This window comes from Streptomyces sp. MUM 2J, from assembly GCF_022414535.1.
In the GTDB taxonomy this organism is placed as follows: domain Bacteria; phylum Actinomycetota; class Actinomycetes; order Streptomycetales; family Streptomycetaceae; genus Streptomyces.
Window position 1 is genome coordinate 1 of sequence record NZ_JADWYM010000044.1, and the last position, 55,050, is coordinate 55,050.

A 55,050-nucleotide genomic window follows, 5' to 3' on the forward strand; every position below is an offset into this window, starting at 1 on the left:
CCTCGATGATCTGGCTCAGAGAGCTCACCCGGACCACCTGATGATCACAACCACATACGCTCCCTAGTGCCGCAACGGGCGACGTTCGCCGGCGCCGGGGCGCTCAGCGCCACGGCACCCCGATGTGTCCTGTCAGCCCTTGAGCTCCCGGGCCACCAGCTCGGCGATCTGCACGGCGTTCAGCGCGGCGCCCTTGCGGAGGTTGTCGCCCGAGACGAAGAGAGCGAGGCCGTTGTCCACCGTCTCGTCCCGGCGGATACGGCCCACGTACGACGCGTCCCGGCCGGCCGCCTGCAGCGGGGTCGGGATCTCGGACAGCTCGACCCCCGGGGCGTCCTTGAGCAGCTCGGTGGCGCGCTCCGGGCTGACCGGGCGGGCGAAGCGGGCGTTGATCTGGAGGGAGTGGCCGGAGAAGACCGGGACCCGCACGCAGGTGCCCGAGACCTTCAGCTCCGGGATCTCCAGGATCTTGCGGGACTCGTTGCGCAGCTTCTGCTCCTCGTCGGTCTCGTCGAGACCGTCGTCCACGAGGTTGCCGGCGAACGGCAGCACGTTGAAGGCGATGGGCCGCTTGTAGACGCCCGGCTCGGGGAAGTCGACCGCTGCCCCGTCGTGCGTCAGCTTGTCGGCGTCGGCGATCACCTTCTGCGCCTGGCCGTGCAGCTCCGCCACGCCCGCCAGACCCGAGCCGGACACCGCCTGGTAGGTGGCGACGACCAGGGCCTCCAGGCCGGCCTCCCGGTGCAGCGGCTTCAGGACCGGCATGGCGGCCATCGTGGTGCAGTTCGGGTTGGCGATGATGCCCTTGGGGCGGTGTGCCACCGCGTGCGGGTTCACCTCGGAGACGACCAGCGGGACGTCGGGGTCCCTGCGCCACGCCGAGGAGTTGTCGATCACGACCGCGCCCTGCGAGGCGACCTTCTCGGCCAGTGCCTTGGAGGTGGCGCCGCCCGCGGAGAACAGCACGATGTCCAGGCCGGTGTAGTCGGCGGTTGCCGCGTCCTCCACCGTGACGCCGTCCAGGACGGTGCCCGCCGAGCGGGCCGAGGCGAACAGGCGCAGCTCATCGACGGGGAAGTTCCGCTCCTTGAGGATCCTGCGCATGACCGTGCCCACCTGACCGGTGGCTCCGACGATTCCGACCCTCACGGCGACTCCCTCTTCTCTCCACACTTGACCGACGCTTTTCCATCATGCGGCCGACCCGGGCCCACCTGTCCAATTCTTTGGGTGCGGTGCCCGAGGACTGGGACGCCCCGGCCACGGCCCGGGTTCCGGACCTCCGGCTTCCACCCCTACTGAGGTGCAGGAATTCATCCGGTGGGCGCCCTGCTCCGCAAGCTCGCCTGCCCGGCGCGCTGTGTGCCACACCTGCTGTGACGTACGCCTCCATGGCGTGGCGCGGACCGGCTCGAACGTTCCGCCGCCCTGCGGCGTCATAGGGGAAACACGGTGAGGGGGTGGCGTGTGCTGCGCAGAAAGGCCCGGCGCGGCCCGGAGGCGCACACCGGCGCCGCCGTTCCGGGTGATCCGCTGGACGCGGAGCAGGAGCGCCGGGTGCGGGCGGTGCTCGCACTCGGCGGAGTGCCGCAGGCGGACCTGCCGGACGGCGTGCAGCAGGTCCGCCTGCGGCTGCTGGAGCGGGCCGCGCGTGGCCAGGAGGCACCGCGGGACGTCTCGGCGTGGGCGGCGGTCGTCGCCTCCCGCCTCGCCGTCGACTGGCACCGCGCCAAACGCCGCCAGGAGCGGCTGGGGGAGCGCCTGGCCGCCCTGCGCCGCCCCGAGCTCCCGTCCGGCGAGGACGCCAGCCTGCTGTCCCTCGCCGTCGCCCAGGGCCTGGACGAACTGCCCGACGCCCAGCGCCAGGTGCTCGTCCTGCGCTTCTACGCCGACCTGCCGGTGCGCTCCATCGCCGATGAGCTGGGCGTGCCGGAGGGCACGGTCAAGAGCAGGCTTCACACGGCGGTACGGGCCCTGCGCGCCCGCCTGCACGAGAACGAGGTGGTGTGACGTGACCTCCCGACCCGGCGGCCACGCTGAACCCGGCGGCCACGGCGGCCACGGCGGCCACGGCGGCCACGGCGGCCACGGCGGCCACGGCGGCCACGGTGAGCGCGGCGACGGGCGCGCCGGTCACCCCGCTCCGGGCGCTCCGGGAGCTCCGGGCGGTCCCGGCGCCCCGGACCCCCTGATGACCGCGCTCACGGGCGCACGTCCCCCGGTGGGGGCCGATGCCGACTTCCTCGCCGAACACCGCGCGGCGGAGGCGGACATCGCCCTGCTGCGGCGGCAGCTGACCGCCCTGGGCGACGCCCTGGCCGATCCCGCGCCGTCCGCGCCCTCTGCGCCGTCCGGGGGACCGCTGCCCGTCGGGCCGCTGCCCGGGGAGCCGTCGTCCGCCGACCCCGCGCTCCTGACCGCGCCGCCGCCCGGGTCCTCGCCCGCCGCGCCGCGTGTGTCCGTGCGGCGGTCCCGGCGCCGGCTCCTGGCCGCCGCCCTGGGGCTGGCCGCTGCGGCGGCCGGGGTGGCGGTGGCGGGGAGCCTGGTCGCGCCGGCGGTGAACGGCGCGGCCGGGGACCACGGGTCCGCCGCCGAGAAGGAGGCCGTCGCTCCCGCCGGCCTCGCCGACCCGGGGTACGTCGCCTGCGCCGCGCTCGTCGTCGAGGGCGACGTCACCCGCGTGACCCCGGTCGCCGGCACCGCCGAGAACCGGGTCACCCTGCGCGTCACCCGGGCCTACGCACCCCGGTCCCGGAGCGTCGGGCCGGAACAGAGCACCGGGCCGGGGCAGAGCACCGGGCCGGTGCAGGACGCCCCGACGGTCGACGTCACGGTCGGGCAGGAGCTCGCCCCGGCGCCCCGCACGGGCCAGCACGTCCTCGTCGGCGTCCGGCGGTACGCCGCCACGGCCGACGTGTGGATCACCGGCGAGGACGCCATCGCCCCCCGGCGGGCGCCGCTGGGCGAGGCGGTGAACCGGGCGCGGGACGTCGTCTGCGACTGACCTCCGGTACGCCGAAGGGGCGGGCGCCCGTACCGGGCGCCCGCCCCCTGTCACACCGGCGGTGCTACGGCGTGACCTTGTCGATCTTCACGTTGCCCACGCCCGCGACCGTGCCGCGCGCGTTGACCAGCTGGACCTGGCCGAAGAACTCGCGGCCCTCCGGTGCGGCGGCCGCGGCGGTGACGGTGGCGGACACCGGCGCCGAGGCGCCCGTGGCCAGCTTCACCGGAGCCGACCCGTCGACCGTGACCATCCCGAGCGAGGGCGAGTAGAACACGTCCAGGTAGTCGTAGTCGGTGGAGCCGGACGGCACCGAGTAGCCGTCGACCTTGATGGTGTAGGTACCGGCGGCGGGAGAGGTCAGGGAGACCGACTCCTCCGAGTCGCCGTCGGCCGACTGGCCGACCTTGTTGCCGTCGGCGTCGTACACGTACAGGTCGAGGTCGGCGGAGGTGTCGGAGACCTTGCCGATGGAGACGTCCAGCGAGGTGGCGCCCTCGGGCACCTCGACCGTGGTCGTCCGGGTCTCGCCCTCCTTGATGGCCGGGCGGTCCGTCTTGGAGGAACCGAGCGCCCCGCCGACCAGCTTGCCGTCGATCGCGGCGAAGTTGTTCGTCACCGTCCAGGACACGGCGGCCGGGGTGTCGATCTTCGCCTCGGGCACGGTCGCGGTCGCCGGGTCGAACGCCGCGCCGAGCACGGTCACGTCCAGCTTGTACGGGTTGCGGAGCAGCGGCGACGTACGGCGCGCCTCGACCTCGATCTCCCACACGCCGGCCTGAGGGTCGCTGTAGGAGCGCAGGTCGGGGCGGCAGGTGTTGTCCGGGTTGTAGTGCGGGTAGCAGTAGATCGTCGAGGTGTTGTCGACGGGCACGCCGTACGGGTGGATGGCGATGAACCGGGTCTGGCTGTCGCCCTTCAGCCCGCTCATCGCGACCTCCAGCGAGCTGGCGCCCTCCGGCACGGTCACGAAGTAGGAACGGCTGCTGTTGCGCTCGATCTTGCCGGACGTGGAGAAGGCGTACTCCACCGGCGTCGAGACGACCACGGTGTTCAGGACCAGATGGTCGGTGCCGACGGTCTTCGGGTCGTCGACCTCGAGGATGGCGCTCTTGACGCCCACGCTGCGCGGGTGGGCCTGGATCCTGACCGTCACCGGCTTGTTCAGCGGCAGGTTCACCTCGTCGGAGCCGACGATGCGGAAGGTGCGCGCCGCGTTGTTCTCCAGGTGCAGCTCGTGGCGGATCGCCTTGTCCGGGCCGGAGGTACGGGTGATGGTCACCTCGTACGTCTTCTTCTGGCCGACCTTCAGCCCGCCCTCGCGGTCGTAGATGCCGGTGCCGTAGCCGGGCGTCTTCAGGAACTGGTCGATCGCGGTGTCGACCGGCGCCTTGATCGTGTAGGTGTGGGCGCTGGTGCCCTTCCTGTCGGCCTTGGTGATGGCCTTCCAGGCGTCCACGATGTTGATCAGGCCCGCGCCCTCCTCATAGGCCTGCACGCCCCTGATGTGGTCGGCGGTGGAGGTCAGCGCCGTGCGCAGGGCGGCCGGCGTGAGGTTCAGGCCCTTCTGCTTCGCAGCGGACAGCAGCAGCGCGGTGGCACCGGCGGCCTGCGGGGAGGCCATCGAGGTGCCCTGCAGCATGGAGTAGCCGGCCGGGAGGGAGTAGCCCGCCTCGGCGACCGGGGAACCCGGCAGCCAGGTCTGGGTGGTGTTGATCGCGGCGCCGGGGGCGACCAGCGTCGGGGTGAAGCCGCCGTCCTCACGCGGGCCGCGCGAGGAGAAGGGCAGCAGCTGGTACTTCTTCTTCACGATCGAGCCGTAGTTGGCCGCCCAGGTCGCCCTGGAGACGGACGCGCCGACCGAGATGACCTTGTCGGCCAGGCCGGGGTCGCCGATGGTGTTCACACCGGGGCCCGAGTTGCCCGCGGAGATCACCAGCTGGACGCCGTAGGTGTCGATCAGGCGGGTGTACAGCTCGGCGCGGGCGTTGTTGCCGTCGTTCAGCGCGGGAAGGCCGCCGATCGACATGTTGACGACGTCGACGCCGCGGTTGACGACGAGGTCGATCATGCCCTCGGTGAGCGCGACGTTGGTGCAGCCGCCGCTCCAGGTGCAGGCGCGGGACGACACGATCTTCGCGCCCGGGGCCGCACCGTTCATCCGGCCACCGAACAGGCCGTTGGCGGCGGTGATGCCGGCGACGTGGGTGCCGTGCTCGGACTCGATGAGGCCGATGTTGACGAAGTCGGCCTTCTTGCCGACCCAGGACCCGCCGTAGGGGTCCATCGGCACGTCCTTGCGGATCTGCACCACGAACGGCTGGCGCTCGGCGACGTCCGTCGCCGGGTCGTCGGTGCCGAAGTAGCCGACCTGGTAGCCGTCCTTGTACGGCTTCATCGGCGTGTCGTCGCTGAAGTCGTAGTTGTTGTTGAGGTCCACGGTGACCGTGCCGGCGGCGGCGTCGTAGAGCACGCCCCAGCTGTCGGTGGTGTCGCCGTCCCGGTTGGCGTCGCCCTTGGCGTCACCGCCCGCGGTGACGGACTCCTTGAAGGTGCTGATCTGGTACGAGCCCGCCGGCGCCGTCCAGGTCTTGCCGCCGTAGGTGAAGGACGACCCGGAGACCGAGGTCACCATGGGGCGCCAGGTGCCGTCGCCGTCCACGATCGGGTCGGTCGCCGTCACCCAGTCGACGATCTTGCGCTCGCCGGTGCTGGTCTTCTGCAGCGCCGGGTGGCTCAGGTCCACGCCGGAGTCGAGGATGCCGATGGTGATGCCCCGGCCGTCCGCCTTCGGGTGCTTCTTCACGAAGTCGACGGCACCCGTCTCGAAGGACGGGTTGTACGGGTTCTCGGCGGGAGTGTTCCTGCCCGGCCCGCCGTAGGTCTTCCTGCCCCTCGCCGACTTCGAGGACGCCGCCCCCTGCGCGGTGTCCGCGGCCGGCGTCGGGTCGTCGAGCTGGATCTCCTGACGCAGGTCGATCGCGTGCACGGAGGACAGCTTCGCGGCGGCGGCGATGGCCGCGTCCGCCTTGGCGGTCGGGACGGTGGCACGGACGTAGCCGAGCTTGTCGTAGGTCAGGCCCACCGAGCCGCCCTTGACGTCGTCCAGTTCGTCGGCGACCTGCTCGGTCCGGCCCGGTGCGGTCGCGACCATCATGGTGACGTTCTTGTCGCCGGCGGCCTTGGCCTTGGCGAGGAGGTCGGCGTCGTCCGCACCGAGCTTGTCGTCGGCGGACTTCGCGGCCGGGTCGGCGGTGGCCGGGGCCGGGGTCTGGTCTGCGGCGAAGGCCAGAGGTATCGGTCCGGCCGCGGACAGCGCGGCCACCAGACCCGCGGCCACGGCTATGCGGACCACGTGTCTGGCGCCCCGTATGGAATCGCGCTCGGGGGTGTGGGTCATCGGCATCCCTTGCAGGTGAAGGTGCGTGCGTAGGGCGACCGGGCTGGTCATGCCCGGTCTCGACCGTCCGGTGCACGGACCCGGACGAGCGCACAGCTTTGCCCAAGGGACCGTTCTTTGGGGAGGGTTGACCGAATCGAAATGGACTGATGGGGAAAACCCCCTATGAACGTACGGGAGATGGGGGGCCAAGTCAGACAAGTCTCCCTGCGCCCCGGTGCGGGGGATGCCTGCCGGTCGTCGAGGCGACGGCGGTGCCGGAACGCCCCGGCCACCCGGTCGCCGCAGACCGCCGTCGAGCGCCGTCGCGTGCGGTGCCGCGTGCGGTGCCGCGAAGGGGGGACGCGCGCTTCGTGCGCGAGGGCGCGACTTCGGTGAAGTAGCCCGCAGCATCGGGCGGTTGCGGGGGCGAGCCGGCCGGAGACCGAACGAGGAGGGGCCACCGGATGACGATGGCCCCTCCTCTCCCCTCCTGATGCCTGCCCCGGCCCGTCCCTACCGGGGCAGCACCACGACATACGCGGCGGGATCGTGGTCCCCGGCCGCCGCCAGCGCCGTACGGACCACGGTCGCCTGCTGCTCCATCGCGTCCCGCAGCTTCTTCGGCGTGATGTGGACGACCGTGATGCCCAGCCGCTCCAGTACCTCCCGCTTGCGGGCGTACTCCGACCACGTCGCGTCCTCGTCCTGGCGCGGCGCGCGGGTGTCCAGTTCGACCGCGACCGCCTGCTCGGGCCAGTAGGCGTCCAGCCCGCCCAGGTGCGGGCCGCCCGGCAGGCGCAGGTCGACGTTCCAGACCGGGTCGGGCAGGCCGTGCTCACGCACCATCCGGTACAGGCGGTCCTCGGCGATCGCGCGGCCCTCGGCGAGCAGTGAGTCCACGGCGTCCACCACATGGGAGCGGCTCAGCAGCTTCGCCTGGTTCAGCTCCCGGACGATCGAGGCCGGTTCGCAGTGTCCGCCGCGCACCGCCTCGGTCAGCAGTCGGCGTACGGCGTCCGCGTCCGGCAGCTCGGCGACGGTGTCGGCCAGGGCGCGGGGGACGGGGGCCACCGGAAGTCCCGTCACCTGCCGCGCGGTCGGCAGGGCGGAGGTGCGGATCACGTGCGCGCAACCCGTCGAGCGCAACCGGCGCAGCCGCGGGACCAGGACGTCGATCGTCTCCAGGGAGAGCAGCGGGGGCGTGGCGGAGAAGCCGTGCAGGGTCAGGGCCGCCCTGCCCGTGATCATGGCCTCGCGGTAGGTCGGCGAGCCGTGCGGCCCCTCCGCGTCCGGCTGGACGGGCACACCCGGCGCCCCCGACTCCCGTGCCGCGTACAGCAGTACCGCGTGCAGTCGCTCCTCGCTGGTCGGCGGGCCCGGGTGCAGCAGCACCACGCCGGGCAGCACCTGCTGCCAGGCGCCGCCGGAGCGGCACTGCTCGTTCAGCTCGGCGGTGGTCACACCGTACGTCCGCAGCTGTGCGATCGTCAGGACGCGCCGCCGATCCGCGGCGAGGTGGTGGAGGGAGCGGGGGGCGGTCGGGGGGACCGGGGTGTTGTGGTTCATGCCGCGGAGATTCCCGCGCCCGATCCGCCCCTTAACCGCTGTTACATGCTCGTCGACGAACGGGGACGAGCCTGCCCTAAAGGACGGGTGTTCGGATGCCGATCAGGCCCGGAAAACCCCTGGTCCGTTCGGGTGCAGCCAGGGGTTACGGTTCCGGTTGCCCGCATTCGGTAACGGCTACCCCGTGCCGAAGCTCAGGCCACGACTTCGGTGGTCCCGGCGTCCGCCGCTCCGGGTTCCGCCGCGAACGGACCCCGCCGCGGCGGTCGGCCGCCCGGCACCCCGGGCCCGGCGCGCCCGGGCCCGGGGTTCAGGCACCCGCCTCCGCGTCGCACGCCTGTCCGCGCAGAGCCCGGGCCAGGTCGTCGCGGGCCTCCAGCACCAGGCGGCGCAGGGCCGGGGCGGCCTGTTCGTGCGCCGCGAGCCAGGCGTCCGCCGCGGCCAGGGTCTCGGGGGAGTCCTGGAGCGCGGGGAAGAGCCCGCGCACCACGTCCATGCCGATCTGGATCGACCGCTCCGCCCACACCCGCTCGATCGCCGTGAAGTACCTCTCGGCGTACGGGGCGATCAGTTCCCGCTGTGACGGCTGGGTGAAGCCGGCGATCGTCGCCTCGGTGAGCGCGTTGGACAGCGCGTCGGACTCCACGACCTGCGCCCAGGCCTGCGCCTTGACCGCAGCCGAGGGGCGGGCGGCCAGGCACCTGACCTGGTGGCGCTTGCCGGAGGCGGTGTCGTCGCGGGCCAGTTCCGCCGCCAGCACCTGCTCGTCGGCCACTCCGTGCGCCGCCAGCGGCTCCAGGAACGCCCACCGCAGCTCCTGGTCGACCTCCAGCCCGTCGATCTTCTCGGTGTCGTCCAGCAGGGCCCGCAGCAGCGCCAGGTCGGCCCGGTCGGACGCCGTCGTGGCGAAGAAGCGCGCCCAGGCCAGCTGGTGCTCGCTGCCCGGAGCGGCCTGCCGCAGCTCCCGCAGCGCGCCCTCGGCCAGCAGCTGCCCGCCCGTCCTGCGCCAGGCCGGGGCCGCGTAGTGGACGAGCGCCGAGTCCGCCCAGGCGTGCAGCATCTGCAGTACGCCGATGTCGGACTCGCGGCCCGCGAACCGCAGCACCAGGTCGACGAAGTCACGCGCCGGCAGCAGTGCGTCCCGGGTCAGGTTCCACAGCGCCGACCAGCACAGGGCGCGGGCCAGCGGGTCGGTGATGTCGCCCAGGTGGGCGCGCAGGGTCGCCAGCGACGTCTCGTCGAAGCGGACCTTGCAGTACGTCAGGTCGTCGTCGTTGACCAGCACCAGGTCCGGAGCCTCGGCCCCGGCCAGCTCCGCCACCACCGTCCGCGCGCCCTCGACGTCCGTCTCCGCACGGGCGTAGCGCTCCAGCGTCCCGCCGGTGGTACGCCGGTACAGGCCCACCGCCACCCGGTGCGGACGCAGCTCGGGGTGGGGCTCGGGGGCCTCCTGGACGACCGCCAGCTCCGCCACCCTGCCCTCGGCGTCCAGCAGCACCTGCGGGGTCAGCGAGTTGACGCCGGCGGTCTGCAGCCAGGAGCGCGCCCACGCGGCCATGTCCCGTCCGCCGGTCTCCTCCAGCACCGACAGCAGGTCGCCGAGGCGGGTGTTGCCGTAGGCGTGCCGCTTGAAGTAACGGCGGGCGCCCTCCAGGAACGCGTCCTGGCCGACATAGGCCACCAGCTGCTTCAGCACGGAGGCGCCCTTGGCGTAGGTGATGCCGTCGAAGTTCAGCTTGGCGTCCTGCAGGTCGCGGATGTCGGCCGTGACCGGGTGTGTGGAGGGCAGCTGGTCGGCCCGGTAGGCCCAGGCCTTGCGGCGGTTGGCGAACGTGATCCAGCCGTCGGTGAAGCGGGTGGCGCCGACCAGCGAGAAGGAGCCCATGAAGTCGGCGAAGGACTCCTTCAGCCACAGGTCGTCCCACCACTCCATGGTGACCAGGTCGCCGAACCACATGTGCGCCATCTCGTGCAGGATGACGTTGGCCCGCGCCTCGTAGGACGCCTGCGTCACCTTGCCGCGGAAGATGTACTCCTCGCGGAAGGTCACCAGACCCGGGTTCTCCATCGCGCCCAGGTTGTACTCGGGCACGAACGCCTGGTCGTACTTCCCGAACGGGTACGGGTAGTCGAAGTGGTCGTGGAAGAAGTCCAGGCCCTGCTTGGTGACGAGGAAGACGTCGTCGGCGTCGAAGTAGGGGGCCAGACCCTTGCGGCACATGGCGCCGAGGGGGATCTCCAGGCGGGTGCCGTCGGCCAGCACGCGCTCGTAGGAGTCCGTCACGTAGTGGTACGGGCCCGCCACCACGCACGTGATGTACGTCGAGATCGGCTTCGTCTCCGCGAACCGCCAGACACCGTCCGCGATCCGGCCCGCCCCGTTGCTCCACACCGTCCAGCCCTCCGGCGCCCGCGCCTCGAAGCGGAAGGGGGCCTTGAGGTCGGGCTGCTCGAAGTTGGCGAAGACGCGGCGGGAGTCGGCCGGCTCGTACTGCGTGTAGAGGTAGACCTCGCCGTCCTCCGGGTCGACGAAGCGGTGCAGGCCTTCGCCGGTGCGGGAGTACGCGCACTGGGCGTCGACGACCAGTTCGTTCTCGGCCGCCAGGTCCTCCAGCAGGATGCGGGAGCCGTCGAAGACCTCGCTCGGGTCGAGGTCCTTGCCGTTGAGCGAGACGGCGGTGACCTGCGGCGCGACCAGGTCGGCGAAGCTGCTCGCGCCGGGCTCGTTGCAGCGGAAGCGGACGACGGACACCGAGCGGAACGTGCGCGGCCCGTCGCCCTCCTGCTCGCCGAGGGCGGAGCGCAGGTCGAGGGACACCTCGTACCCGTCGACGGACAGCAGTGCGGCCCGCTCCCGGGCCTCGTCACGGGACAGGTTCTCACCGGGCACGGGCGGTTCTCCCTCAGGACGTCTCGGATGATGAACAGGACCGATCCTGCCATGAGCCCCTGACGCGGCACAGCAGGTACCGGCGCCGGAGCAGGGCGGCCCGGGAGGGGCGGAGGGACAGGAGGGCGTGGAGAAAGAGGCGGAGGGGAGGTGGAGAAGGAAGCAGGGCGGCGGGCGGGAGCGGGCAGGGCGGCGGGCGGGAGCGGGCAGGGCGGCGGGCGTGAGCGGGCAGGTTGGGTGAGGGGAATGGGCGGGCAGGGCAGGGCGTTCTCCAGAGCGTTGAACGCTGAACCATCGACCCTTTTCCGCCGAGGAGCGCGCATGTCGGACAAGACCCCCGTCGACTTCTGGTTCGACCCCCTGTGCCCGTGGGCGTGGATGACGTCGCGTTGGGTGCTGGAGGTGGAGAAGGTGCGCGACATCGAGGTCCGCTGGCATGTGATGAGCCTCGCCGTCCTCAACGAGGACAAGCTGGACGAGCTGCCCGAGTCCTACCGGGAGATGCTTGCCGCCAAGGCCTGGGGCCCGGTCCGCGTCGTCATCGCCGCGCAGGAGGAGCACGGCCCCGAGGTGCTCGGCGACCTCTACGCCGCGCTCGGCGCGCGCATCCACAACCAGGGCATGGGCCCGGAGAAGGACGCGGTCGCCGCCGCGCTGAAGGATGCGGGCCTGCCCGACTCGCTTCTCGACCACTGGGACTCCACGCCGTACGAGCCGCAGCTGCGCGCCTCCCACAAGGAGGGCATCGACAAGGTCGGCCAGGACGTCGGCACCCCCGTCATCGCGGTGCCCGGCCCGGACGGCGAGCAGATCGCCTTCTTCGGTCCGGTCGTCACACCCGCCCCTCGGGGCGAGGAGGCCGCCCGCCTGTGGGACGGTGCCCTCGCGGTCGCCTCGGTCCCCGGCTTCTACGAGATCAAGCGCACCCGTACCGAGGGCCCCGACTTCAGCAACCTGTAGGGGTCCGGAGCGGGCCGTGGCCGCACGGACCGGGAAGCCCCCGTGAGTCACGTCCTCACGGGGGCTTCCTTCTGTCCGCCTGCCACGCGAAGGGTGAGAAGACGATCACGGGGCAGGGCGTTCGGGTGCCGGTCAGGGCGCCAGCAGCAGGACATCCGTGCGCGCCCTCGCCGCCGTGAGACGGCGGGCGACGTCCTGCCAGTCGACGACCTGCCACATCGCCTCGATGAAGTCCACCTTCTGGTTGCGGTACTGGAGGTAGAAGGCGTGCTCCCAGGCGTCGAAGACGAGGAGCGGCGTGGCGCCCTGACCGACGTTGCCCTGGTGGTCGTAGACCTGCTCGACGATCAGCCGCCCGCTCAGCGGCTCGTGGGCGAGGACTCCCCAGCCCGAGCCCTGGGTGGTCGCGGCGGCCTTCGACAGCTGGGCCCTGAAGGCGCCGAAGGAGCCGAAGGACTCCCTGATCGCCTCCGCCAGCTCGCCCACCCCGTCGGCGGCCAGCGGCTCCCCGCCGCCGTCCTTCGGGCCGGTCATGTTCTGCCAGTAGATCGAGTGCAGGATGTGCCCGGAGAGGTGGAAGGCCAGGTTCTTCTCCAGCCCGCCCAGCGACGCCCACCGCTCCTCGTCCCGCGCCTCGGCCAGCCGCTCCAGGGTGTCGTTGGCGCCCTTCACGTAGGCCGCGTGGTGCTTGTCGTGGTGCAGTTCGATGATCTCGGGGCTGATCACCGGGGCGAGCGCGGAGTAGTCGTACGGCAGTTCAGGCAGCGTGTAGACGGGCATGCGGATCCCCTCCGAGTCCCGTCGAGACACCGGGACTCTTATTGCAAATAAGTTGCAACAACAACCTAGCAGCAAAAAGCCCCCGGGTGGATCACACGGGGGCCATGCGCGCCGGACTGCCTCAGCGGCGCGCCCTCTGGCGGACGAAGCCGACGGCGGCGAGGGTCAGTGTCATCGCGCCGGTCGAGTACAACTGCACCCGCGTGCCCGGCTCGCGGGCCATCAGCACGAACACCGCCGCGATGCCGCCCAGCGCGATCCACGTCAGCCACGGATAGCCCCACATCCGCACCACCGGCTTCCCGCCCGCCCCGCGCTCCAGCCGCCGACGCAGCCGCAGCTGCGCGACCGCGATGAAGGCCCACACGACCAGGATCACCGCGCCGATCATGTTCAGCAGCCACGAGAAGACGTCGTCGGGCCGCCAGTAGCTCAGCAGCACGCAGCCGAAACCCACCGCCGACGAGGTCAGCACCGCGAAGCGGGGCACCCCGCCGGACACCCGTGCCAGCGCCTTCGGGCCCTGCCCGCGCTCCACCAGCGAGTACGCGATGCGCGAGGAGCCGTAGATGTTGGCGTTCATCGCGCTCAGCAGTGCCACCAGCACCACGACGTTCATCAGCTCACCTGCGCCGGGAATGCCCAGCTCGTCCAGCGCGGCGACGTACGGACCCTTCTCCACCACGGCCCGGGAGTCCCACGGGACCAGGGCGACGATGATCGCCATCGACCCGACGTAGAACACCGCGATGCGCCACATCGCCGTCCTGACCGCGCTCGCCACGCCCCGGACCGGGTCCGGTGACTCGGCCGCCGCGATGGTGACGGTCTCCAGGCCGCCGTAGGCGAAGACGGAGGCGAGCAGGCCGACCACCAGCCCCTCGCCGCCGTTCGGCAGGAAGTGCGTCAGATGTGCGGTGCCGGGGGAGTCCCTACCGGGCAGGACGCCCGCGATCGCCAGCACACCGAGCACCAGGAACAGAGTGATCGCGCCGACCTTCAGGGCGGCGAACCAGAACTCGAACTCGCCGAAGTTCTTCACCGCGGCCAGGTTCGCACCGCAGAAGACGACCATGAACAGTGCCACCCACGCCCACTCCGGCGTGCCCGGCAGCCACCCGGTGGCGATCTTCGCGGCACCGATCCCCTCCAGTCCTACCGCCGTGCACAGCAGCACCCAGAACGACCAGCCTGCGGTGAAGCCCGCCCACGGGCCGATCGCCCGCTCGGCATGCGCGGAGAAGGATCCCGACGACGGATACGCCGCCGACATCTCGCCCAGCATCCGCATCACCAGCATCACCAGGAGGCCGGAGAGGGCGTAGGCGACGACGATCGACGGACCGGCGGCTGCGATTCCCGCGCCGGATCCGACGAACAGGCCGGCGCCGATCACGCCGCCGAGGGCGATCATCGACAGGTGGCGCTGCTTGAGGCCGTGACTGAGCGAGGCGCTCTCCTCCTGCGGAGGCGTCTCTACCGTGGTGCTGTGCATGGGCGCGGCTCGTCCCGAAGATCAGAGGGGCAAAACGCCCACAGTCTGGGCGGGCCCCACCGGCACCCGGAGGCCGTGACCACCATGCGGACGCCGCGCGCACGCAGAGTAATGAGTCGCATGCGCAACATGCTTTGGTGGAACTCTACAGTGCGTCCATCGGCCCCTTGGGTGCAGCCGGCCACCCGACCTCAGTGACCGGTGTCACGCCGTACCGGGTGTCACCCGCAACGGTTGTCGGAAGTCGACCAAGGCCCGGCGGATCCCTTTGTCGGTGGCTGACGGCGATCATGCCGCGGGCGCTGGGATAGCGTCGCGATGTCCCCGACCGTCCCGATCCACCGCGGAGTCCCCATGAGCACCGGTGCCGCCTCCCCCGCCCTTTCCCCCGACCTCGGCTCCGCGCGATCCGGCGGGACCCCCGTCGGCCAGGTCCTCGCCGACCTGATCCCGGCCTCCCGCGTCCGCGACGCCGCGCTCGTGCTGGGTGGTGCCGCCCTCACCGGTCTCGCGGCCCAGATCGCCCTGCCGGTCCACGGCTCCCCGGTCCCGGTGACCGGCCAGACCTTCGCCGCGCTGCTCGTGGGCACCGCCCTGGGCGCCGGCCGCGGCTTCCTCTCCCTCGCCCTGTACGCGCTGGCCGGCGTCGCGGGTGTGCCCTGGTTCGCGGGCGGCGTCTCCGGTGCCGCGGCCCCGTCCTTCGGATACGTCCTCGGCATGCTGCTGGCCTCCACGGTCGTGGGCGCGCTGGCCCGACGCGGGGCCGACCGGACCGTCTGGCGCACGGCGGCCGCCATGGTGCTCGGCGAGGCGATCATCTACGCCGTCGGCGTCCCGTACCTCGCCCTCGCCAACGACATGTCGGCCACCGCGGCGATCGCCGCCGGCCTCACGCCGTTCCTGCTGGGCGACGCCCTGAAGGCCGCCCTGGCGATGGGCGTGCTGCCCACGGCCTGGAAGCTCGTCGACAGGAAGTGACCGAGGCTCCGGCCGACGCCGAAGGGGCCCGCCGCCTCGTCCCGGGACGAAGCGGCGGGCCCCTTCGGCCTTCTCCGCTCCGCACGGACCCGTCGCGCGCCCGGTGCGGTGGGCGATCACCCCCGTCGGGGCCTGCGCCGCTGCGTCCACCACAGCCCCGCCGCCCCGGCGGCCACCAGGCCGGCCCCGGCCGCACCGAGCGGCAGCACCTCGCTGCCCACGCCCGTCTTGGGCAGGCTGTCGCCGTCCGGGGCGACGGGCTTGTTGTCGGTGCCGAGGAGCAGCGGGGTCGCGGGTGCGTTCGGAGACGGGTTCGTCGTGCCGAACGGCACCGGGCCCTGCTGCCAGAAGGTCTTCTTCCCGTCGCCCGACTGCACGGGCAGGCAGATTTTCCCGGCCTTGCTCAGGTCGTACGCCGCATCGACTTCGTACGACTTCGACGCGCCGGCCGCGAGACTCCCGACCGGGCAGCTGAAACCGCTGTTCGACCCCTTCGGCAGATCCTTTTCGGCGATGACCGAGCAGCCCTTGACGGAATGGACTTCGAGGCCCTCGAAACCGACCACCAGAAGTCGGATGTCGCCGCTGTCCCTGGTTCCCTCGTTCTTCACGGTGGCATTGATCGCCGTTTTGTGTGAGCTGTTGTCGACCGAGATCCTCTCGGGGAGCAGTGTGGTGATTTCCACCCCCTCCGGTGCCCTGTCGACGACTTTTCCTCCCTTGCTGCTGCCCGGTTGCTGGTCATCGGCGTGCGCGGTGAAAGTGAGGATCACCATCGCGGAAAAAGATGCCATGGCCAGCGATCCCGTGATCGCCGCGGTGTGACGAGAACTCATGTTCGCCCCCCTGGACTGCGCCTGAATTCGCAGTACTTGAAGAGGTACCACAAGATTTCTCCGCACTATGCTGGTACGACGCGAACTGTGGCCATTGTGTTTCAACAGGGGTGGTCGTCGAGGGGGTGCGGCGCATTGGCGGGAAACGCGGGAAATCCAGGTGACGCGGGAAACCTGGGAAAGGTGGGTGGTGGCGGAGAGGCGAGCCGGGGCGGTGTACCCGGGTTGCAGGTGGCCGGGCGTTATCGGCTGGTCGAGAGCATCGGGCAGGGCGGAATGGGGCGGGTGTGGCGGGCGGTCGACGAGGTGCTCGACCGCCTGGTCGCCGTGAAGGAGATGCGCATCGGCGGCCTCGACACCGAGGACACCCGGACCCGGCGTGAGCGCACCCTGCGCGAGGCCAGGGCCACCGCCCGCATCGACCACCCCAACGTCGTCCGCGTCTACGACGTCGTCGACGAGGACGAACGTCTGTGGATCGTCATGGAGTTGGTCACCGGACGCTCCCTGGAGCAGATCACGGCGGAGGAGGGCGCGCTCGGCCCGCGCGCCACCGCCCGTATCGGTCTCGGCCTTGTCGCGGCGCTCCGCCAGGTCCACGCGCGGGGGGTGCTCCACCGCGACATCAAGCCCGGCAACGTCCTGGTCGGCGCCGACGCGGACCGGGTGGTCCTCACGGACTTCGGCATCGCCGCGATCCAGGACGCCAAGGCGCTCACCATGGTCGGGATGCTGGTCGGTTCGCCCGACTACATGGCCCCCGAGCGCGTCACCGGCCGCGTCCAGGGGCCGCCGTCCGACGTGTGGTCCCTCGGCGCCACCTTGTGCGCGGCCCTGGCGGGCCGGTCTCCCTTCTCCCGCGAGACCACCCTCGCCACGCTCCACGCCGTGCTCCACGAGGAGCCGGAGATCCCCGCGGAGGCGGGACCGCTGGCGGGCATCCTGACCGCCCTCCTGCAGAAGGAGCCGACGGCCCGCCCCGACCTGACCCGCCTGGAGTCGAGCCTGCACCTGGTCGCCTTCCCCCAGCTGCCCCCGCGGCTGCCGACAGTGGCCCCGGGCGGGGCGGCGGGGGAGCGGCCGGGGCCCGGCGAGGGGCGGGAGAACGACGGGGCGACGGGGGCGGCGGGGTCCCTCGGGGCCCCGGACGAACCGGGCGGCCGGGGCGCGCGCAGTGCCCGGAGCGGCCCGAGCGGCTCGCTGGGTGTGCGGTCCGGGGCGAACACGGGGGCTGAGGGGGCGGCAGGAGACCAGGGCGCCCCGGCGGTGCCAGGAGCCGGGGAGGCCGCCGGCCCCGCGAGGGACACGGGCAGGGGAGCCACCGGGGGCACGGGTGCCGACGCGGGTGCCACAGGGCCGACGGCGTTCACCGTGCCCGCGGATGAGTCCGGTCCGGTGCCGGCCCCGGCCGAGACGGCCTCGCCCCCCGAGCGGTCCCGGCCGGGTGAGGAGGCCGTACCCGTCCCCGCGCCCGTCCCCGCGGACGACTCCGGCGCCCCCGCGCCGCCCGATCCACGGCGGCCGCACTCCAGGCCGGACCCGCGGCCCGGCCCCGAGCCGGTGCAGGACGCGGTACCCGGGCAACTCGGCATCCGGACCGGCCATCCGGCACCGGCGGGCGCGGCCCCGGCATCGCAGGCCCGCCCCGCAACGGAGGGTTCGCCGCACCCGCTCGCGGAACCGGCGTCCGGGAGCACCGCCGCCGCAGTACCGGCCGCCCCACCGGCCCCGGCCACCGACGTCCCCTCCTCCCCCTCCTTCCCACCCGCTTCCCCTTCCACCGCTCCCACCCCCGCGTCCGCCTCCCGGACCCCGGGCCCCTCCACCCCTGTGCCCTCCTCCTCCGCCCCGCCCGCCCAAGCCCCGGGCGAGAGCAGCGCGGAGGTGGGCTCCCCCATCGGGCCGGGGCACCACTTCGCACCCACCGGTCCCCGCCGCCGTCCCGGCCCGGGTCCCGGTGTCTCGCTCACCCGCGCCTCCGCCGGGGGCGAACGCCGCCGGGTCCCCACTCACCCGGCCTCCCTTCCGCCGGGCGAGCCACCCGGCCCCGCGGTCCCCGCCACCCCCGGTCGCGGGGGGCGTCGTGCGGCCCTGGTCGCAGCGGTGGGTGTGGTCGCCGCCGGGGCGGTCGCGGCGATCGTGCTGCCGGGGGCGGGTGGGCCACAGGGCCGGGCGGGCGCCACCGCCTCGGCGGCCACGTCCGTCGCCCCCTCCAGCGAGTTCCCCTCGGCGTCACCGTCGTCGGCACCGGATGGCTCGGCGCCCACCGTGGCGGGCACCTTCAGGCCGCCGAGCCTGCCCCCGGGCGCCCATGAGGAGGCCGGCGGGTACGCGTGGGCGACGCCGGGGGGATGGCGGCGGGACGTGAAGACGGGCTCCGAGGTGCACTACACCTCCCCGGACGGCACCCAGGAACTGGCGGCCAAGTCGTCCCTGGTCCGGGGCGACCTGATGGAGACGTGGCAGAGGTCGGAGCAGAACGCCCACCAGGGCCGCGACTACCGGAAGATCCGCCTGGAGGAGACGACGTACCGCGGCCACCCGGCCGTGGTGTGGGAGTACACCTTCACCCTGGACGGCACTCCCTGGCACGCCCACCTGCTGGGCTTCGAAGCGGGCGGCAAGTCCTTCCAGGTGAACACCTGGTACCAGCCGGGCGCCGAGGACCGGGCGCTGGCGGTCTACGAGCGGGTGAAGGAGAGCTTCACGGTCCTGTAGGAGGGGCGGGCAAGGGCGAGGAAGGTGAGGCAGAAGGAGAGGAAGAGGGCGGGGAAGAGGGAGAAGAAAGGGAGGAAGCGCCCTGCGACGCGGGACACTTCCCCCCTTCCCCGGCCGTCGGGTGCTCCGGGAGGCCCGGCGCGTCAGGCGGCCGGGACCTCCTCGCGGGACCGGGACGTGGCCAACCGTGCCCTGACCACCGCGACGACGAGGACGATCGCCGCCACGAGGAGGGACAGGAGCACCGTCTCCCGGCCGTCGTGCTCGGTGTCCGTGAGCATGTAGCCGAGGACGAACACGATGAGACCGGCGGCGGCCCAGGTGAGGTACGGGTAGAGCCACATCCGCACGACGAGCTTCTCCGGCGCCTCCCGCTGGATGATCTTCCGCATCCGCAGCTGCGAGAAGCAGATCACGAGCCAGACGAAGAGGGCGACGGCACCGGAGGAGTTGACGAGGAAGAGGAACACGGTGTCGGGGAACTTGTAGTTGAAGAACACGGCGGCGAAGCCGAAGACGACCGAGACCAGGATGGCCGTCCGGGGTACACCGCGGCCGGTGGTCCTGGCGAAGGCCCTCGGGGCGTCGCCCCGCTCGCCGAGCGAGAAGGCCATCCGGGAAGCCGTGTAGAGCCCGGAGTTGAGGCAGGACAGCACCGACGTCAGCACGATGAAGTTCATGATCTGACCGGCGTGCGGGATGCCGAGGGAGTCGAGGGCGGCGACGTAGGAGCCCTCGTCCTTGATCGCCTTGTCGTTCCACGGCAGCAGTGACACGACGACGAGGATCGACCCCAGGTAGAACACGCCGATACGCCAGATGATGCTGTTGGTCGACTTGGTGACGGCCCGCTGCGGGTCCTCCGACTCGCCGGCCGCGAGGGTCGCGATCTCGCTGCCCATGAAGGAGAAGACCACGAGCAGGACACCCGTCAGGATGGCACCGGGCCCGTTGGGCAGGAAGCCGCCGTGGGCGGTCAGGTTGGACAGGCCCGCCTTGTCGCTGTCGACGCCGGGCAGCACGCCGAACACGGCCAGGCCGCCGACGACGATGAACGCGCCGATCGCGACGACCTTGATGCCGGCGAACCAGAACTCGAACTCGCCGTAGGAGCCGACGGAGACGAGGTTGGTGGCGGTGAGCACCAGCATCACGATCAGGGCCCAGCCCCACTGCGGGACGGCCGGGACCCATCCTTCCAGGATCTTGGCGCCGGCGGTCGCCTCGACGGCGAGCACGACGACCCAGAAGAACCAGTAGAGCCAACCGATGGAGAACCCGGCCCAGGGCCCGAGTGCGCGGTCGGCGTGTGCGGAGAAGGACCCGGAGGTCGGATTGGCCGCGGACATCTCGCCCAGCATCCGCATCACCAGCACCACGAGCGTGCCGACGAGGGCGTAGGAGAGGAGGATGCCGGGGCCGGCGGTGGCGATACCGGAGCTGGAGCCGACGAAGAGGCCGGCGCCGATCACACCCCCGATGGCGATCATCGAGAGGTGACGGTTCTTGAGCCCTGCCTGGAGGCCGGAGCCGGAGCCGGAGCCGGAGCCGGAGCCGGAGCCGGTGCCGGGGTCTCCGGGGTCTTGGTGGCCACCGTGGGCCTCGGTCAGGGTCGGCTGCGAGGTCATGGGACGGAATTCCTTTGCGCCGCTTGATCGGTGTGCCGTACGAGCGATGTACGAGCGAGGACCGGTGAATCTGAGGTAACGCTATTCGGAAACCTTCGAATCCTGATCGTCACTTGAGGTTTTCCTGAGCTTCTTTGGTGCAACTTGGGTATTCGGAGCCCAGAACCCGACGCTGCCGCCGCGCGCGCCGCATGTCACACTCATCCCATGCGCGTGTATCTCGGCTCGGACCATGCCGGCTTCGAACTCAAGAACCACCTCGTCGAGTGGCTCAAGGCCGCCGGCCACGACCCCGTGGACTGCGGCCCCCACATCTACGACGCCCAGGACGACTACCCGCCGTTCTGCCTCCGCGCCGCCGAGCGGGCCGCCGCGGACCCCGACGCCCTCGGCGTCGTGATCGGCGGCTCCGGCAACGGCGAGCAGATCGCCGCGAACAAGGTCAAGGGCGTACGGGCCGCGCTCGCCTGGAGCGAGGAGACGGCGTCGCTCGGCCGCCAGCACAACAACGCCAACGTCGTCGCCGTGGGCGCACGCATGCACACCACCGAGGAGGCGACCAAGTTCGTCGAGGTCTTCCTCAACACGCCCTTCTCCGGTGACGAGCGCCACGTGCGCCGCATCGACATGCTGTCCGCGTACGAGACCACGGGCGAGCTGCCCCCGATCCCGGCGCACCACCCGCAGCAGGACTGACAGCGCCCCGCCGGGGCGGGAAGGAACAGCAGCCGTGCCAGAGGGGCACACGATCCACCGGCTGGCGCACGACTACGCCGGCCGCTTCTCCGGCACGGCCCCGCGGGTGACCAGCCCCCAGGGCAAGTTCTCCGACGCCGCCGACCTGCTCGACGGCGCGCCGCTCACCGCCACCGAGGCGCACGGCAAGCACCTCTTCCTGCGCTTTCGCGGGGCCGACTGGGTCCACGTCCACCTCGGCCTGTTCGGGAAGGTCGCCTTCGGCGACGCCCCGGCACCGCCACCCGCCGACACCGTCCGCCTCCGCCTGGCGAGCCGGACGGCGTACGCCGATCTGCGTGGGCCCACCACCTGCGCCCTGATCACCGGGGCCGAGAAGCAGGCGATCCACGACCGCCTCGGCCCGGACCCGCTGCGCGAGGACGCCGATCCGGCCGCCGCGTACCGCAGGATCTCCCGCAGCCGTACGACCGTCGCCGCCCTGCTGATGGACCAGAAGGTCGTCGCCGGAGTCGGCAACGTCTACCGCGCCGAAGTGCTCTTCCGGCACCGCATCGACCCCTACCGGGCCGGCCGGTCCCTCACCCCCGCCGAGTGGGAGGCGATCTGGGCCGACCTGGCCGCCCTGATGCGCGAGGGCGTGCGGCTGGGCCGTATCGACACCGTCCGGCCGGAACACACCCCGGAGGCGATGGGCCGCCCGCCCCGCGTCGACGACCACGGCGGCGAGGTGTACGTCTACCGCCGGGCCGACCGCCCCTGCCACGTCTGCGGTGGCGAGATCCGCACCGCCGGCCTCGCCGCCCGCAACCTCTTCTGGTGCCCCACCTGCCAGTCCGGCTGACACCCCGCGGGACCGGCGGAATCCCGCCCACCTCCGCGCACGGGGCACCGACCGGTGGACGTCGCGCCTCCCCGGGCGGGCACGGCACCTCCCCGGGCGGACGTCACCCGGCGCAACGTCAGAAACCGTGCGGCAGCCACGGGGCCGACGCCGACCCGAACCCCACGGCCGCCTCCGCCAGCGCGCCCTGCCGCAACTCCTGTACCCGTCCGGCCGCCGCGAGCGACGCCAGTGAGACGCCGCCGAGATACGCCGCGCCCAACTCCCGTACGGACAAGGAGAGATCCGGGGTGTCCCGGGTCCGCTCGCAGGACGCGCCCTTCGGATCGCCGGACAACCGCCAACGCCCCTCGTTCCAGGGGCAGAACGCGTCCTCGACGTCCACCACCACATCCACCGGCGCCTGGTACGCGCGCGCAGCCAGCGCCGTCCCGACATCCACCAGCCGCAGGTGCAGCGCGTCGCGCAGCCGCGGGAGGCACCGCCGGATGTCCGACACCCGGTACTGCCAGGCCTCGTCCACCGGCCGTCCCCGTACCTGCAGCGTCGTCATCAGGTCGATGCCGAACAGGAACCGCCACAGCGCCGCCTCCGCCGCCGGGTCGAGCCCGGCCAGCTCCGTCAGCACCACCGTGCCGTCGTGCCCGCTGACGCCCCACCCCGGTCGGGTCCGGAACCGGGCGTACCCGACGACCGCTCCGTCCCGCTCGGCGACCACGCACTGCAACGCGGAAGCCCCGTCCCGTCCGCCCTCCGCGTCCAGCAGGCCGAGCCGCTCCCAGCCGGACCGGTGCCGGGCCAGCATCCCGGGCCGGCGGGCCACCGTACGGGCGTACACCGCCTCGCACGCGTCGAGGACGCCGGCGGGCTCCGCGTACCGCAGCCGCACGTCGCCGGTGCCGGCCGGCACCGACAGCGACACCCGTGCGGTGTCGATCTCGGCGCTGACCTCGTACGTCGCGGCGGCGTACCCGAACCGGCCGTAGATCGCGGGCTCCGAGGCGGTCAGCACCGCCAGCGGCTCCCCCCACCCGCGGATGTCGTCCAGCTGCCGTCGCATCATCGACGTCAGTACCCCGCGCCGCCGGTGCGTCGCGGCCACACTCACCGCCGTGATGCCCGCCGTCGGCACCACGGCCCCGCCCGGGACCGTCATCCGGAAGGAGAACGCCCCCGCCGTCCCCACGACGACGCCCCCGTCCCAGGCCCCGATGAACCGGTCGGGCTCGGAGAGCGCCCGCCACAGCGCGCGCTCCTCGGCCGTCTCCACCACTCCGCCGAAGGCGCGCAGCAGGTTGTCGTACCACGGGTCCCAGTCTTCGTTCCGCAACACCCGCAGGTCAGTCCCCGGGCCCGTGGTCCAGTCGGTCGCCATGCGCCATGCCTACCAGCGCCGGTACGGGCGATCCAGCGAATTTCCCCCGCACCGCGGTGCGGCGGCCAGGGGGGCGGTTCGCCGGGGAGGCGAACCCCGGACGGGGGACAAGTGGGACCTCCCGTGCCAAGCAGCCGGTCGGATCGATAGGGTCCCGAACTAATGGCAGCAGGACGAGGGCGGCGCGCAGCCGGCGAGACGTTCACGGCCCGGTGGAAGATGCAGTGGCACCGGGCCCGCGTCGGCGTGCGCCGGGCCGCCGTCGACTACTTCCGCGGCGACGGCTCGGACTGGATCGCCCTCGCCGGGCTCTTCCTCACCATCCCCCTGATCGCGAGCCTGACCCTGGCCGACCCGGTGTGGTGCTCCCCGGCCGCGCTGGTGCTGCCGATCGTCGCGGGCGGTCTGCTGCTGCGCCCGGCCAGCCTGCTCGGTCTGTACGCGGCGGCGGCCACCGCGCTGATCGTGGAGTCGGTGCGGCTCGGTCCGTACACCCAGGGCTCGTCCCGGGTCACGCCCGGTGTCGTACTGGTGGTCGCCGCCTGCGGATTCGTCGGCCTGCTCATCGCCCAGTTCCGCAGCCGGGTCGGCGTGCCCTGGAGACGGGGCGGCACCATGCTGTTCGACCTGCGCGAACGCATCCGCGTGCAGAGCAAGCTGCCCCGGCTTCCCCGCGGCTGGCACCACGAGATGGCGCTGCGCCCGGCCGGTGGCCAGTCCTTCTCCGGCGACTTCGTGGTCGCCGCGCGCACCAACGGCGGCCGCACCCTCGAAGTGGTCCTCACCGACGTGTCGGGCAAGGGCATGGACGCGGGCTCCCGCGCCCTGCTGCTCTCCGGCGCCTTCGGCGGCCTCCTGGGCAGCCTGCCCCCGCACGCCTTCCTGCCCGCCGCCAACGGCTACCTGCTCCGCCAGGAGTGGGAGGAGGGCTTCGCCACCTCCATCCACCTCGTGCTGGACCTCGACTCGGGTGACTACGAGTTGTACTCCGCGGGCCATCCGCCCGGTCTCCAGCTCAGCGCAGGCAGCGGCCGCTGGGAGGAGAAGGCGGCGGAAGGACCGCTGCTGGGCGTGTACGACGGCGCCCAGTTCGACCCGGTCAAGGGCTCCCTGCGCCCCGGCGACGTCCTGATGCTGTTCACCGACGGCCTCGTCGAGACCTCCGACCGGGACATCGTCGAGGGCATCGACCGACTCACCGGCGAGGCCGACCGCTATGTCACCGGCGGCTTCCACGGCGCCGCCTGGCACCTGATCGAGGCCGTGGCCAAGGACGTCAACGACGATCGCGCGCTGCTGCTGATCTGCCGTGAGGGGCCCACGGCGAACGCGGCGCGGTGAAGAACCGCGGTCGGCTCGGCGCCTCCCGCCCGCCGCTGCCACACTGACGGCATGACCGACCCCGAGCCCCTCCTCTCCCCGGCCCAGGTGGAGGCCGTCGCCCGCGCCGCCCACGAGGGCCGGACCGACAAGGCGGGACGGCCCTACGCCGAGCATCTGCGGGCCGTCGCCGAGGGCGTGCGCGCCCGGGGCGGCGACGCCGACCAGATCGCGGCGGCCTGGCTGCACGACGCCGTGGAGGACGACGCCCTCACCGAACAGTGGCTGGACCGGGCGGCCCTGACCCGGCGCACGAAGGACATCGTGCGCGCGCTCACCCGGCTGCCGGGGGAACTCCCGGAGGCATACGCGCGGCGCATCCTCGCCACCCCGGGAGCCCTGTTGGTGAAGGAGGCCGACCTGGCGCACAACGCCGACCCGGTCCGGCTCGCCGTGCTCGATCCGGCCACCCGGACCCGGCTGACCGCCAAGTACGCCCGCATGCGGGGACTGCTCGGCCCGGCGCCGGACGCGGACTGACGCCTACAGGCGGGCAGCCTCCGGCTCGCGCGCCGGGGACCGCCCCGACCGCTCCCGCACGCGGGTCGGTCCCGCCCCGTCCCGGCGGAAGGCCCACGCCATCCGCGGCTCCATCGCGAACCGGAAGACCCGCTGCACGGGCGGCGTGCACAGCAGGGTGACGGCGGTCGCGGCGAGGACGGTGACCAGGATCTCCCCGGCGGGCCCGTGCAGCCAGGCGTGGTCGTACCAGCCCGCGTAGTCGCTGCCCTTGGCCAGGAAGCCGTGCAGCAGATAGCCGTACAGGGTGCCCGCCCCGAGAGCCGTGCACCACAGCCTGCGCCCCGGCGACCAGGACAGGAAGCAGGCGGTCAGCAGCACCGCGCAGCCGAAGAGGACCAGGACCATGACGGGCCCGGCCCACCAGGCGGCGTGCAACTCCTGCGCCGAGTCGCTGTGGTACAGCCACGAGGCGTCCACGCGCGGCACCGACCACCAGGCGACGGCGAGAGAGCCGGCGAACACCGGGACGGACAGGACGCGCACCGCCCGCCGCCGCACCCACCTGAAGTGCTCGGGCCGCAGGCACAGCCCCAGGACGAAGTACGGCAGGAACTGCAGCACCCGCTGCAGGTCCAGGTCGTTGCCGATCCCGGGGGAGGCGGACGCCAGCATGGCGAGGCCGAGCGCCACGAGCAGCGGCAGGCGCACCAGCCGCCACAGCGGCGAGGTCAGCCGCCACACGAACAGGGCACACAGGAACCAGGTCAGGTACCAGGGGTCGAGCAGGCTGATCGGCTGGTCGTGCAGGTGCCCCACGACGCGCCGGAAGTAGGTGTACGCGACCTCGAACAGGACATAGGGCACCACCACGGACGTCACCAGCCGCCGGAGCCGGTCCGGGCGCATGTCGAAACTGCGGGAGAAATAGCCCGAGATGATGACGAACGCCGGCATGTGGAAGGCGTACACGACCCGGTAGGCGGCCTCCAGAGCCCGGCTGTCGCCCTTGAGCGGCTCCCAGGCGTGCCCCACGGCGACGAGGACGATCGTCAGGAACTTGGCGTTGTCGAAGAAGGCGTCGCGCGGTCTGGAAACGGTCGGTGCCGGTGTGTTCTGACGCTGCTGCGGTGTTTCAGGGGACGGGGCGGCGTGGAACATTTGAGGCACCCTAGCGTCGCGCATGGCGGTCGCAAAACCTCCACGGTCATTCCGTGTCATGCGGTGCGGCTGCCCGCGATCGGTGCGGTTCCGCCGCCTGCGATGTCTGACTTCATCACGACTTGGCGACCCATGGAGGCTCATCACGCGCCTCTTCGCCGACCATGCGAATTCACGCCGAACGTGATGTGCGGGAGTGGAAATGATCTCCTGTCATTACTCTTGCGAGCGGTGTGTCGAATTGCTGTGCGGAGTGATGGAGGAGCGGTGTCCGGGGCACCGCCGCGCAGCGCGACCGGACCGGCGGGTGGGGCAAGTTCACCCCGACGTTGTGTCACGCGCCGCATGAGGTGGCCGGGTTGGTGGCACGATGGTCCTGGCGGGGGAGTGCGGCGCTGCACCCCCGGCCGGGAGAGCGGACCGACCGAGGGTGTGATCAGTTGTGGCCATTTCACTGTCCGTCGTGCTGCTGTTGGCGATCATCCTGGTGGTGATGATGCGTGCGGGCTCCATCAAGGCGGGACCCGTGATCGTGGCCGTCCTGTTCGGCTTCTTCCTCGCCTCGACCGGCCTGGCCCCGTCGATCAATCGTTTCCTCGACTCGATAGCCGAGACGATCAACTCGATCAGCTTCTGAGCCCCGGGCCGCGCCGCTCCGTCCCCGCCGCGCCCTGCCAGCCTGCCGTGGCCCAGGTGCGCTCCGGGTACCCGGAGCGCACCTGGGCCACGGGTGGCCCGGTTCAGGACACCCGCCCATGCGGGGTGTGTCCCCGCGCGGGGCCCGTGTATGCCGTGGACGCCGGGTGGCTGCCGGGCGGCTGCACGGCGAAGGCGGCGCACCGGTCGCGACCTCGTGGAACGACTCGGGGCCGGGCCGGAGGAGACGTCCTCTGACCCGGCCCCGAGCCGGATACCGAGCGGGCGACGGGAATCGAACCCGCGTAGCCAGTTTGGAAGACTGGGGCTCTACCATTGAGCTACGCCCGCACACCACGCGCCGCAGGCCGTAGGGCCGCGGCACTGCACGCATCGTAGCGGGTCGGCCCCCCTCGCCGCACACCCCGCCGGCGTTGACCGCCGTTGCTCGGCGAAAGCGGAGGTCCCACGGCCTGCGGGCATGTACCCTACGTGTCGCACCAGACGGGGTGTGGCGCAGCTTGGTAGCGCGTCCGCTTTGGGAGCGGAAGGCCGTGGGTTCAAATCCCGCCACCCCGACCACCTGCTCCACCTGCTCGACGGGTCCCCCCGCCCGGTCCGCGCCCGATCCTTCGGGGCGGCCCGGAGAGGGCCCCGGAGGGCGGCCACCGCGACCGGTCGCGCCCCGTGCTCCGGGGACGATCGCCTTTTGGGTGGCCCGGCGGCTGCGGTTACTATGCAAGCTGCGCGCCCGTGTGTCTCATCCTCTGAAGTCCTCCGGGCGGCGAAATCCGCCGGAGCCGGTCTGGCTCCGGCAGAGACCCAGAAGTCAGCCACAAGGAGACCGAACCGTGAAGAGCGCCGTGGAGACCCTGAACCCGACCCGGGTTCGGCTCACTGTCGAGGTGCCCTTCGAGGAGCTCAAGGACAGCCTCGACGCGGCGTACAAGAAGATCAACCAGCAGGTCACGGTGAAGGGCTTCCGCAAGGGCAAGATCCCCGCCCGGGTCATCGACCAGCGGTTCGGTCGCGGCGCCGTGCTGGAGGAGGCCGTCAACGACGCGCTTCCCAAGTTCTACACGGAGGCGGTCAGCGAGGCCGAGCTCTCCGTCCTCGGCCAGCCCGAGGTCGACATCACCGAGCTGAAGGACGGCGAGACGCTGAACTTCACCGCCGAGGTCGACATCCGCCCCGCGCTCGAGCTCCCCGAGGACTTCTCCTCCATCGAGGTCGAGGTCGACGCCGTCGAGGTCACCGACGAGGACATCGAGAAGTCGGTCGAGCAGCTGCGCGAGCGCTTCGCCTCCACCACGCCGGTCGAGCGCGCCGCCGAGGACGGCGACGTGGTCACCGTCGACCTGGAGGCCAAGGTCGAGGGCAAGGTCCTGGAGGACGGCGTCGCCACCGGCGTCTCCTACACCATCGGCTCCGGCGAGCTGCTGGACGGCATCGACGACGCCGTGAAGGGCCTGGAGGCCGGTGGCGAGGCCACCTTCACCTCCGAGCTCAAGGGCGGCACCGGTGCCGGCAAGGAGGCCGAGGTCGCCGTCAAGGTGGGCCAGGTCGCCAAGCGCGAGCTCCCCGAGCTGGACGACGAGTTCGCGCAGCTCGCCTCCGAGTTCGACACCCTGGAGGAGCTGAAGGCCGACAGCCGCAAGCGCCTCGCGAACATGAAGCAGTACGACCAGGCCACGCAGGCCCAGGAGCGTGTCCTGGAGAAGCTGCTGGAGCTGGTGGAGGTCCCCGTCCCCGAGAAGCTCCTCGAGGACGAGATCAACACCCGCCAGCACAACCTGGAGCACCACCAGCTCGAGCAGATGGGCCTGACCCTCGACAAGTACCTGGAGATCCAGGGCAAGACCGCCGAGGAGTTCGAGACCGAGACCCGCGAGGCCGCGGTCAAGGGCATCAAGACCCAGTTCGTCCTGGACGAGCTCGTCAAGCGCGAGAAGCTCAACGTCAACCAGGAGGAGCTCACCGAGCACCTCATGCGCCGTGCCGCCTCCTCCGGCATGTCCCCCGACCAGTTCGCCCAGGCCGTCGTCGAGGGCGGCCAGGTCCCGCTGCTGGTCGGCGAGGTCGCCCGCGGCAAGGCCCTGGCCCTGGTCGTCGAGGCCGCCACGGTGAAGGACACCAACGGAGAGGTCATCGACCTGGAGGACGAGGACGAGGTCGAGGCCGCCACGGAGGCCGTGGAGGCCGCCGAGGGTGCCGCCGAGGAGAAGACCGAGGGCTGACGCCCGCCGCCTTCTGAGCGCCGCGAACGGGCCCCGGGGACTTCGTCCCCCGGGGCCCGTTCGCCTACCCGGCCCCAGGGCTCCGGGACGAGGGTCCCGGAGCCTCGTCAGCCGCCGCGGCGCTCGCCGGCCCCGCCGCCCGTACCCGGCCCCGCCCGTCCGTACCCCGGCCCCTGCGCGTCCGGGCCCCGCGGCCGCCGCTTCCAGCTGCCCGCGGCGCTCGGCCGACCGAGGGCGACCGCGGCGCTACGCCCCCGGCGAACACCCCCCACTCCGGGATTCCCCGAAGGGACCCGCGCGTTAGGGTCCATGAATACGAGGGCAGTGGAGTCCCCGAGACGGCTCCAGCCCGCAGGGAAACGTGAGACGGCCCGGCGCCGTCGCAAGACGAGCAGGTGGATACGTGACGAATCTGATGCCCTCCGCCGCCGGCGAGCCCTCCATCGGCGGTGGCCTCGGCGACCATGTCTACAACCGGCTGCTCAACGAGCGGATCATCTTCCTCGGCCAGCCGGTCGACGACGACATCGCGAACAAGATCACCGCACAGCTGCTGCTCCTTGCCGCCGACCCCGACAAGGACATCTACCTCTACATCAACAGCCCCGGCGGATCGATCACGGCCGGCATGGCGATCTACGACACCATGCAGTACATCAAGAACGACGTGGTGACGATCGCCATGGGCCTCGCGGCCTCCATGGGCCAGTTCCTGCTCAGCGCGGGCACGCCGGGCAAGCGCTTCGCGCTGCCCAACGCCGAGATCCTGATCCACCAGCCGTCCGCGGGCCTGGCCGGATCGGCCTCGGACATCAAGATCCACGCCGAGCGGCTGCTGCACACCAAGAAGCGCATGGCCGAGCTGACGGCCCTGCACACCGGCCAGTCGGTCGAGCAGGTCACCCGCGACTCGGACCGCGACCGCTGGTTCGACGCCAACGAGGCCAAGGAGTACGGCCTCATCGACGACGTGATCGCCACGGCCGCCGGCATGCCGGGCGGCGGCGGCACCGGGGCGGGCTCCTGAGGCCCGTAGCGGCCCTCTACGGCCCCGCCTGGACCCACCGCCCCAGCCACCGCCCCAGCCCCTCTCAGGAGACACCGTGAACGACTTCCCCGGCAGCGGCCTCTACGACCGTGCGCGCGCCGAGTACACCGGCCCCTCGGCCGAGTCCCGCTACGTGATCCCGCGCTTCGTCGAGCGCACCTCCCAGGGCATCCGCGAGTACGACCCGTACGCGAAGCTCTTCGAGGAGCGCGTGATCTTCCTCGGCGTCCAGATCGACGACGCCTCCGCCAACGACGTCATGGCGCAGCTGCTGTGCCTGGAGTCGATGGACCCCGACCGGGACATCTCGGTCTACATCAACAGCCCCGGCGGCTCCTTCACCGCGCTCACGGCGATCTACGACACCATGCAGTTCGTCAAGCCGGACATCCAGACGGTGTGCATGGGCCAGGCGGCCTCCGCCGCGGCCGTGCTGCTCGCCGCGGGCACGCCCGGCAAGCGCATGGCGCTGCCGAACGCGCGCGTGCTGATCCACCAGCCCTACAGCGAGACCGGCCGCGGCCAGGTCTCCGACCTGGAGATCGCCGCCAACGAGATCCTGCGGATGCGCTCCCAGCTGGAGGAGATGCTGGCCAAGCACTCCACCACGCCGATCGAGAAGATCCGCGAGGACATCGAGCGCGACAAGATCCTCACGGCCGAGGACGCGCTCCAGTACGGCCTGATCGACCAGATCATCTCCACCCGGAAGATGAACAACGAGTCGGTTCGCTGACGCGCAGGGTCTTTTCTGACCTGTATCGTCTGCCGCCCCTTGGCCCGGTGTGGCACTGTGCATGGCAAGACGCACGACAAAGTGAACCGTGCCAAGGGGGGCCCGAACGAGGGGCCCGGCAAGGTACCGTCGACATAAGGCAGCACCAGGAGCCGCTGGACCGCACGTGTCCAGGCGTCTCCCAGGCGAAGGGGAAGCACACCGTGGCACGCATCGGTGACGGCGGCGATCTGCTCAAGTGCTCGTTCTGCGGCAAGAGCCAGAAGCAGGTCAAAAAGCTCATCGCAGGCCCCGGTGTGTACATCTGCGACGAGTGCATCGATCTCTGCAACGAGATCATCGAGGAGGAGCTCGCCGAGACCAGCGAGGTGCGCTGGGAGGAGCTCCCCAAGCCCCGCGAGATCTACGAGTTCCTGGAGGGCTACGTGGTGGGCCAGGAGGCGGCCAAGAAGGCCCTCTCCGTCGCGGTGTACAACCACTACAAGCGCGTCCAGGCCGGCGAGAACGGTGGCGCCGCCGGGCGGGACGACGCGATCGAACTGGCGAAGTCGAACATCCTGCTGCTCGGTCCCACGGGCTCCGGCAAGACCCTCCTCGCCCAGACGCTGGCCCGCATGCTCAACGTGCCGTTCGCGATCGCCGACGCGACCGCGCTGACGGAGGCGGGGTACGTCGGCGAGGACGTCGAGAACATCCTGCTGAAGCTGATCCAGGCCGCCGACTACGACGTCAAGAAGGCCGAGACCGGCATCATCTACATCGACGAGATCGACAAGGTCGCCCGTAAGAGCGAAAACCCGTCGATCACGCGCGACGTCAGCGGCGAGGGCGTCCAGCAGGCCCTGCTGAAGATCCTGGAGGGCACCACGGCGTCGGTGCCGCCGCAGGGTGGCCGCAAGCACCCCCACCAGGAGTTCATCCAGATCGACACGACGAACGTGCTGTTCATCGTGGGCGGTGCCTTCGCCGGCCTGGAGAAGATCATCGAGTCCCGGGCGGGCGCCAAGGGCATCGGCTTCGGCGCGACGATCCGCTCCAAGCGCGAGCTCGAGTCCAAGGACATGTTCGAGGAGGTCATGCCGGAGGACCTGGTCAAGTTCGGCATGATCCCGGAGTTCATCGGCCGCCTCCCCGTGATCACCTCGGTCCACAACCTGGACCGCGAGGCCCTGCTGAAGATCCTCGTCGAGCCCCGCAACGCACTGGTCAAGCAGTACCAGCGGCTCTTCGAACTCGACGGCGTGGAGCTGGACTTCGAGCGTGAGGCCCTGGAGGCCATCGCCGACCAGGCCATCCTCCGCCAGACCGGGGCGCGTGGCCTGCGGGCCATCATGGAAGAGGTCCTGATGTCCGTGATGTACGAGGTGCCCTCGCGCAAGGACGTCGCGCGGGTCGTCATCACGGCGGATGTCGTCCACTCCAACGTCAACCCGACCCTCATCCCGCGGGACGCGCGCGGGCGGGGCTCGGGCGAGCAGAAGTCCGCCTAGTCGCACGGCGTAAGGGGCCCCGGTCGACCGACCGGGGCCCCTGTGCGTGCGCCGGGGGCGTCAGGCCTTGACGCGGACCTCGTTGCGCAGTTTGGCCGCCAGCTCCGCGTCGGCCTCCGGGTCGGCGCTCCTCCCGGCCGCCAGGGAGGCGAACTCCATCGGCATGACGAAACCGAGCGTGCTGTGGTCGCCCCAGATACAGACCGACATGCTGATCTCCTTGGGCTGGCCCGCGCCCCCGTCGGAGTTGTCGACCTTCGCCTGCTGGCACTTGAGGACCGCTCCGTCGAGCGACGCCGGCTTGTACGTCTTCGGCTCGCCGACCAGCGTGACGTCGTCGTCGCTGCCGCCGTCCTTGCTCTGGGTCTTCATGTAGGCGAACATCGCGTCGACGGTCTTCTCGGGGTCGTCGATCGTGCCGTAGACACCGCCGAACTGGATCATCCGCTGGCTCAGCGGGTTGTCCGCGTCGCCCGCCTGGTACGCGGCACTGACGTCCCTGGGGTTGTGCACACCCCACTTCTCGGCGTCCTTCATGTCCTCGTCCGACATGGTGCTGCTGTCGCCCTCGGACTTCTTGTAGTCGCCCAGCACCGTCTCCGGCGTCGTCAGCTTGTGCGGACCGTCGTCCGCCACGTCGGAGCCGCCGCCACCCCCGCCGATCACGAGGTACGCGCCGACCGCGATCGCCGCGACCACCGCGACCGCGCCGATGATCAGCCCGGTCTTCTTCCCGCCGCCCGCCGGAGCCGGCGGCTGCGGGACGGCGCCGTAAGGGGCCTGCCCGGGGGGCGGCTGCTGGCCGTAGGGGCCCGGCTGGGGCGGGACGCCCTGTGGAGCCTGCTGGGGATGGCCGTATCCGGGCTGCGGGGCGGGGGGCTGGGGGTAGCCGTAGCCCGGCTGGGGGGCCTGCGGCTGCTGGGGGTGGCCGTAGCCGGGCTGGGGCGCCTGCGGCTGCTGGCCGTACGGGCCCGGCTGGTTGTGGCTCATTCCTGGATTCCCCTCCAGATGCTTATGCGTCTTTGACATCCTGGCCCAGGCATCCTCCGCGCACCGCGGTGGGGGGCCCACCGTTACAGAACAAACGCGTTTCGGGACACCGTCGTGACGCCTCTAAACTGACTCCGTGACCGATAACGCTCAGCAGCAGCCACCAGCGCCCACCACCGAACTGCCGACCCAGTACGCGCCGGCCGACGTAGAGGGGCCGCTGTACGAGCGCTGGGTGGAGCGGGGTTACTTCGAGGCCGACGCCAAGAGCGACAAGCCGCCGTTCACCGTCGTCATCCCGCCGCCGAACGTCACCGGCAGCCTGCACCTGGGACACGCCTTCGAGCACACGCTCATCGACGCCCTGACCCGGCGCAAGCGCATGCAGGGGTACGAGACGCTGTGGCAGCCCGGCATGGACCACGCCGGCATCGCCACCCAGAACGTCGTCGAGCGGGAGCTGGCCAAGGAGGGCAAGTCCCGGCACGACCTGGGCCGTGAGGCGTTCGTCGAGCGGGTCTGGCAGTGGAAGGGCGAGTCCGGAGGGCAGATCTCCGGGCAGATGCGCCGCCTCGGGGACGGCGTCGCGTGGTCCCGTGAGCGCTTCACCATGGACGAGGGCCTCTCCCAGGCCGTCCAGACCATCTTCAAGCGGCTCTACGACGACGAGCTGATCTACCGCGCCGAGCGCATCATCAACTGGTGCCCCCGGTGCCTCACGGCGATCTCGGACATCGAGGTCGAGTACCAGGACGACGACGGCGAGCTCGTGTCCATGCGCTACGGCGAGGGCGACGAGTCCATCGTCGTCGCCACCACCCGCGCCGAGACCATGCTCGGCGACACCGCCGTCGCCGTCCACCCCGACGACGAGCGATACCGGCACCTCATCGGCAAGCTGGTGAAGCTGCCGCTGACCGACCGCTCCATCCCGGTCGTCGCGGACACGCACGTCGACCCCGAGTTCGGCACCGGCGCCGTCAAGGTCACCCCGGCGCACGACCCGAACGACTTCGAGATCGGCCAGCGGCACGGTCTGCCGTCGCTGACGGTCATGGACGAGCACGCGGTCATCACGGCCCACGGCCCCTTCCAGGGCCTGGACCGCCTGGAGGCCCGCTCCGCCATCGTCGCCGCGCTGCGCGCCGAAGGCCGGATCGTCGCCGAGAAGCGGCCCTACGCCCACTCCGTCGGCCACTGCTCGCGCTGCAAGACCACCATCGAACCGCGCCTGTCCATGCAGTGGTGGGTCAAGGTCGGTCCGCTGGCGAAGGCGGCCGGTGACGCGGTCCGCGAGGGCAAGGTCACGATCCATCCGCAGGAGATGGAGAAGAGGTACTTCGACTGGGTCGACAACCTCCACGACTGGTGCATCTCACGGCAGTTGTGGTGGGGCCACCGCATCCCGGTCTGGTACGGCCCCGGCGGCGAGGCCGTCTGCGTCGGCCCCGGCGAGGAGCCGCCCGGCACCGAGGCGGAGGGGTGGCGCCAGGACACCGATGTCCTCGACACCTGGTTCTCCTCCGGCCTGTGGCCGTTCTCCACCCTCGGCTGGCCCGAACAGACCGAGTCGCTCGCGAAGTTCTACCCGAACTCGGTTCTCGTCACCGGCTACGACATCCTCTTCTTCTGGGTCGCCCGGATGATGATGTTCGGCCTGTACGCGATGGACGGCACCCCGCCGTTCCACACCATCGCCCTGCATGGCATGGTCCGCGACCAGTTCGGCAAGAAGATGTCGAAGTCCTTCGGTAACGCCGTCAACCCGCTGGACTGGATGGACAAGTACGGCTCCGACGCCCTCCGGTTCACCCTCGCACGCGGCGCCAACCCCGGCGTCGACGTCCCGATCGGCGAGGACTGGGTCCAGGGTTCGCGCAACTTCGCCAACAAGATCTGGAACGCCACGCGCTTCGCGCTGATGAACGGCGCCACGGTCGAGGGCCCGCTGCCGGACGCCTCGGCGATGTCGCCGACGGACCGCTGGATCCTCTCCCGGCTCAACTCCGTCGTCGCCGAGGTCGACGCGTACTACGACGACTTCCAGTTCGCCAAGCTGTCCGACGCCCTGTTCCACTTCGCGTGGGACGAGGTCTTCGACTGGTACGTCGAGTTGTCGAAGACGGTCTTCCAGGCCGGCGGCGGGGCGGCCGAGGTCAGCAAGCGCGTCCTGGGCGAGGTCCTCGACGTCACGCTCCGGCTGCTGCACCCCGTGGTCCCGTTCGTCACCGAGACCCTGTGGACCACCCTCACCGGCGGCGAGTCGGTCGTCGTCGCCGGCTGGCCCGCGGACAGCGGCTTCCGCGACGCGGCGGCGGAGCGTGAGATCGAGACGCTCCAGACCGTCATCACCGAGGTCCGCCGCTTCCGCGCCGACCAGGGCCTCCAGCCGGGCCAGCGGGTTCCCGCCCGCCTGTCCCTGGACGGCACGGCGCTGGCGCCGCACGAGGCCGCCATCCGCCAGCTGCTGCGCCTGCAGCCGGAGGGCGACGCGTTCACGGCGACGGCCACCTTGCCCGTCGCCGGCGCGGAGGTCGCCCTGGACCTGTCCGGCACGATCGACGTGGCCGCCGAGCGCAAGCGCCTGGCGAAGGACCTCGCCGCGGCCCAGAAGGAACGCCAGCAGGCCGAGGCCAAGCTGGGCAACGAGGCGTTCCTGGCCAAGGCCCCCGACCACGTGGTGGACAAGATCCGCACCCGCCTGGCCAAGGCGGACGAGGACATCGCCCGCATCCAGGCCCAGCTGGAGAAGCTGCCGCCGCAGTGATCCCCGAGGCCGCGGCAGGCGAAGGCCCCGGGACTGCGGACGCAGCCCCGGGGCCTTCGCCCACCTCCACCGGCCGGCCTCCGTAGACTGGCCTCGTGAGCGACATCCCCGGCACCAACGACCAGAACGACCAGCCCGGCCCCCTCGACTCCTTCGACGGGATCATCGCGGCCGAGACCGACCGTGACCCCGACCTCGCCGTGATCGAGGCCGGCAGCCGTACCCTGCGCACCCAGGGCGGCCCGCCTCAGGCCGACGTGCCCGGACGGCCGGAGGACCCGGAGGTCGACAAGGCGCTGCGCGAGGTCGAGGCGGAGCTGGCCACCCGCTGGGGGGAGACCAAGCTGGAGCCCTCGGTGAGCAGGATCGCCGCGCTCATGGACGTCCTGGGCGAGCCGCAGCGGGCGTACCCGTCGATCCACATCACCGGCACCAACGGCAAGACCTCCGTCGCCCGCATGATCGAGGCCCTGCTCAACGCCTTCGAGCTGCGTACCGGCCGCTACACCTCGCCGCACGTGCAGTCGATCACCGAGCGGATCAGCCTGGACGGCGCGCCGATCACGGCGGAACGGTTCATCGAGACGTACCGCGACATCCGGCCGTACGTCGAGATGGTCGACTCCTCTCAGGAGTACCGGCTGTCCTTCTTCGAGGTGCTCACCGGCATGGCCTACGCGGCGTTCGCCGACGCACCGGTCGACGTGGCCGTCGTCGAGGTCGGCATGGGCGGTTCCTGGGACGCCACCAACGTGATCGACGGGGACGTCGCCGTCGTGACGCCCATCGACCTGGACCACACCGACCGGCTCGGCGGGACGACCGCGGAGATCGCCGGGGAGAAGGCGGGGATCATCAAGCAGGACGCGACGGTGATCCTGGCGCAGCAGCCGGTGGACGCCGCGCAGGTGCTGCTGAAGAAGGCCGTCGAGGTCGACGCGACCGTGGCCCGGGAAGGGCTGGAGTTCGGGGTCGTGGCACGGCAGGTCGCCGTCGGCGGGCAGCTGATGACGCTGCGCGGCCTGGGCGGCGAGTACACCGAGGTCTACGTCCCGCTGCACGGCGCCCACCAGGCGCACAACGCGGCCGTCGCGCTGGCCGCGGTGGAGGCGTTCTTCGGAGTGGGGGCGCAGCGGGCGGAGCCGCTGGACCTGGAGACGGTGCGCAAGGCGTTCGCGTCCGTCGCCTCGCCCGGCCGCCTGGAGGTCGTACGCCGGTCGCCGACCGTCGTGCTGGACGCCGCGCACAACCCGGCGGGCGCGCGGGTCACCGCCGACGCGCTGCGGGAGGCGTTCCAGTTCAGCCGCCTGATCGGGGTCGTCGGCGCCAGCGGCGACAAGAACGTGCGGGGGCTGCTGGAGGCGTTCGAGCCGGTCTTCGCGGAGATCGTGGTCACCCAGAACTCCACCCACCGCGCCATGGACGCCGACGCTCTGGCCGCGCTGGCCGTCGAGGTCTTCGGCGAGGAGCGCGTCCAGGTCGAGCCGCGGCTTCCGGACGCGCTGGAGGCCGCGATCACCCTCGCGGAGGAAGAGGGCGAGTTCGCCGGCGGCGGCGTCCTCGTCACCGGTTCCGTCATCACGGTGGGCGAGGCCCGCCTGCTTCTCGGGAAGGGCTGAGGTCACCCGTGCGTACGCTCTGCTCCTCGACGCTGATCGGCGAGTTCTTCATCATCGGATTCGCCGCACTGGTCGCGATGAAGGACCCGGACCTGTCCACCGGCACGGTGTGGGCCGTCAGCGGTACCGCGATGGCACTGTGCCTGCTGCTGTGCGGCCTGGTGACCAGGCCCGGCGGGGTGGCCCTCGGCTGGGCGCTGCAGCTCGCGCTCGTCGCCTCCGGGGTCTTCGTGCCGACGATGTTCTTCATGGGCGCGGTGTTCGCGGTGCTGTGGTGGGCTTCGGTGCACTTCGGGCGGAAGGTCGACGCGGCGAGGGCGAGGTTCGCCGCTCAGGGCGCCTCCTCCACGGCTGACGCTGCGTGACGGGCGCCCCGACACGCCCTGTAACCTCGTGCCACCGCACACCTGGCAGGAATAAAGGAGTCCTCCCGTGACCCAGCGCACCCTCGTCCTTCTCAAGCCCGACGCCGTCCGTCGTGGCCTGACCGGCGAGATCATCAGCCGCATCGAGCGCAAGGCCGGCTGGCTCATCACCGCGCTGGAGCTGCGCACGCTGGACCAGGACACGCTGGAGCAGCACTACGGGGAGCACAAGGGCAAGCCGTTCTACGAGCCGCTGGTGGAGTTCATGGCCTCCGGCCCGGTCGTGGCGATGATCGTCGAGGGCGAGCGGGTCATCGAGGGCCTGCGCCAGCTGGCCGGTCCGACCGATCCGATCGCCGCGGCGCCCGGCTCCATCCGGGGCGACTACGGCGTGATCGTGCGCGAGAACCTGATCCACGCCTCCGACTCCGAGGAATCCGCCGAGCGCGAGGTGAAGATCTTCTTCCCGGGCCGCGCCTGAGCTGTCACATCCAGATCTCGGAAATGTTTTTTCTGAGACTCCGTCATCTCGAACCCGCGTCGAGTGCAGGGACGGCCGTACCTTTTCGGCCGTCCCTTGGCATATGCCGCGCCGATTGGGGGAACGTGTGCCCCCGATGGGTCGTCTCCACAAGCGAGGTGGCTCGCCATCTGCTGACAATGGCGAAGACCCTCGCGCAGTGTTCGTGCAGGCGCCACTACGATGGAGCCCTTCACGTCACAGCACCCACTTCGCCGACCTGAAAAGCCCTCAAAAGCTCATCGGAAGGCCAGACGAATCCTGATGGGGAACTCAATGTCGTTCATCGGCCGTGACATGGCTGTCGACCTCGGGACCGCCAACACGCTGGTGTACGTGAGGGGTCGCGGGATCGTACTCAACGAGCCGTCCGTCGTCGCGATCAACACCAACACCGGTGGCATCCTCGCGGTCGGAGCCGAAGCGAAGAAGATGATCGGACGCACGCCCGGCAACATCGTCGCCGTGCGTCCGCTGAAGGACGGCGTGATCGCCGACTTCGAGATCACCGAGCGGATGCTCCGCTACTTCATCCTGAAGATCCACAAGCGGCGGTATCTCGCCCGGCCGCGCGTCGTCGTGTGCGTGCCCTCCGGTATCACCGGCGTCGAGCGCCGTGCCGTCATCGAGGCGTCGACCCAGGCCGGCGCCCGCCAGGTGCACATCATCGAGGAGCCCATGGCCGCGGCCATCGGCTCCGGCCTGCCGGTCCACGAGGCCACGGGCAACATGGTGGTGGACATCGGCGGCGGTACGACGGAGGTCGCGGTTATCTCCCTCGGCGGCATCGTCACCGCCCAGTCCATCCGCGTGGCGGGCGACGAACTGGACAACGCGATCATCCAGCACGTCAAGAAGGAGTACTCGCTCCTGCTGGGTGAGCGGACGGCCGAGCAGATCAAGATCACGATCGGCTCGGCGTACGACCTCGACTCCGACGAGCACACCGAAATCCGCGGCCGGGACCTCGTCTCCGGGCTGCCCAAGACGGTCGTCATCTCCGCCGCGGAGGTACGGAAGGCGATCGAGGAGCCCGTCAACGCCATCGTCGACGCGGTGAAGACGACCCTCGACAAGTGCCCGCCGGAGCTGTCCGGCGACATCATGGACCGCGGAATCGTTCTGACGGGCGGCGGAGCACTGCTGCGAGGCCTCGACGAGCGGCTGCGCCGCGAGACCGGCATGCCGATCCACATCGCCGAGGACCCGTTGGACAGCGTGGCCCTCGGCTCCGGCAAGTGCGTGGAGGAGTTCGAAGCGCTCCAGCAGGTGCTGGACGCCGCCCCCCGCAGATGACGCGTTGAGACGATTCCGCCGTACGAGACGATCTCCTCTCGTGCGGCGGATCGCTGATATCGAGACTTAAGCTCCCCATGAAGCCCCAGGGCGTGCCCCGGGGCTCCCCGAATTCCTATGAGGAAGGGCACGGCCGCCGCACGTGAGGGACACACGAGAGAGCCGGCTGCTCCTGGTGCTGCTGATCGCCATCGCGTTCGCGCTGATCACGGTGGACATCCGCGGCGGTAAGGACTCCCCGGTCGACGGTGCCCGGCAGGCCGCGGCTGCGGTCTTCGGTCCGATCGAGAACGGCGTGTCGTCGGCGGTGAACCCGGTCGGCGACGCCGTCTCCGCGGTCCGCGACTCCGGTGAGCGCCACGACCGGCTGGCGCGGCTGGAGAAGGAGAACGCGGCCCTCAAGGCGAAGCTCGGCAGCGACGACCGCAACCGCAGTCGCCTCAAGCAGCTCGACACGATGCTGAAGGTCGCCGGCGAGGGGCAGTACGGCATCAAGGGCGCCCAGGTCATCGCCATAGGAGCGGCCCAGGGCTTCTCCTGGACCATCACCATCGACGTCGGCGCCGACGACGGCATCCGGCGGGACATGACCGTCCTCAACGGCGATGGTCTCGTCGGCCGCGTCACCACCGTCGGCCCCGGCACCGCCACCGTCCTGCTCGCCAACGACCCCGACTTCACGGTCGGCACCCGGATGGAGGGCAGCGACGAGCTCGGCTTCGCCTCCGGGCAGGGCGACCGCCCCCTGCGCGTGGAACTCCTCAACGGCAAGGCCGACGTCAAGAAGGGCGACCGCCTGGTCACCTTCGGCTCACAGGCCGACAAGCCCTTCGTCCCCGGCGTCCCCGTCGGCATCGTCTCGCGGGTCGACCCCTCCGGGGGCGACCTGACCCGCACCCTCTACGTCACGCCGTTCGTCAGCTTCACCCGGCTCGACATCGTCGGCGTCGTCGTCGAGGCGCCGAAGAAGGACCCCCGCGACACCGTGCTCCCGCCGAAGCCCAAGCCGACCCCGACACCGACGGTCACCGTCACCGTCACGCCCGGCGCCACGGCACCGGCCGACGGCCTGCCGCAGGGCACCGAGGAACAACTCGTCGAGGGACGGCAGCCCGTCGGCGGCGGACCGTCCGTCGACGGCGGACAGCAGCAAGACGGCCAAGAGCAGCAGTAGGAGCTGACATTCCCATGCGCGTCAACCGGATCCTGCTCTCCACGGTGCTGGTGGTCGTCGCCCTGGTGATCCAGGTGAGCGTCCTCGCCCGCCTCCACCTGCCGGGCGCCGTCCCCGACCTGCTCCTGCTCACCGTCCTCGGCCTCGCCATGGTCTACGGGCACGTCGGCGGCGCCCTCATCGGCTTCGGCGCCGGACTGCTCGCCGACCTCGCCCCACCCGCCGACCACGCAGCCGGCCGCTACGCCCTGGTGCTGTGCGTCATCGGCTACTGCGCCGGACTGATCAAACCGGAGAACGGCCAGGTCAAGTCCGCCACCGGCCCCATGATCACGGTCGTCGCCGCCGCGCTCGGCTCCACCCTGCTGTACGCGGGGGTCGGCGCCCTCGTCGGCGACACCGCCGCCCGCCACGTCGGCCTGGCCGGCCTGCTCTTCTCGGCCGCACTCTACGACCTGCTGCTCGCGCCCTTCGTGGTCCCGGGCGTCATGGCGCTGGCCCGCCGCGCCGAGAACGACCCGCTCTCCGACACCGGCTCCTCCGCCAGGTCCGCCGACATCTCCTCCGGCTGGCTTTCGGGCGGCACCGGCCTGAAGATCGGTGGGCAGCGCAACGGACTGCGGGTCAAGGCAGCCCGCGCCCGCTCCGCCCGCGCCGGACGCATCAAGGGGGTCAAGCGGCTGTGACCACAGGAAACTTCACCGGAACGGGTGAGTACGGGAGGAACCCGGCCCGGTCGGCCGGGCGTTCATCATGCGAACGCCCGCGATCGCCCGGCCTCGACCGGCCGCTCGGACCCTCCTCCCGGCCGGCCACGCCCGCCCGTTCGACCGCAACCGCCCGTACGGCCGCGTCCGTCCACTCGACCACATCCGCCCGCTCGCACCCGGCCACTCGCCCGAGCAGGGAAAGGGGGAGGCAGCAGCAGTGACCAACATTCCCGAGACCGGCCGGACACCCCGCGTGCAGATCCGGCTCGTCGTCATCCAGATCCTCGTCCTCTCCCTGCTGGGCACCCTCGGCGGACGCCTGTGGTACCTCCAGATCCGCGAGGGCGCCGAGTACGCCAAGAAGGCGTCGGGCAACCACGTCCAGCAGGTCGTCCAGCCCGCGGTGCGCGGATCCATCCTCGACGCGCGGGGCGTCCCCCTCGCCGACAACGAGACCCGGCTGGTGGTCTCCGCCTCCCGCACCGACCTGCTGAAGCAGAAGGACGACGGCAAGGCCGTCCTCACCAAACTCGCCGGCGTCCTCGGCATGGACCCCGAAGACGTCATGCTCAAGGTCCGGCTGTGCGACGCCAAGACCCCCCAGCCCTGCTGGAACGGCTCGCCCTACCAGCCGATCCCCATCACCGACGAGGCCACCCCCAAGCAGGCCCTGCAGATCCGCGAGCGCTCCGAGGACTTCCCCGGCATCACCGCCGAACCGGAGGCCGTACGCCGCTACCCCGCCCCCGGCAAGTCCAACACCGCCCAGGTCCTCGGCTACCTCTCACCCGTCACCGACGACGAGATCCAGGCCGCCCAGGACACCGACTCGCCCTACCTCCGCTCCGACCAGGTCGGCCGCTCCGGCCTGGAAAGGGAGTACGACAAGGAACTGCGCGGCAAGGCCGGCGTCACCCGCTACGAGGTCGACAACCTCGGACGGGTCATCGGCCAGGCCGAGGCCGACCCGGCCCAGCCCGGCGCCAACCTCGTCACCAGCATCGACGCCCGCGTCCAGCGCATCGCCGAGTACGAGCTGAACGAGGCGATGAAGACCGCCCGCCAGACGTGGGACCGGGTCACCGGAGAGAAGTACAAGGCCGACTCGGGCGCCGTCGTCGTGATGGAGGCCAAGACCGGCCGGATCGTCGCCATGGCCTCCAACCCGACCTACGACCCCAACGCCTGGGTCGGCGGCATCTCCGCCAAGGACTACGCCAAGCTCACCGGCAAGGGCTCCAACTACCCGCTCCTCAACAGGGCCATACAGGGCCAGTCCGCCCCCGGCTCCACCTTCAAGGTGATCTCCACCGCCGCCGCCGTCGAGGCCGGCTACCCCTTCGACGGCCGCTACCCGTGTACGAGTTCCTACTCGGTGGGCGGCCAGGTCTTCAAGAACTTCGAGTCGGAGAACTTCGGCCCCATCAGCCTGGGCCGCGCCCTGGAGGTCTCCTGCGACACCGTCTTCTACGGCCTCGCCCACAAGGAATGGCAGAGGGACGGCGGCATCAGGCCGAAGAAGGATCCCAACGACTACTTCTTCAAGGCCGCCCACCAGTTCGGCCTCGGCAAGGAGACCGGCATCGACCTGCCCAACGAGGTCACCGGCCGTGTCCCCGACCGCCAGTGGAAGCAGCGGTACTGGCAGGCCAACAAGGACGCCTGGTGCAAGCAGGGCAAGAAGGACGGCACCTACGTCGAGAAGATCGCCTACGAGAACTGCCTCGAAGGCAACCGGATGCGCGCCGGTGACGAGATCAACTACTCCATCGGCCAGGGTGACACGCTCGTGACCCCGATCCAGATGGCCACCGTCTACGCGGCCATCTCCAACGGCGGCACCCTCTACGACCCGACCATCGGCAAGGCCGTCATCAGCGCCGACGGCAAGACCGTCACCGAGATCAAGCCCAAGTCACACGGCAAGCTGCCGATAACCGCCAAGACGCGGGACCAGATGGACGAGGCCCTCGCCGGCGTCGCCACCCGGGGTACCGCCGCCTGGCGGTTCGCACAGGTCGGCTGGCCGCAGGACAAGATCCCGATGCACGCCAAGACCGGTACCGCGGAGGTCTACGGCAAGCAGACCACCTCCTGGTTCGCCACGTACACCAAGGACTACGCGATCGTCATGACGATCTCCCAGGGTGGTACGGGCTCCGGCGCCTCCGGCCCGGCCGTGCGCAACATATACGACGCCCTGTACGGCGTCACCGACAACGGCTCCATCGACCGGAGCAAGGCGCTGCTGCCCTCCCCGCAGAAGGGCCTGCCGAAGGTCAAGACGGACGGCACCATCACCTCCCCCAAGGTGGCCAAGGACCCGGCCAAGGAGGCCCGCGCCTACCAGGAGGGCGCCACCGCACCGGACGAGCAGCAGCCGGGCGCGACGACCGCGTCCCCCGCCGCCAACCGGGACACGCGCAGGCGACGAAAGACACCGCGCCGGGGAAGCCGGAGGAAACTGACATGACCGGGGCCAACGGCTTCTCCGTCTCCGGATACGGGCCGGAACGCGGGGGCTGGACGAGGATGTTCGCCCGCGACTCCATCGCCCGCCGCCTGGACTGGCCGATCCTGCTGTCCGCGCTGTCCCTGTCGCTCATCGGCTCACTGCTGGTCTTCTCCGCGACCCGCAACCGCACCGTGATCAACCAGGGCGACCCGTACTACTTCCTCATCCGCCACCTGATGAACACCGGCATCGGGCTCGCCCTGATGATCGGCACGGTCTGGCTCGGCCACCGCGCGCTGCGCAATGCGGTACCGGTCCTCTACGGCCTGTCCGTTCTCGGCATCCTGCTGGTCCTCACCCCGCTCGGTTCCACCGTCAACGGCGCCCACTCGTGGATCGTGCTCGGTGGCGGCTTCTCGCTCCAGCCCTCGGAGTTCGTCAAGGTCACGATCATCCTCGGCATGGCAATGCTGCTCGCCGCCCGGGTGGACGCGGGCGACAAGCCCTACCCGGACCACAGAACGGTGCTGCAGGCCCTGGGACTGGCCGCCGTGCCGATGCTGATCGTGCTCCTCATGCCCGACCTCGGATCGGTCATGGTCATGGTCATCATCGTGCTCGGCGTGCTGCTCGCCTCCGGCGCCTCCAACCGCTGGGTCTTCGGCCTGATCGGCGCCGGAGCCCTCGGTGCCGTCGCCGTCTGGCAGCTGCACATCCTCGACGAGTACCAGATCAACCGCTTCGCCGCCTTCGCCAACCCGGACCTCGACCCGGCCGGCGTCGGCTACAACACCAACCAGGCCCGCATCGCCATCGGCTCCGGCGGCCTCACCGGCTCCGGCCTCTTCCACGGCTCACAGACCACGGGCCAGTTCGTGCCCGAGCAACAGACGGACTTCGTCTTCACCGTGGCCGGAGAGGAACTCGGCTTCGTGGGCGCGGGCCTGATCATCGCCCTGCTCGGCGTGGTGCTGTGGCGGGCCTGCCGCATAGCCCGCGAGACGACCGAGCTCTACGGCACCATCGTCGCCGCCGGCGTGGTCGCCTGGTTCGCCTTCCAGGCCTTCGAGAACATCGGCATGACCCTCGGCATCATGCCGGTGACCGGCCTGCCGCTGCCGTTCGTCTCCTACGGCGGCTCGTCCATGTTCGCCGTATGGGTCGCCGTAGGACTACTCCAGTCGATCCGCGTCCAACGCCCGATGTCCGCCTAGCGCCTGCCGCGGCCGGAAACCTCCACGGGCCGGAGAGCCCCCTCCGGCCGCGGCAACCGGCCGCACCGGACCCGACCCGGCGGCCGGCGCCCACCCGGTCATGACCGGATCCCCCCGGCCGACGGGTGGAAACCGGCCGTTCACCGGCAAGACAACGACAGTCGGCCCTGCCGTCGCCGGCCCACTGCCACTAGATTCAGTGCATGGCGGAGACGAAACGCGAGATCGAGCGCAAGTACGAATCCGACGACAGCGGGCTGCCCGACCTGACCGGCGTCGCCGGGGTCGCGACCGTCCTCGACAAGGGCGTCACCGAACTGGACGCCACCTACTACGACACCGCCGACGAGCGCCTCGCCGCAGCCTCGATCACCCTCCGACGCCGCACCGGCGGCCCGGACGCCGGCTGGCACCTCAAGCTCCCCGTCGCCCCCGGCATCCGCGACGAGGTCCGCGCCCCCCTCGGCGACAGCATCCCCCGCACCCTCGCGGCACTGGTCCGCTCCCGCGTCCGCGGCGCCGAACTGCTGCCGACGGTCCGCCTCCGCTCCGACCGCGACCTGCGCGACCTGCTCGACGCCGACGGCCGGCTGCTCGCCGAGGTCAGCATGGACGCCGTCCGCGCCGACCGGCTCACCGGCAAGGGCGGCCACGCCCAATGGACCGAGATCGAGGTCGAACTCGCCGACGGCGGCGACCCCGCCTTCCTCGACCGCGTCGAGAAACGCCTGCGCAAGGCCGGCGTACGACCCTCCGGATCGACCTCCAAACTGGCCCGGGCCCTCGCCGACACCGCCCCCGGCAAGAAGAAGCGCCGGCACCGGCCCGCCCCGGACCCCGTCACCGCCGGAGACCACGTCCTGGCGTACCTGCGCGCCCAGCGGGACGCCATCGTCGCCCTCGACCCCGCCGTACGCCGCGACACCTACGACTCCGTGCACCGCATGCGCGTCGCCACCCGCCGCATGCGCAGCGCATTCCGCACCTACCGCCGCGTGCTCGACCGCACCGTCACCGACCCCGTCGGCGAGGAACTGAAGTGGCTCGCGGGCGAACTCGGCATCGACCGCGACCAGGAAGTCCTCACCGAACGGCTCACCGCCGCCCTCGACGAACTGCCCCGCCAGCTCACCGTCGGCCCCGTCCGCACCCGGCTGCGCACCTGGTCGCACGCCCGCACCGGCGGCTCGCGCCGCCGCCTGATCACCGTCCTGGACGGCGCCCGCCACCTCGCCCTCCTCGACGCACTCGACGCGCTGATCGCCGACCCCCCGCTCCTCCCCGCCGCCGCGGGACGGCCCGAGAAGGTGATCGCCAAGGCGGTCCGCAAGGACTTCGCGGCCCTGGCCCACCGGATCGAGCACGCCCTGGAGCTGCCCCCCGGCCATGACCGCGACCTGGCCCTGCACGAGGCCCGCAAGAAGGCCAAACGCACCCGCTACGCCGCCGAGGCCGCCACCCTCGCCCTCGGGGACAAGGCCGCCGGCCTCGTCCGCTCCACGAAGTCCCTCCAGAGCCTCCTCGGTGACCACCAGGACAGCGTCATGACCCGCGAGGCCCTCCGCACCATCGCCGCCCAGGCCCACGACGCCGGGGAGAGCAGCTTCACCTACGGACTGCTGTACGGCCGCGAGGAGCGCCGCGCGGAACGGTCGGAGAACGCCCTGCCCGCGGCCTGGGCAACGATCGCGCGGGAGACCGAACTCTGATCCCCCGAGGGCCTCCGCGCACCGGCGGGAGCCCTTTCGGGCGTACGGGACAGGTCCGGGAGCGGGTTAGGCTTGAGGGTCCCCCCTGTCAGCTCACGAAGGTTCGTCGAGATGCCTGCCGAAACTGCTGCGTCGGTGTTCCCGCAGCTCGAAGCTCTGCTCCCGCATGTGCAGAAGCCGATCCAGTACGTCGGCGGAGAACTCAACTCCACGGTCAAGCCGTGGGAGTCCTGCGACGTCCACTGGGCGCTGATGTACCCGGACGCGTACGAGGTCGGCCTGCCCAACCAGGGCGTCATGATCCTCTACGAGGTCCTCAACGAGCAGGAGGGCGTCCTCGCCGAGCGCACCTACAGCGTGTGGCCGGACCTGGAGGCGCTGATGCGCGAGCACGGCGTCCCGCAGTTCACGGTCGACAGCCACCGCCCGGTGAAGGCCTTCGACGTGTTCGGCCTCAGCTTCTCCACCGAACTCGGCTACACCAACATGCTCGCCGCCCTCGACCTCGCCGGCATCCCCCTGGAATCGGCCGACCGGGCCGTCGACGACCCGGTCGTCGTGGCCGGAGGCCACGCGGCGTTCAACCCGGAGCCGATCGCCGGCTTCATCGACGCCGCGGTGATCGGCGACGGCGAGCAGGCCGTCCTCGACATCACCAGGATCGTCCGCGAGTGGAAGGCCGAGGGCCGCCCCGGTGGCCGCGACGAGCTGCTGCTGCGCCTGGCGAAGACAGGCGGGGTGTACGTTCCGCGGTTCTACGACGTCGAGTACCTGCCCGACGGGCGGATCGGCCGTGTCGTCCCGAACCGCTCGGGCGTGCCGTGGCGCGTCTCCAAGCACACCGTGATGGACCTGGACGAGTGGCCCTACCCCAAGCAGCCCCTCGTACCGCTCGCCGAGACGGTCCACGAGCGGATGTCCGTGGAGATCTTCCGCGGCTGCACCCGCGGCTGCCGCTTCTGCCAGGCGGGCATGATCACCCGCCCGGTGCGCGAGCGCTCCATCACCGGCATCGGCGAGATGGTGGACAAGGGCCTGAAGGCGACCGGCTTCGAGGAGGTCGGCCTGCTGTCCCTGTCCTCGGCGGACCACAGCGAGATCGGCGACATCGCCCGCGGCCTGGCCGACCGCTACGAGGACGACAAGATCGGTCTCTCGCTGCCCTCCACCCGGGTCGACGCCTTCAACATCGACCTGGCCAACGAGCTCACCCGCAACGGTCGCCGCTCGGGCCTGACCTTCGCCCCGGAGGGCGGCTCCGAGCGCATCCGCAAGGTCATCAACAAGATGGTCTCGGAGGACGACCTGATCCGGACCGTCGCCACGGCCTACGGCAACGGCTGGCGGCAGGTGAAGCTCTACTTCATGTGCGGCCTGCCCACGGAGACCGACGACGACGTCCTCCAGATCGCCGACATGGCCACGCGCGTGATCCAGAAGGGCCGCGAGGTGTCACGCTCGAACGACATCCGCTGCACGGTCTCCATCGGCGGATTCGTCCCCAAGCCGCACACCCCGTTCCAGTGGGCGCCGCAGCTGTCCGCCGAGGAGACCGACGCCCGCCTGGAGAAGCTCCGCGACAAGATCCGCGGTGACAAGAAGTACGGCCGCTCCATCGGCTTCCGCTACCACGACGGCAAGCCGGGCATCGTCGAGGGCCTGCTCTCCCGCGGTGACCGCCGCATCGGCGCCGTCATCCGCGCCGTCTACGACGACGGAGGCCGTTTCGACGGCTGGCGCGAGCACTTCTCCTACGACCGCTGGATGGAATGCGCCGACAAGGCCCTGGCGGACTTCGGCGTGGACGTCGACTGGTACACCACCCGCGAGCGCACCTACGAGGAGGTCCTCCCCTGGGACCACCTCGACTCCGGCCTGGACAAGGACTGGCTCTGGGAGGACTGGCAGGACGCCCTCGACGAGACGGAGGTCGAGGACTGCCGCTGGACCCCGTGCTTCGACTGCGGCGTGTGCCCCCAGTACGACACATGGCCACAACTGAGCAACAGCGGCAAGAAGCTGCTGCCGCTGACGGTGAAGCCGTCGGCTCCGACCGGGGGGCACGGTCACTGACATGAGCGGGGCACTCGATCGGGTGGTTGAGGCCCTGGCGGGGGCGAGTGAGGACGAGATTGCTGCCGTGTTGGCTACCGCGGGTGCGTCGAGCCGTCGGCCATTGACGCCGAAGAGCGGGCCTCGGACGCCCTTGCCGGTGCCGTGCGGCTCCTCGGGTATCGACTCCGAGGTGGAGTGGGTCTGATCCTCTCCCGGTCTCGGTCAAGCCCTGGTCCGAGCTTCTGAGCCCTCTTCCTGTCGCGGGAGGGGGCTCAGTCGTTTCGGTGTCGATCTCGCAGTGCCGTCTGACGAACCCATGGCTACCCTTTGAGGGTGGTGACCTGCGGAGATAGACGAAGTGGGTTGCGTTGGGCAAGTCCATAGGCGGGGCGGCTGTTGCTGGATACAGTCGTTTCGTCACTCCTGGTTGCGGGGGCAACCAGAGTCTTGGTCGGCGCTGCCGACGTTCTGGGGAGGGCTTGCAGTACATGAGTCGTCGTTCTCGTGGTTTTGTCAGTGTCTGGGCTGAGATGCAACGTCAGCAACAGCGTGAGCGCGAGGCTGAAGCCAGACGGGAGAGGGAGCAGGCTCGGCAGGCGCGCGCCTACCAGCGACATGTTGCGCAGACTCACAGGGAGTATCGGCAAGCGGAGGCCAGGCGGCGTACCGAGGAATTGGACGCGCAGGTGGCCTCCCTGCAAGGGGTACTCGCGGCTGGATGTCGGGCTCCGGCCTTCAGAGCGGCCTCGTTGATGCGCTCTGAAGCGGTTCAGCCTTTCTCGCCAGGGCCGCTGGCGGTCCCGATTCCCATGCCGGACCCGAATCAGTATCGAGCCCAGGGTAGGTGGACTGCGAGTCGGCGAGCGCAGGCGGAGGCCGAGGCACGTGCCCGCTTCGAACAAGACTGGCATGCGGCGCAGGCCGCAGAGGCGCAACGGCAGCAACAGTTAGCGGCACAGCAGCGTGAGTACGAGCAGTGGGCAGAAGGGCAGCGGTCGGAGGTGCGTCGGCACAATGCCGGTATCGCCGACGTTACTGAAGGGGTTCGACGGAGAGACCCTGACTCCGTCGTTGAGTATTTCTCGGCGGCCCTCTACTCCTCGATGGCGTGGCCCGAAGGGTTCCCCCGGCAGGTTGCGGCGGCGTACGACGCGGCGGCACGACAGTTGGTGCTCGACTGGGAGTTGCCGGGGTACGGGGTCGTGCCTGAGGTCAAGTCGGTGCGCTATATGCCCACCGTTGACCAGGACAAGGAAACTCCACGTCCCAAGGGCCAGCGTCGGGCGTTGTACCGCGAGGTTCTGGCGCAGTGCATGCTGCTGGTGATGTGCGAATTGTTCGCGGCGGACGAGTACGACGCACTCGAGTCTGTGGCGCTGAACGGATTCGTGGACGACCACGATCCGGCGACGGGGCGGCAGGCGCACATCTGCTTGGCGACTGTCATGGCACAGCGGTCGGTGTTCACCGGGTTGCACTTGGAACAGGTGGACGCGGTCAGTTGCCTGACCGACGGTCTTCGGGGACAGCTTGCGTCTCGGCCGGACGAGCTGGGCCCCGTGCGGCCTGCCCGCAAGCCGCAGGACGTCGGAAACCACGTGGTCACTCACGGCGGCGACGAGGAACCGGATCTGTACGAGATGGATCCGATCGCTTTCGAGTCGCTTGTCGCCGACCTCTTCCGGGCCATGGGCATGCAGGCCGTGACGACGCAACGCTCGAACGACGGCGGCGTGGACGTCGATGCCGTGGACCCCACGCCGGTCCGTGGCGGCAAGATCGTCGTGCAGGTTAAGCGCTACCGCAACACTGTGCCGCCCACGGCTGTCCGTGACCTGTACGGCACGGTGCAGGACGCAGGCGCCAACAAGGGCGTCCTGGTGACGACAGCAGGGTTCGGCCCCGGCTCGCACACTTTTGCCAACGGCAAGCCGTTGGAGCTCATCTCAGGCAGCGAACTCATCGACCTGCTCCACCGGCATGGACTGCGCGGACGCCTGGGTGAGGGTGGACGAGCAGCGCGATCGCCGCAGCCGTCGCCGCCGAGCGCCACGACCCCACCCAATGACTACAACGTGTTGGGCATGTCCTGGTCCGGGAACGTTGCGCTGGATGTGTGCGCGCTCGTCTGCTCCGGCAACCGAGTTCTCAGCGACGACCACTTCGTCTTCTTCAACAACCTTCAGACCCCGGACGGCTCGGTATGCGCGCTCCCGGCCACGCACCCGGACAAGGCAGCAATCCGGGTTTCCTTCGACTCGCTGCCAGAGAGTGCCGACCGGTTCGTTCTGGTGGCCGCCGTTGACCCAGAGGCCAACCCGGACGCGGATCTGTCTGGGTTCACGGACGCGTGTATCCGACTCCTTGACCCCGCGATGGCAGAACTCGGCCGCCTTGACGTCTCCGACGGGCGGCCTCAGGAGACTGCCTTGGTGCTCGGTTCTTTCCGACGTAGAGCCAGCGGCGACTGGGATTTCGTGCTCGGCGGCAAGGGCTATGCAGGCGGACTCGAGCAACTCGTTCAGGACTACGGCATCGAGGTGGAGTAGCGATGCTGCGCTCATGTGTAGTGGGGGGCTTGCCCTGCCATGGACACGCAGATCCAAGTCGGCCCGACCGGGAAGAAGCTGCTGCCGCTGACGGTCAAGAACGCAGGCCGGGCGCCCACTGCAGGTGGCCACGCGCACTGATGTGGGAGAGTCACCCGAATCGGGCGAATGAGGTGCTGTTGGCCGTTCGGGCAGGTCACTCTCGCTGACATGCGCAACCGGGGCTCCATCCAGAACGTCTCCGTCGGTGGGCTTCTGAAGTGCACTCGGTGGCCTCGCTCTTGCGCGGGACATACGGGGGATCACAGGGATGGGCTACACGATTCCGGGCTGGCTGGACCAGGTTCTGGACTACATCGGCATCCATTTCCCGAACGTCGACGAGGACGACTACCGTCACATGGCGACTGCCATGCGGGAGTTCGCCGACAAGTTCGAGGGACACGGCGCGGACGCGCACAAGGCGGTGGAGCAGATCCTCGCCTCGTCCAAGGGCTGGGCCGTGCACTCGATGCAGACCCACTGGAACCAGGTCAGGGCCGGTCACCTGGACAAGATCCCGGAGCTGGCCCGTCTGTTCGCCGACGCCTGTGAAGTGGTCGCGGACATCATCTTCGGGATGAAGACGAAGGCCGAGGCCGAACTCGCCGTCATGGCAGGCACGGTGGGCCTCTCGATCGGCGCGGCCTTCATCACCGGAGGCCTCTCCGCGGTACTGGGCGCGGCCGAGATCACGGCCATGCGCCAGCTGGTGAAACGCATCATCGACGAGGCGGCCGACCAGATCGTGAACGAGTTGATCGCCAAGGTCACCGAGCCGGTCAATGCCAAGCTGGAGGCAATGGTCGAGGACGCGGTCCTGGACCTGGCGAACGACGCCTTCTCCCTGCATCCCGACCCGACCGGCATCGGCGCGGGCGGAAGTGCGGGTAGCGGCGGTGGCCAAGGGGCCGGTGGTGGCGGTGCTGGTCATGGCCACGGGCACGGCGGCATGCAGCTCGCCTCGGCGGGCGGCGGCTTCGTGCTCGACTCTGCCGGCGGCGGTGGTGGCGCCGACCTGTTCATCGACCACGAGGAGTTCGAGAGCGGCGCCGGCAAGGTCTCCTTCCACGGCAGCGAACTGCATCTGAACAGCGCGGCCCCGCTCGGCCGGGCCAAGGGCTTCTTCGGCCGTACCAAGGGTAGGGATCCCTTCACCCGGGCCTTCGACTCGGTCCTGGAAGGTGCACTGCACGGCTCCGAGAAGGCCCTCGGCAAGATCGCCAAGCACGTTACGGAGACGGTGCCGGACCGGGTGAGGGCCGCTTCCCGGCTGCACAAGCACAACGACCGCGACGTCCGCAGCAAGATCGACGGTATCGCCCTGGGCCGGGACGGCCGCGGCGAGGACAGCGGTGACCGTCTCTCCGGCTCGGGCGCCCATCTCAAGATCGGCGCCCACGACAAGCACGATCCGGACCGGCTGCAGCGCTCCAAAGACGCCCGCGCCCTGGCGAACAAAGAGACCTGCGGCGACCCGATCGATATGGCATCCGGCCAGATGATTCTGGCCCAGACCGATGTCGACCTGTCCGGCATCCTCCCGCTGGCCCTCCGCCGTACCCATCTTTCCGGCTACACGCACGGCGCCTGCTTCGGCCCGTCCTGGGCCTCCACCCTGGACGAGCGCCTGGAATGCGACCCAAGTGCGGATGGCGTGTGGTGGCGCCGCGAGGACGGCTCCAGCCTCTACTACCCACGCACCCCGGACATCGTCGGCGACCGCGTCGACCCGGTCGCGGGCGAGTGTCTGTCGTTGACGTATGTGTCCCTGGGCGCCCGGTACGTGCTGGTGGTGCAGGACCCCTACACGGGCCTGACCCGGCATTTCGAACCCGCCGAGGCCACCGATGGCATCTGGTGGCTGGCCAGGGTCGAGGACCGTAACCACAACCACATCACCCTCGAACGCGACGCAAACGACATCCTGCTGGAGGTCACCCACTCCGGCGGCTACCGGTTGACACCGACCTGCGCCGAGGGCACCGGCCGGGTGACCGCCGTGCACGCCCTGACTGAGGACGGCCCGGTACGGCTGCGCGGCTATCGCTACGACGAGAGCGGTGACCTGGCCGAGGTGATCAACGCCGTCGACGCGACCACCCGCTTCACCTACGACGAAGAGCACCGCATCACCGGCTGGTGCGACAGCAACGACACCTTCTTCGCCTACACCTATGACGACCGGGGCCGGGTCACCGCGACCCGGGGCAGTGGCGGTTTCCTCACCTCCCGTATCGCATACGGCGATCCGGACGCCGACGGGACCACCACCGCCACCTACACCGACTCCCTCGGTCATGCCACCGTCTACCGTGCCAACCCACGCGGCCAGATCGTCGCGATCACCGATCCGCTCGGGAACACGACCATCCAGACCTGGGACGACCGGGACCACCTGCTGACGCGTACCGACCCCCTGGGCCACACCGTGGTCCACCGCTACGACGACGCGGGCCGGCTCGTCGCGGTGGTACGCCCCGACGGCGCCGAGATCACCGCGGAGTACGGCGAGTTCCCGCAGCCCGTCAGCGTCCGAGCCCCCGACGGCAACGTCACCTGGTACACGTACGACGAGCGCGGTAACCGCATATCCATCACCACTCCCGCCGGCCACACCACTCGCTTCGCCTACGACGAGGCGGGGCGCCCGACCTCGGTCACCGACCCGCTCGGCGACGTCACCACCATCCGCTGCAACCCGGCTGGGCTGCCCCAGGAGATCACCGATCCGCTCGGGGCGGTCACTTGCCAGACCCATGACGCCCTCGGCCGCTCCGTCACCCGCACGGACCCCACGGGGGCGACGACCCGGCTGGAATGGACACCCGAGAACCGACTGGCGCGGCGCACTCTGCCGGACGGCACCCGCGAGTCCTGGACCTATGACGGTGAGGGCAACTGCACCTCCCACATCGATCCGCTCGGCGGCGAGACCCGTTTCGAGTACACCCACTTCGACCTGCTCACTGCCCGCACGACTCCCGACGGGGCGCGCCACGAGTTCGGCCACGACACCGAGCTGCGCCTCACCCGGGTCACCAACCCTCAGGGACTGGTCTGGAGGTACACCCGCGACCCGGCGGGCCGCCTCGTCGTGGAGACCGATTTCGACGACCGCGCGCTCAGCTATCGGCACGACGCCGCGGGCCGCTTGGTCGCCCGGACGAACGCCCTGGACGAGACCACTGTCTTCGAGCACAACGCGCTGGGCCAGATCGTCAACGCCGCTGCGTTAGGGATCTTGATTCGTCCACAACCCCCGCCTGAACAGCAGGAACGGGACTCC

38 protein-coding genes and 2 tRNA genes are annotated in these 55,050 nt (G+C 70.8%); 28 read left to right on the forward strand and 12 right to left on the reverse strand.

Annotated features, from left to right (window positions below; all coding sequences use genetic code 11):
* Window positions 1-132 precede the first annotated feature (132 nt).
* Window positions 133-1,149, reverse strand: a complete 1,017-nt coding sequence (locus tag I3F54_RS26830) for an aspartate-semialdehyde dehydrogenase (RefSeq protein ID WP_240121498.1) — start codon at window positions 1,147-1,149, stop codon at window positions 133-135.
* 318 nt (window positions 1,150-1,467) lie between these two features.
* Between I3F54_RS26830 and I3F54_RS26835 the strand changes: the two genes are divergently transcribed.
* Window positions 1,468-2,010, forward strand: coding sequence for an RNA polymerase sigma factor (locus tag I3F54_RS26835; protein WP_240121499.1), 543 nt, complete (start codon window positions 1,468-1,470; stop codon window positions 2,008-2,010).
* A 1-nt stretch (window position 2,011) separates the two neighbouring features.
* The gene (locus tag I3F54_RS26840) at window positions 2,012-3,004 is read left to right on the forward strand and encodes a hypothetical protein (RefSeq protein WP_240121500.1); all 993 of its coding nucleotides are present in this window, start codon (window positions 2,012-2,014) and stop codon (window positions 3,002-3,004) included.
* Window positions 3,005-3,068: 64 nt separating this feature from the next.
* On the opposite strand, the gene I3F54_RS26845 is transcribed toward I3F54_RS26840, so the two are convergent.
* From I3F54_RS26845 to pepN, 3 genes are all read right to left on the reverse strand, one after another.
* A complete protein-coding gene (locus I3F54_RS26845) occupies window positions 3,069-6,404 on the reverse strand; it encodes a S8 family serine peptidase (RefSeq protein WP_240121501.1) in 3,336 nt (1,111 codons plus the stop codon).
* 495 nt (window positions 6,405-6,899) lie between these two features.
* Window positions 6,900-7,952 carry a hypothetical protein gene (locus I3F54_RS26850; protein WP_240121502.1) on the reverse strand — a complete coding sequence of 351 codons (1,053 nt, stop codon included), beginning with the start codon at window positions 7,950-7,952 and terminating at the stop codon, window positions 6,900-6,902.
* 310 nt (window positions 7,953-8,262) lie between these two features.
* Window positions 8,263-10,842, reverse strand: coding sequence for an aminopeptidase N (gene pepN, locus I3F54_RS26855; protein WP_240121503.1), 2,580 nt, complete (start codon window positions 10,840-10,842; stop codon window positions 8,263-8,265).
* A gap of 321 nt (window positions 10,843-11,163) precedes the next feature.
* Here pepN and I3F54_RS26860 point away from each other — a divergent pair, with 321 nt between their 5' ends.
* Window positions 11,164-11,802 carry a DsbA family protein gene (locus tag I3F54_RS26860; RefSeq protein ID WP_240121504.1) on the forward strand — a complete coding sequence of 213 codons (639 nt, stop codon included), beginning with the start codon at window positions 11,164-11,166 and terminating at the stop codon, window positions 11,800-11,802.
* Window positions 11,803-11,934: 132 nt separating this feature from the next.
* Here the strand turns inward: I3F54_RS26860 and I3F54_RS26865 are convergent, their stop codons facing one another.
* Window positions 11,935-12,582: a superoxide dismutase gene (locus I3F54_RS26865; protein WP_240121505.1), complete on the reverse strand. Its 648-nt coding sequence runs from the start codon at window positions 12,580-12,582 to the stop codon at window positions 11,935-11,937.
* 121 nt (window positions 12,583-12,703) lie between these two features.
* A complete protein-coding gene (locus I3F54_RS26870; protein WP_240121506.1) occupies window positions 12,704-14,077 on the reverse strand; it encodes an amino acid permease in 1,374 nt (457 codons plus the stop codon).
* 354 nt (window positions 14,078-14,431) lie between these two features.
* On the opposite strand from I3F54_RS26870, the gene I3F54_RS26875 reads away from it, so the two are divergent.
* Window positions 14,432-15,055: a biotin transporter BioY gene (locus I3F54_RS26875; RefSeq protein WP_240121507.1), complete on the forward strand. Its 624-nt coding sequence runs from the start codon at window positions 14,432-14,434 to the stop codon at window positions 15,053-15,055.
* Between the two features lie 116 nt (window positions 15,056-15,171).
* Here the strand turns inward: I3F54_RS26875 and I3F54_RS26880 are convergent, their stop codons facing one another.
* The gene (locus tag I3F54_RS26880) at window positions 15,172-15,891 is read right to left on the reverse strand and encodes an LPXTG cell wall anchor domain-containing protein (protein WP_240121508.1); all 720 of its coding nucleotides are present in this window, start codon (window positions 15,889-15,891) and stop codon (window positions 15,172-15,174) included.
* Window positions 15,892-16,167: 276 nt separating this feature from the next.
* Between I3F54_RS26880 and I3F54_RS26885 the strand changes: the two genes are divergently transcribed.
* A complete protein-coding gene (locus tag I3F54_RS26885; protein ID WP_240121533.1) occupies window positions 16,168-18,609 on the forward strand; it encodes a serine/threonine-protein kinase in 2,442 nt (813 codons plus the stop codon).
* 143 nt (window positions 18,610-18,752) lie between these two features.
* Here I3F54_RS26885 and I3F54_RS26890 read toward each other — a convergent pair whose 3' ends face one another.
* Window positions 18,753-20,237: an amino acid permease gene (locus I3F54_RS26890; protein ID WP_240121509.1), complete on the reverse strand. Its 1,485-nt coding sequence runs from the start codon at window positions 20,235-20,237 to the stop codon at window positions 18,753-18,755.
* A 207-nt stretch (window positions 20,238-20,444) separates the two neighbouring features.
* On the opposite strand from I3F54_RS26890, the gene I3F54_RS26895 reads away from it, so the two are divergent.
* On the forward strand, window positions 20,445-20,933 hold the full coding sequence (locus I3F54_RS26895; RefSeq protein WP_240121510.1) for a ribose-5-phosphate isomerase: 489 nt from the start codon (window positions 20,445-20,447) through the stop codon (window positions 20,931-20,933).
* A gap of 34 nt (window positions 20,934-20,967) precedes the next feature.
* Window positions 20,968-21,777, forward strand: coding sequence for an Fpg/Nei family DNA glycosylase (locus I3F54_RS26900; protein ID WP_240121511.1), 810 nt, complete (start codon window positions 20,968-20,970; stop codon window positions 21,775-21,777).
* Window positions 21,778-21,895: 118 nt separating this feature from the next.
* On the opposite strand, the gene I3F54_RS26905 is transcribed toward I3F54_RS26900, so the two are convergent.
* Window positions 21,896-23,152 (reverse strand): GNAT family N-acetyltransferase, encoded by a 1,257-nt coding sequence (locus I3F54_RS26905; protein ID WP_240121512.1) that lies wholly within the window; start codon window positions 23,150-23,152, stop codon window positions 21,896-21,898.
* 162 nt (window positions 23,153-23,314) lie between these two features.
* Here I3F54_RS26905 and I3F54_RS26910 point away from each other — a divergent pair, with 162 nt between their 5' ends.
* Together I3F54_RS26910 and I3F54_RS26915 are read left to right on the forward strand one after the other, a co-directional pair.
* Window positions 23,315-24,493 carry a PP2C family protein-serine/threonine phosphatase gene (locus tag I3F54_RS26910; RefSeq protein WP_240121513.1) on the forward strand — a complete coding sequence of 393 codons (1,179 nt, stop codon included), beginning with the start codon at window positions 23,315-23,317 and terminating at the stop codon, window positions 24,491-24,493.
* Between the two features lie 51 nt (window positions 24,494-24,544).
* A complete protein-coding gene (locus tag I3F54_RS26915) occupies window positions 24,545-25,012 on the forward strand; it encodes an HD domain-containing protein (protein ID WP_240121514.1) in 468 nt (155 codons plus the stop codon).
* A gap of 3 nt (window positions 25,013-25,015) precedes the next feature.
* On the opposite strand, the gene I3F54_RS26920 is transcribed toward I3F54_RS26915, so the two are convergent.
* On the reverse strand, window positions 25,016-26,152 hold the full coding sequence (locus I3F54_RS26920; RefSeq protein ID WP_240121515.1) for an acyltransferase family protein: 1,137 nt from the start codon (window positions 26,150-26,152) through the stop codon (window positions 25,016-25,018).
* Window positions 26,153-26,594: 442 nt separating this feature from the next.
* Here I3F54_RS26920 and I3F54_RS26925 point away from each other — a divergent pair, with 442 nt between their 5' ends.
* Window positions 26,595-26,789: a hypothetical protein gene (locus tag I3F54_RS26925; RefSeq protein WP_240121516.1), complete on the forward strand. Its 195-nt coding sequence runs from the start codon at window positions 26,595-26,597 to the stop codon at window positions 26,787-26,789.
* 279 nt (window positions 26,790-27,068) lie between these two features.
* On the opposite strand, the gene I3F54_RS26930 is transcribed toward I3F54_RS26925, so the two are convergent.
* Window positions 27,069-27,139, reverse strand: a tRNA-Gly gene (locus tag I3F54_RS26930).
* 154 nt (window positions 27,140-27,293) lie between these two features.
* Here I3F54_RS26930 and I3F54_RS26935 point away from each other — a divergent pair.
* The 5 genes from I3F54_RS26935 to clpX all read left to right on the forward strand — a co-directional run bounded on the left by I3F54_RS26935 (window position 27,294) and on the right by clpX (window position 32,299).
* Window positions 27,294-27,370, forward strand: a tRNA-Pro gene (locus I3F54_RS26935).
* Between the two features lie 269 nt (window positions 27,371-27,639).
* Entirely contained in the window at window positions 27,640-29,025 is a 1,386-nt protein-coding gene (gene tig / locus I3F54_RS26940; RefSeq protein ID WP_240121517.1) for a trigger factor, read from the forward strand.
* A 415-nt stretch (window positions 29,026-29,440) separates the two neighbouring features.
* Window positions 29,441-30,052: an ATP-dependent Clp protease proteolytic subunit gene (locus I3F54_RS26945; RefSeq protein ID WP_240121534.1), complete on the forward strand. Its 612-nt coding sequence runs from the start codon at window positions 29,441-29,443 to the stop codon at window positions 30,050-30,052.
* Between the two features lie 76 nt (window positions 30,053-30,128).
* The gene (locus I3F54_RS26950) at window positions 30,129-30,809 is read left to right on the forward strand and encodes an ATP-dependent Clp protease proteolytic subunit (RefSeq protein ID WP_240121518.1); all 681 of its coding nucleotides are present in this window, start codon (window positions 30,129-30,131) and stop codon (window positions 30,807-30,809) included.
* Window positions 30,810-31,012: 203 nt separating this feature from the next.
* Complete coding sequence (gene clpX, locus I3F54_RS26955; protein WP_240121519.1) at window positions 31,013-32,299, forward strand: ATP-dependent Clp protease ATP-binding subunit ClpX; 1,287 nt, start codon at window positions 31,013-31,015, stop codon at window positions 32,297-32,299.
* A 60-nt stretch (window positions 32,300-32,359) separates the two neighbouring features.
* On the opposite strand, the gene I3F54_RS26960 is transcribed toward clpX, so the two are convergent.
* A complete protein-coding gene (locus I3F54_RS26960) occupies window positions 32,360-33,289 on the reverse strand; it encodes a hypothetical protein (protein ID WP_240121520.1) in 930 nt (309 codons plus the stop codon).
* Window positions 33,290-33,425: 136 nt separating this feature from the next.
* On the opposite strand from I3F54_RS26960, the gene I3F54_RS26965 reads away from it, so the two are divergent.
* The 13 genes from I3F54_RS26965 to I3F54_RS27025 all read left to right on the forward strand — a co-directional run.
* The gene (locus I3F54_RS26965; RefSeq protein WP_240121521.1) at window positions 33,426-36,056 is read left to right on the forward strand and encodes a valine--tRNA ligase; all 2,631 of its coding nucleotides are present in this window, start codon (window positions 33,426-33,428) and stop codon (window positions 36,054-36,056) included.
* Between the two features lie 95 nt (window positions 36,057-36,151).
* Window positions 36,152-37,675 carry a folylpolyglutamate synthase/dihydrofolate synthase family protein gene (locus I3F54_RS26970; RefSeq protein WP_240121522.1) on the forward strand — a complete coding sequence of 508 codons (1,524 nt, stop codon included), beginning with the start codon at window positions 36,152-36,154 and terminating at the stop codon, window positions 37,673-37,675.
* A gap of 8 nt (window positions 37,676-37,683) precedes the next feature.
* Complete coding sequence (locus I3F54_RS26975; protein WP_240121523.1) at window positions 37,684-38,040, forward strand: DUF4233 domain-containing protein; 357 nt, start codon at window positions 37,684-37,686, stop codon at window positions 38,038-38,040.
* 67 nt (window positions 38,041-38,107) lie between these two features.
* Window positions 38,108-38,521, forward strand: coding sequence for a nucleoside-diphosphate kinase (ndk, locus tag I3F54_RS26980; protein ID WP_240121524.1), 414 nt, complete (start codon window positions 38,108-38,110; stop codon window positions 38,519-38,521).
* 315 nt (window positions 38,522-38,836) lie between these two features.
* Window positions 38,837-39,856, forward strand: coding sequence for a rod shape-determining protein (locus tag I3F54_RS26985; protein ID WP_240121525.1), 1,020 nt, complete (start codon window positions 38,837-38,839; stop codon window positions 39,854-39,856).
* Window positions 39,857-39,998: 142 nt separating this feature from the next.
* Complete coding sequence (gene mreC, locus I3F54_RS26990; RefSeq protein ID WP_240121526.1) at window positions 39,999-41,030, forward strand: rod shape-determining protein MreC; 1,032 nt, start codon at window positions 39,999-40,001, stop codon at window positions 41,028-41,030.
* 14 nt (window positions 41,031-41,044) lie between these two features.
* Entirely contained in the window at window positions 41,045-41,716 is a 672-nt protein-coding gene (mreD, locus tag I3F54_RS26995) for a rod shape-determining protein MreD (RefSeq protein ID WP_240121527.1), read from the forward strand.
* A gap of 241 nt (window positions 41,717-41,957) precedes the next feature.
* Window positions 41,958-44,213: a penicillin-binding protein 2 gene (gene mrdA / locus I3F54_RS27000; protein ID WP_240121528.1), complete on the forward strand. Its 2,256-nt coding sequence runs from the start codon at window positions 41,958-41,960 to the stop codon at window positions 44,211-44,213.
* Window positions 44,210-45,409, forward strand: coding sequence for a rod shape-determining protein RodA (rodA, locus tag I3F54_RS27005; protein ID WP_240121529.1), 1,200 nt, complete (start codon window positions 44,210-44,212; stop codon window positions 45,407-45,409). Before mrdA ends, rodA begins: the two co-directional genes overlap by 4 nt.
* Before the next feature lie 203 nt (window positions 45,410-45,612).
* Window positions 45,613-47,118 carry a CYTH and CHAD domain-containing protein gene (locus I3F54_RS27010; protein ID WP_240121530.1) on the forward strand — a complete coding sequence of 502 codons (1,506 nt, stop codon included), beginning with the start codon at window positions 45,613-45,615 and terminating at the stop codon, window positions 47,116-47,118.
* A gap of 111 nt (window positions 47,119-47,229) precedes the next feature.
* Window positions 47,230-49,191 carry a TIGR03960 family B12-binding radical SAM protein gene (locus tag I3F54_RS27015; protein WP_240121531.1) on the forward strand — a complete coding sequence of 654 codons (1,962 nt, stop codon included), beginning with the start codon at window positions 47,230-47,232 and terminating at the stop codon, window positions 49,189-49,191.
* Between the two features lie 470 nt (window positions 49,192-49,661).
* Window positions 49,662-51,722 carry a restriction endonuclease gene (locus I3F54_RS27020; RefSeq protein ID WP_240121535.1) on the forward strand — a complete coding sequence of 687 codons (2,061 nt, stop codon included), beginning with the start codon at window positions 49,662-49,664 and terminating at the stop codon, window positions 51,720-51,722.
* A 310-nt stretch (window positions 51,723-52,032) separates the two neighbouring features.
* On the forward strand, window positions 52,033-55,050 hold a 3,018-nt coding region (locus I3F54_RS27025; protein WP_240121532.1), incomplete at its 3' end, for a DUF6531 domain-containing protein.

Coding starts and splice junctions, on each gene's coding strand:
- I3F54_RS26885 (WP_240121533.1), top strand. CDS start 16,168: ATGGGGCGGGTGTGGCGGGCGGTCGACGAGGTGCTCGACCGCCTGGTC.
- I3F54_RS26845 (WP_240121501.1), bottom strand. CDS start 6,404: ATGACCCACACCCCCGAGCGCGATTCCATACGGGGCGCCAGACACGTG.
- I3F54_RS26905 (WP_240121512.1), bottom strand. CDS start 23,152: ATGGCGACCGACTGGACCACGGGCCCGGGGACTGACCTGCGGGTGTTG.
- I3F54_RS26920 (WP_240121515.1), bottom strand. CDS start 26,152: ATGTTCCACGCCGCCCCGTCCCCTGAAACACCGCAGCAGCGTCAGAAC.
- I3F54_RS26960 (WP_240121520.1), bottom strand. CDS start 33,289: ATGAGCCACAACCAGCCGGGCCCGTACGGCCAGCAGCCGCAGGCGCCC.
- I3F54_RS27015 (WP_240121531.1), top strand. CDS start 47,230: ATGCCTGCCGAAACTGCTGCGTCGGTGTTCCCGCAGCTCGAAGCTCTG.
- I3F54_RS26875 (WP_240121507.1), top strand. CDS start 14,432: ATGAGCACCGGTGCCGCCTCCCCCGCCCTTTCCCCCGACCTCGGCTCC.
- I3F54_RS26865 (WP_240121505.1), bottom strand. CDS start 12,582: ATGCCCGTCTACACGCTGCCTGAACTGCCGTACGACTACTCCGCGCTC.
- I3F54_RS26895 (WP_240121510.1), top strand. CDS start 20,445: ATGCGCGTGTATCTCGGCTCGGACCATGCCGGCTTCGAACTCAAGAAC.
- I3F54_RS26860 (WP_240121504.1), top strand. CDS start 11,164: ATGTCGGACAAGACCCCCGTCGACTTCTGGTTCGACCCCCTGTGCCCG.
- I3F54_RS26985 (WP_240121525.1), top strand. CDS start 38,837: ATGTCGTTCATCGGCCGTGACATGGCTGTCGACCTCGGGACCGCCAAC.
- mreD (WP_240121527.1), top strand. CDS start 41,045: ATGCGCGTCAACCGGATCCTGCTCTCCACGGTGCTGGTGGTCGTCGCC.
- I3F54_RS26915 (WP_240121514.1), top strand. CDS start 24,545: ATGACCGACCCCGAGCCCCTCCTCTCCCCGGCCCAGGTGGAGGCCGTC.
- I3F54_RS26890 (WP_240121509.1), bottom strand. CDS start 20,237: ATGACCTCGCAGCCGACCCTGACCGAGGCCCACGGTGGCCACCAAGAC.
- I3F54_RS27010 (WP_240121530.1), top strand. CDS start 45,613: ATGGCGGAGACGAAACGCGAGATCGAGCGCAAGTACGAATCCGACGAC.
- I3F54_RS26870 (WP_240121506.1), bottom strand. CDS start 14,077: ATGCACAGCACCACGGTAGAGACGCCTCCGCAGGAGGAGAGCGCCTCG.
- I3F54_RS26910 (WP_240121513.1), top strand. CDS start 23,315: ATGGCAGCAGGACGAGGGCGGCGCGCAGCCGGCGAGACGTTCACGGCC.
- I3F54_RS26850 (WP_240121502.1), bottom strand. CDS start 7,952: ATGAACCACAACACCCCGGTCCCCCCGACCGCCCCCCGCTCCCTCCAC.
- I3F54_RS27020 (WP_240121535.1), top strand. CDS start 49,662: ATGAGTCGTCGTTCTCGTGGTTTTGTCAGTGTCTGGGCTGAGATGCAA.
- rodA (WP_240121529.1), top strand. CDS start 44,210: ATGACCGGGGCCAACGGCTTCTCCGTCTCCGGATACGGGCCGGAACGC.
- I3F54_RS26880 (WP_240121508.1), bottom strand. CDS start 15,891: ATGAGTTCTCGTCACACCGCGGCGATCACGGGATCGCTGGCCATGGCA.
- I3F54_RS26945 (WP_240121534.1), top strand. CDS start 29,441: ATGCCCTCCGCCGCCGGCGAGCCCTCCATCGGCGGTGGCCTCGGCGAC.